The following is a 40810-nucleotide window of genomic DNA, read 5'->3' as shown; positions in this document are numbered from 1 at the left end:
GCGCGGCGAGCAGGTACGCCGGAGTGCCGTCGTGATTCCCGGAGTCGAAGGTGAACCAGCCTGTCTGGGTGGCTGTGTCAGCGATGATCGAAGCGAGGCGCCTGCCTTTCACCTCGTCGTACGACGCATGATGANNTCGCCGAGCTCGGCGAGGGTGCCGCTGCCTGTACTCGCATCCATGACCCGCAGGCTGTCCGTGGTCTGTTGCAGGCTGTCGAGCAGCTCGTTCGTGAGCTGGCTTCCGTCTGCCGCTCGCACGAGCGGCTCGACTTCGGCGGTGCCCCATTGGTGTACGAAGGCGGTGAGCGCCACACCACTCACGACGAGGAATCGACGACGGTCCATCGCACTGCCTCCAACCGCTGCGCCCAGTGCCGCCACCATACGGGCCGCTGTCCAAGGCAGCACCGGGTCCAAATCGTCGTGGACCGGCTCGGGTGGCTGAGACGGGGTGGTCGCTGGGTGTGGTAGCGGAAGCGGTACGAGTTCGGCGGGCACGCCGAGACCGGTCAGGAATTCGACGATCTTGTCGATGTTGGTGAGGCGCCGGTTCCCCGACTCGAGCATGGATAAGAACGCCTGGCTAAGCCCAGTCAGTTGAGCGAGATCCTCTTGCCGAAGGGATCCTCGCTGACGGACCAGTCGGCTGGCCCGGCCCAAGTCCCAGGCCGCGAGCGCCTGGCGCACATCAGGGTCGCGCCACACGCGTGCCGGTACGGTCGGGGTGTGGCGATCGAGGGCATGTGCGCGGGCACATGCGGAGCACAGTGCGTCAGAGTTGTACTGGCTCAAACGGCAGCCGCATCGATCACAGCGCCTCGGCGACTGCTGGAGCACCTCTTGCCTCCCCGTTGAGCGAGAGCGTGCGGGTTCAACTACCTCTGGTGAAGCCGGAATCACTCCAGTGATATCACCCGGGGAATGTGTGCACCGGGTATTCGGCCATCAGTCTGGGAGCGCACGGCAGGCCAACGGCTCAGACGAACGACCCGAGAGTGTGATCATTCGGGCGGACCTGAGTAGGCGGACCTGCGGTGGAACATCCGCTCTTCGCCGTCTCTTCAACGGAGTCCAGAGTGCCTTCGGCCTTGCACGCAGAGTTGGCGGGAATCCCGCCGCCGACAGCGACGGTTCCCACGCGGCTCGGTGCCGCACAGTCCGACGCGTGCAGCGGGAGCGCGTTTCCGGCGGAGGACGAACGATGACCGTCAGCATCTCCGCCGTCGTGCTTCTCTCGGTCCTCACCTTCCTGTTCGTCAAGAAGGCCGGGCTCAAGGTCGGCCACGCCATCGTCTGCACGCTGCTCGGCTTCTACCTCGCCAGTTCGTCGCTCGCTCCGACGATCGGTGAGGCCGCCACCAGCGTGGCCCGGATGATCGGCGGGATCCGCTTCTGAAGGGCACCTTGGCTGTGCCGAATCCGGCACAGCCGATCTCGTGGCGAGAGACCCTTCCGCCCTTCTCCGAGCCGCTCGCCCCATCTCAGCTACCGCCCCTTTCCGGAGGTACGAAGGTGACAGCCGACACCACCATCGCGTGTACGGGAGCGCTGCCCTATTCGTCCGAGGCCGGCCGAGCGAGGCAGCAGTGAGCCCCCGCCCCGCCTTTGACCGGCACCCGGCATTCGACGACCGCTCCCTGCAGAAGGTAGTCGAGGACGCGGCGATGGGGCGCTGGGAAGGCGCTCGGGAGCTCCTGGCCGCGACGGGCGCGGACTGGGACCGGCGTGTCTTCCGGCTCCAGGTCCTCGCCCGCGCCGGAGTGCGACTGACCTTCGCGGATACCTGGGCGCAGGCCGAGCCCCGCTCGCCGCACGCCTTGGCTCTGCTGGCCCATGTGCAGGCCCTGCGGTCGATGTCCGTGGGGCGGGGTCGTGGCCGCAGCGAGGCGATGGAACGGGCGTGGGAGGCGTGTGACGCCGCTGCCGACGCCCTGCCACCGGACCCGTCGCCGTACATCGTCATGCTCGCTCTGCTCCGCTTCCACTCTCCCGACCGCGATCCGGCGTGGCGGGCCACCGTGCGGCAGGTGTGGGAGCAGGTGGAACAACGGGACCGGTGGAACCGTGAGGCGCACCACGAGCTGCTCACCTACATGTTCCCCGTCTGGCACGGCACGGGCGGCGAGATGTTCCACTGGGCCCAGGAGCGGTGCGCGCACGCGCCCCGGGGGCTGCCGCTGCACGTCCTCCCGTTGGTCGCCCTCGCCGAGTCCCACCGGCAACGGATGGAGAAGGACGGCCATCGATACGGACTGACCGTCCATCCGTGGACGGACAACCCGTCCACCTGGCAGGCGTGGGAGAACTGGTGGGCCTACCGGGCCCCTACGCGCCTGCACGCCGGCTTCCACGAGGACGCCAACTACCTCGCCCACGCCCTGTCGTTCGCCAACCGGCACAGGGAGGCCGCCGAGGTGTTCGATGCCATCGGCCCGTACGCCACCGATGCGCCGTGGAGCTACTGCGGCGACGCCCGGCAGTTGTTCACGCGGCACCGCGGCTGGGCGGTGAAAGCGTCTGCACCGTACCCCCAGCGGCACTGATCAGCGCACCGCTCGCGCCGAATCTCCTGCATCACCGACCTGAGAGGGCATCCCTATGCCTTTGGACATACCCAGCGTGGCTCCTTCCGAGGAGGAGCGTCTCGCCGAGCTCGGCATAACACAGACCCTGGACCGCTCCATGTCCGGGAAGCAGAACTTCGCCGTCTCGTTCACGATCATCAGCATCCTGTCTGGCTGCCTGACGATGTACGGCTTCGGCATGAACGCCGGCGGGCCGGCCCTGATCATGTGGGGCTGGGCGTTCGTCGGCCTGATGACCCTCTTCGTCGGGCTGTCCATGGCGGAGGTCTGCTCCTCCTACCCGACGTCCGCCGGCCTCTACTTCTGGGCCCACAAGCTCGCCCCGCGCAGGTCCGCTCCCGCGTGGGCCTGGTTCACCGGCTGGTTCAACACCCTCGGGCAGGTCGCCGTCACTGCAGGCATCGACTTCGGCGCCGCCTCGTTCCTCAACGCGTACCTGAACCTCGAATTCGGCTACGCCGCCACGCCCGGCCACACGATCGTCCTCTTCGGCCTCATCCTGCTGCTCCACGCCGTCGTGAACACCTTCCGCGTGCGGATCGTGGGCTTCTTCAACACCGTGTCCGTCTGGTGGCACCTGATCGGCGTGGTGGTGATCGTCGGCGCGCTGATCGCCATCCCCGGCACGCACCAGTCCCCCGGCTTCGTGTTCACCGAGTTCGTCAACAACACGGGTTGGGGTTCCGCCGTCTACGTCGCTCTCATCGGCCTGCTGATGGCCCAGTACACGTTCACCGGCTACGACGCGTCCGCACACATGACGGAGGAGACGAAGAACGCCTCCGTCGAAGGACCGAAGGGGATCGTCCGGTCCATCCTCGTCTCCTGGGCCGCCGGCTTCGTCCTGCTCTTCGGCCTGACCTTCGCCATCCAGTCGTACACCGGCGCACTCGACTCCGGGACCGGAGTGCCTCCCGCGCAGATCTTCCTCGACGCGCTCGGCGCGAGCACGGGCAAGCTGATGCTGCTCATCGTCATCGGCGCCCAGCTGTTCTGCGGCATGGCCTCCGTCACCGCCAACTCCCGCATGATCTACGCCTTCTCCCGCGACGGCGCACTGCCCTTCTCCACGGTGTGGCACAAGCTGCACCCCGGGACGCGCACGCCGACCAACGCGGTCTGGCTGGCCGCCGGCGGCGCATTCGTACTCGGCCTGCCCTACCTCTTCAACAGCACGGCCTACGCGGCCGTGACGTCGATCGCGACGATCGGCCTGTACATCGCCTACGTCATCCCCACCTTCCTCCGCCTCCGCCAGGGCGAGCTCTTCCAGCGCGGTCCCTGGCACCTCGGCCGCTGGTCCAAGCCCGTCGGCGTGCTCGCCGTCGCGTGGGTCGCGGTGATCACCGTGTTGTTCATGCTGCCCCAGTCCGCCCCGGTGACCGTCGACACCTTCAACTACGCCCCGGTCGCGGTCGGCGTAGTGCTCGCCTTCGCCGGTACCTGGTGGCTCGTCTCCGCCCGCAAGTGGTTCCTCAACCCGGGGCATCCGAGGAACGTCCTGGCCGAGCCCGTCGGGAGGTCGGAGAGGGCATCTGCCTGACACTGACATGCAGGTCGCCTTCGCCCCGTGATCGACGTCAGGAAGGGAACTACTCGGCGACACCAAACGGAACGCGAAGCGGCTGACGACTGCCGCCCCATGGCCAGACCCGGCCGGGAGCATCCCTCTCGGCCGGGGATACATCGCCCCCACGAGTACCTGCTGCACGACGGCTCTACCGAAGACCAGCAGGCGTCCACCATCGCCTTCTGGCTCGGCCGCTGGCTGAGCGGGAACCTGCTGCCGCTCTCCTGAACCCTCCACGCCATCGCCGGCCACCTGCACCAGTCCAGATCGCCACCTCCTGGCGCCCGCGCACCGGCGGTTAGCTTCCGCTCCGACCACCAGGCAGCAGGAGCAGCCCGTGGTGCCAGCCGCTTCGGGCAACCACGATGAGGCACCCGTAGCTCTCCCTGACCGCGTACAGCTGGCAGCGCCCGAGCATCGGCGTTTCGGCCAACTCGCCGACGGCGGCGCGCCCTTGCGCCGCAAGGGTCGGTGCACGGCGCACCTTCGAACAACCGCTGAATTCCGGTGCGCGAAAGCCGTCCGAAAGAACACGTGCTCGAAATCGGGACTGCGTCGTTGAGCACGCTGACGCCACCGCCGCACCTCCTGGAGGGAACACATTGACGCAAGTCGAACCAGGCAGCGACGAGACCTCGACCCCGCCGAAGGCCGCCGCGACGGCCACGACCAGCATCTCGGACGCCGAGCGCGAGCTATACGGCGGCCGGCTGCGCTACGACCAGTCCTACGTCCAGCACGAAGGGCCGCTGACCCGACTGGGCTTCGGGCACATGGCGGCGGCGCTGCCCCGCATGGTGGGCATGGTGCTGCGCACCGGCTGGCAGACGGACCGGCGGGCGCTCGCGGGGGTCGTGGCGGCCCAGCTCGGGCAGGGCGTGACGGCGGGCTGGGGGCTGGTGGCGGTCAACAGCGTCCTCACCCAGCTGTTCGCCGACGGTCCGACCGCGGACAAGCTCCGCTACGCCCTGCCGTCGCTGGCCGTGCTCGCCGTCTCGGCGGTGGCGACCGCAGTGCTGTCGGCGTGGTCGACAGCCATGTCAGGTCGGCTGGAGCCGCAGGTGGAGCGGGCGATCTCGGCCCGGTACTACACGGCCGTCACCCATGTCGAGGTCGAGGCGACCGAGCGACCGGAGGTCCAGCGGGTCCTGGAGGCGGGGAAGTTCGGAACGGACTCGGCCCGCAGCATGCTCCGGCTGTCGGTCGGCGTGGGCAGCGTGGTGATCGGCATGGCGGCGGCCGCGGTCGTACTCGCGGCGCTGCACTGGGCGCTGCTGCCAATGCTGCTGGCCATCGCCCTCCCCAAGGGATGGGGAGCAGTCCGCTCCGCGCGCCGCGAGTACCTCTCCCGCCTGAACTGGGTCGACCACCGCCGCGCGATCGCCTCCCTGCTCGCCTACCTGACCCGCCCGCACGCCGCCGGGGAGATCCGCGTACACGCCGCCGGCACCAAGCTGCTGTCCAGCTACGAGGAAATGTCGAGGCAGACGGAGGCGGAACAGCGGCGCCTGGCCCGGGCACAGGCTTCCACGGACCTGATCGCCGGCGGCTTCGCGGGGCTCGCGTCGCTGGCCTGCTACGGGGTGCTGTGGTGGCTCCTGGCGACCGGTGGTCTGCCGCTCGCCGTCGGCGGCACGGCGGTGATCGCCATCCGCACCTCGACGGCACGGCTCACGTCACTGGTGCAGCAGGTCAACCGCTTGTACGAGGAGCTGCTGTTCCTCACCGACACCGAGGACGCCCTCAAGGTGGCAGGCGAGAACGCCATCCCGTCCTCCGGCACGCCGCTGCCCACACCTACTCGGGAGGTGTGGGCGGAGGGGGTGTCATTCACCTACCCGGGGGCCGACAGTCCTTCGCTGAAACGTGTGAGCGTGCGAGTTCCCCGGGGGAAGGTGACGGCCCTGGTGGGCGCGAACGGCTCAGGGAAGACCACGCTCACGAAGGTGCTGGCCGGAGTGCTGCTGCCTTCCGAAGGGAGCGTGTGGTGGGTGGGTGAGTCGGGCGAGCGGGTCGAGCTTCGTGAGGCGGACCGCTCCCAGGTCTTCGGCGCCGTGGGTCTGCTGGCGCAGGACTTCCCGCGCTGGGAGATGACGGCCGCCGCGAACGTGGCCATCGGGATCGGCGACCGTCCCCGGGACATGGACCGCGTCCGCCAGGCCGCCAAGGAGGCGGGCGTGCTCAACCTGATCGAGGGCCTGCCGCACGGCTGGGACTCGATCGTCTTCAAGGGCTACGAGCGCGGTGTCCAGCTCTCGGGCGGACAGTGGCAGAAACTGAGGACCGCTCGAACAAGATACCGGCAGGCGCCGTTCCTGCTGGTCGACGAACCGACGTCGGCGCTCGATCCCCATGCGGAAATCGCCGCGTTCCAGGGACTGTGGTCCCTGGCCGCGGAAGGACACGCGGTCGTCCTCGTCACCCACCGGCTCGCCGCGACCATGAACGCCGACCACATCTACGTCCTCGATCAGGGGCGCGTCGTCGAGGACGGCACCCACGACGAGCTCATGGCCCGCGAGGGCGGTCTGTACCAGGGGATGTTCTCCGCCCAGGCCGCTCAGTACGGGCTCTCGCCCGCGGCCGACACGCTTCCAGGCCCCCGCAGCGCCCAGCCGCCCGACCGCGAGACGGCGAGCTGACCACCCACGGGACCTTCACCAGCCCGGTCCCGCAGCACCCCGCCCCCTACGTCGAAGGCGAGACGACGCTCATGCCCCCCAGCTCCTCCTCGATCCGCAAGACCATCGAGGCGTACCTCGGCCGCCACCCTGACGAGCGTGATGCCTTGGCCGGGCTGCTCGCCGCCCTGGACCGGCCCGTCGACGTGACTGCCCGCACGACGCTGGCCGGCCACATCACGTGCAGCGCCGTCATCATCGACCGCCACTGCCGGGTGCTGCAGATACGGCACCGGGTCACCGGCCTGATGCTCGCCCCCGGCGGCCACATCGAGCCCGAGGACCGCACGCTGCTCGCCGCGGCTCTGCGCGAGGTTGCGGAGGAGGCCGGGATCGCGCCCGAAGCCCTGTGCCTGACCCGGCAGACGCTCGGCTCCCCGGTCGACATCGACGTCCACGACATCGACGCCAACCCCTCGAAGGGAGAACCGGCTCACCGGCACTACGACTTCCGCTACGTGTTCTACCTAGCCGGCAACGAGCCGCCGGCGATCACCCTGCAGGACGAGGAGGTGTCCGGCGCTCAGTGGATCGCCGTGCCGGAGGTCGCCTCGCCGACGCTGCACGCAAAGCTCCTCCAGACGGAGTTGGACGGGCAGCCGGAGCCGGTGAACGCGTCCGCCCTGATCCATGACGGCCGGGGCCGTTACCTGCTCCATCTACGCGACCACAAGCCCGGCGTCATCTGGCAGCCGGGGGCGTTCGCCCTGCTCGGCGGCGGCCGCACGCATGACGACCAAGACCTTGAGGGCACGCTGCTGCGGGAGCTGTCCGAGGAGGTCCCCGACCTCCTCCTGGAGGACGTAAAGCCGTACGCCGTGGAGACGGCCACCAGCGTCGACGGCCTCAGCGTCCCGATCCAGGTGTTCACCGGCATCTGGCGCGGCGACCCCGACCGGCTCCGGCTGCACGAGGGCGTGCTGCTGCGCTGGGTCACCCCCGACGTACTGGACCGGCTCCGTCTGAGCCCCGCGACGCGGGACCTCATCCGCCGGCACGCGGCCGAGAACCCTCCGGGCGGCGCGCCCAGCGCCGCCACTCCGTTACACGAAGGGGGCAGCCAGCCCGTGCTCAACGGCATCGGCGTCCACCTCCACCTGGAGGACGACGACGGACGGGTGCTCCTGGGCCTGCGCCACCCCGACTCGGCTTTCGCGGGGAACACCTGGCACTACCTGGCCGGCAAGTGCGAACAGGAGTCCGCGGTTGCGTGTCTGGTGCGGGAGGCGCGGGAGGAAGCCGGGCTGGTCATCGACCCCGCGGACGTGGATCTCGCGCACATCGTGCACGTCGTCGACGCCCCGGGCGGACCACCGTTGATGCAGCTCGTGTTCCGCGCCCGCCGCTGGAAGGGAGAGCCGAAGGTCCTGGAGACCGACAAGTGCCTGGCCTGGAAGTGGTGGCCGCCCCACGAGCTCCCGGACCGGCTCGTCTCCTACACCCGGACAGCCCTGGCCGGCATCGCCGAAGGCCGCGTCTACTCCCAGTTGGGCTGGTGAACGACGTGAGCACGCCTACCGGGAACGGGGCGCGCCCTGTCTGTCCGCGGGCCGGGACCGCTGGGGGTGCCGGGATGAGTGCCGAGTCCGATGTCACGGCCGTGACCGGGGCCCTGGCGCTGCTATCTCGAATCACGCCGGCCGCGGTTGTCGAGGGGCCGGCGGGAACGGCGACTCGTAACTACCTGGCCCGCGAAGGCGGGCGATGGTTCGTGAAGGCGTACCCCCGTGGGACGCGCGACCTGGCCGAGGAGCGGCAAGCGCTGGCCCTGGGCGAGTCGGCCAGGCGGAGCGGGGTTCCGGTGCCGGCCGTGCGGCGGTCGGTGTCCGGCGAAGTGATCGCGTCGGCCGGCGGACTGTCGCCCAGCCCAGCCGTGCCGGAGCCCGCACGTACTGACGACGCCCGGCAAGTCAGCTCACGGGGAGGCGATGTGGCGTGAGCGAGGAATCGAACGCGGCGGCAGCGGTCGTGTCCTCCGCTTCTCCCGAACCGCCAGATCCCCTGGAGGTCACCGTGCCGTCCCACCACACCGCGCCCGTAGCATCCCGCACGGATCCGGAGTCCGCCGTCGACGACTCCCAGGCAACGACCGCCCGGGCAGCGATGGTCGCCCAGCTGGAGGAATGCGGTGACGTGGGGCCCAGCCCCGTACGTGAGGCCCTGCTGGCGCTGCCGCGCGAGGTGTTGATGCCGCAGGCGTACGTGCGGCGCTCGGCGCCCGACGAGACGCCGCCGCGCTGGGATGCGCTGGACTGGGCACGGCCGGACGACAGGGACGAGCTGCTGCGTCTGCTCTACAGCGGGGACAGCGTGGCAATCCAGCACGACGGCGAGCCGGTCCTCGGCCGGACCCCCGGGCCGCGCTCCGGAGGCGCCATGACCGCGATGTCCAGCACCATGGGCATGACCGCCGACCTGCTCCAAAGGCTGGACCTGCGGCCAGGGCAACGGGTACTGGACGTCGGCACAGGAGCGGCGGTCACTGCCGCCGTGGCGTGCTTCGTGTGCGGCCACGACAGGATCGTCACCGTCGACGTCGACCCCCACGTCAGCGAGGCCGCCAGGGCCCGGCTGCTGGAGCTTGGCTACCGGCCCGCCGTAGTGACCGGGGACGGCACCGCAGGATGGTCCGAGACCGCGCCATACGACCGGATCTTCGTGTCCTTCGCCGTGCCCCGGGTCCCGCCGGCCCTGGTGAGCCAGCTCGCGCCGGGCGGGCGGGCGCTGATGACGCTGGGAACCTCTTCGCCGTCCTGGCCGGGCCTGGCCGTGGTCACCAGGACGTTAACCGGGGCGGTGGAGGGCACGCTGGTCGCGGTGGAGTTCGGGCACCGCGGAGGGTGGAACTTCGACCGGCTGTTCCTCTCACGCAAGTTCCGCGACCGCATCGCCACCTCTCACGGCGACTGGACCCAACGAACCCGACTGGAGCCCCCGCCGGACACCGCGCGGGGCCTGTGGCTGGCCCTGGATCACCACTTCCCCGGGCTGGTCCGGCACTTCGGCGCCGAGGACCTGACGATCGGGGCGCCTAAGTGCGGCTCGTGGATGCGGGTGCGTGGGGCCGGCTACCGCCGCTGGGACGTCACCGTGGCCGGGCCTCGCGACATCTGGGCGGAGATCCAGGACATCGCCAGCCGCTGGCGAGCTGCCGGATCACCACAGACGTACCGGCTTCAGATCGGCGCCGACGGCACACAGCGGGTGACCACCGACAGCGGCGCCCTGTCCTGGCTCCTGCCCACCCCACGCTGTGACAACGGAGAGACACGATGACCCACCCTCAAGTCCCCAGCAACCCCTCCTCGGAGAACAGCTTGTTCGGCACGGCGGCCGCTGGCTACGCCCGCTACCGTCCCGGCCTGCCGGACGCGGCGGTCCGCCTCCTGGCCGCCACCCAGCATGGTGTGCCCGACCCTGTCCTGCTCGATCTGGGGACCGGCACCGGCCAGGTGCCCCTCGCGCTGCGGCCCGTTCTGCACCGGCTGGTTCACATCGACCTGGTCGACGTGAACCAGCAGATGCTTCACCAGGCCCTCGCCGCGCTCGAGCCGGTCCGCGGCTCGTGCACAGTGGCCGCTTTCACCGGCGAGGCCCACACCTTCGTCCCCGCCCGGCCCAACCAGGCACCCAGTCTGATCACCTGCTGCCGGTCCTTCCATTGGATGAACCGCCCATCCGTATTGCGGATGGCGGACCGGGTGGCCGCGCCGCACGCCGTTGTGGCGATCACGGGAGACGGCAGCCTCTGGACCCACCAAGCGGACTGGACGGCCGCCTTGCGGGAGCTGATCCAGACCTTCCTGGGCCCGGACCGGCGCGCCGGCACCCACGGTACGTACACCGGGCCATCCCGTTCCTACGAGGACGACCTCGCCGACTCCACGTTCAGCGACGTGGCCGAACACAGCTTCCCCATCGCCCGCTCCTGGACGCCCGAGGACGTCCTCGGCTACCTGCGCACCACGAGCTTCGCCCGCGCCGCCCTGTTCGCCGACCGCCACCAGGACTTCGAGGCCGAGGCGCTCCAGCTGCTCCAGGCGCATGCCCGCGGCGGTGTCCTGAACGAGTACGCGGTCTTCACCGTGCTGCTCGGCCGCCGGCCTGGCGGTGACGCATGACCGGCGGCCAGCGGCACACCGAGCCGCTCGACGTCCACCTGATTGCGGTGCGCGACGGCACAGCGGGGCCCGAGGTGCTGCTCTCTCGACGGGCTGGCGACGTCTACGCCGCCGGTTGCTGGCACCTTCCGTCCGGACATCTGGACGGCCCGTGGGAGGACATGGTCACGGCACTGGTGCGCGAGACCCGCGAGGAGACCGGCGTCGTGGTCGACCCAACCGATGTACGCGCGGCCGTCACCGTTCACCACCGCTCACCCGGCGGCGGAGCACGCGTAGGAATGTTCTTCGAGGTGCGGCGCTGGCACGGCACCCCGCAGGTCACGGAACACAAGGTGTGCGATGCCATGGGCTGGTTCTCGTTCGACGAGCTGCCGGATCCAATGGTCGCGTACTGCCGGGCGGGACTGGACGCCTACCGGGCCGACGCACGCATGGGCGTGCACTTCCAGGAGCCCGGCGACCCGATCGCCTACGACCCGGCAGTCGACCGGCTCGTCTTGGTCCCCGACCACGGCAGCCACGGCTCCGTCCCGGAGGATGCCGTGCGCGACTTCGCCGAGCGGGCGGTGGGCCGCATCGCTGACTGGACAGATGTCTCCTGGACGCGTGAGGAAAGCCGCGGCTGGCGGGCGCGCGCTGCCGAGGGTGGCGAGTGGTACGTCAAGATCCACCAAAACCAGATCTTCCACCAGCGCGAAGTGACGGCCCTCCGTGACTGGGTTCCCGCTCTCGGCACGGCCGCACCCCGCCTGGTGGCCGCCGACGCGGGCCTTCGGGCGGTGGTCCTCACTGCCGTGGGAGGCCGCTCCCTGCACGGCGCCACGTACCCGCCCGAGCAGCAGCGTCGGATCTTCCACCAAATTGGGCAGCTCGCGGCCGCTATCCACACCAGCGCCCCGCCCCGGCCGGCCGACGACACCCTGCCCGTCGGGAAGCTGGAGCGGCACCTGGACGGAGCCAGGCTCTACCTCGCACCCGGGGATGAGGAGTTCATCCGCGCCATGGCCGAGAAGGCCGCCGACCTGCCCGCCTTGGACGTGGTGCCCACGCACGGCGACTTCCAGCTACGCAATCTGCGCTGGGACGAGGACGCTGGCGCCCTGTACGTGATCGATTTCGAGCGATCGGAAGAAGGCCCAGCCGTACGCGACTTCGTCCGCCTGTCCGACGCCTGGCACGGCCGCCCCGACCTCTTTCAGGCCGTGGTGCACGGCTACGGCCGTTCCTTCACCCCGGCGGAAGAAGCCCAGTTCACCGTCCGGTCCGTGCTCGATTCCGTCTCCGGCATCTCCTACGGCGCCGCACACGGCGATCCCGAGCTGGTGGAGCGCGGTCGCCGCACCCTGGCCCGGCTCCGCGCCGCACAACGCCCTTGACCACCACAGCACCTACGCACGAGGAGCAGCACGTTGACGTACACGGCCCGCGATCAGTGGGACAAGCACTACAGCGACGGCAAGAACTTCCGGGAGGTCGGTGAGCGCGAGCGGGAGCTGCTCGCCGAGCAGGCCCCCGCCCCCGGCGGCGGTGGCCGGGCGCTCGACGTGGGATGCGGGACTGGGGAAATGAGCGTCTTCCTCGCCTCCCTCGGCTACACCGTGGACGCCGTCGACTTCGCCGACAGCGCGATCGCCCGAGCCCGCGAGGAGCATGCCGACGTCGAGGGCGTGCGCTGGCTGCATCTGGACATCGAGCGCGACGACCCGGCCACGCTGGACGAGGAGGGTTACGACCTGGTCGCCATGCGACTGATGTATCCCTTCCTGCACGACCGCGGTCGCGTCCTGCATGGGCTGGGTGAGCGGCTGCGGGACGGCGGCGCCCTCGTCGTCATCACACCGGTGGTGGAGAACACGCCTGAGGAGCGGCGCGGAATCGCCCTGGACGATGACGAGATCGCCCTGCTCTCCGCCAACTGGAAGACGATGGAGCGGCTGGACGCGGACGGCCTGGCCTTCCTGGTCCTGCGCGGCCCCTGCCACACCGACACCCGGGCCGTCGAGAAGAGGCCGCCCACCGGCCACGCCCTGACCGGCGCTCTCGCCATCATCACCGACGATGCCGGCCGGGTCCTGCTCGGCCGGTCCCGGCGCGGCATGCTCGAACTGCCCGGCGGCAAGACCACCGGTTCCGAGGACTTCGCCGCCGCGGCGGTGCGCGAACTCGCAGAGGAGACAGGTCTGGTCGCCGAGCCGGGTGACGCGTACGTGGTGACAATGCTCGTCGACGACAGTCATGGAGTCCCCCGGCTCACGGCGGTCGTCCGCATCGCCGCCTGGACGGGAGTCCTGGCCAACGGTGAGCCAAGGCTCTTCGACCGGTGGGAGTGGCATGATCTGCACGCCCTCGCCTGCGTCGGCGACATCTTCACGCCTGCCGCGCAGGCGCTGGACGCCGTCTGGCCCGGGGTCATTCCCGACCTGCCGCCGGCGGCGTCCTATCCCATCGCCGTCGACCAGCCGGCCGTACCGGGTGAGCCGGCCGAAGCCGTCCGGCTGCGCCACGCGATGGCCGGGACGGTGATCGACGGCGGCTGGGCCCCGTCCGAGCCGGTCCAGGACGCGCTGCGGACCGTGCCTCGTCACCGCTTCGCGCCGGAGGCGAGCCTGGCGGCCGCGTACGACGGTGGCGACCGGGCCGTCATCACCCGTCGCGACAAGACCGGAGCGGCGATCAGCTCGGTGTCCGCCGCCTGGCTCCAGGCCGACATGATCGAAAACCTGCGCCTGAAGCCTGGCGCGATCGTGTTCGAGGCGGGATCCGGCGGCTACAACGCCGAACTCATCGCCCACGTCGCAGGCCCCAAGGGTCGCGTGGTGACCGTCGACATCGACCCGTGGGTCGTACGCCGCACCCGCCGGTTCACCACGGAGGCCGGCAGCGGACGCGTCACCGTCGTCGAGGCCGACGCGGCGCTCGGAGCACCCTCACAACTCGTGCCGCGCGGCGGCTTCGACGGCAGCGTCATTACGTACAACTGCTGGGACATCGCCCCGGCCTGGTGGGACCAGCTGGCCGAGTGTGGACGCCTGGTCCTGCCGCTGGAAATCGGCGGCTACACCAGGGCGATCGCCTTCGAGCGGCGCGGCCAGGTGCTGCACGCCCGCCACTTCACCTACTGCGGCTTCGTCCGCGACCAGGGACAGCAGGCCCGCACCATTCCCGTCACCGGCCTCCTCGACGGCGAGCTGACACTCCGCTTCGAGCACGGCGACGCCGCCGAGACGGCGGGCCTGGAAGAGGCGCTGCGCGGGCATCGGCACGAGATCGCCACCGGTGTGACCATGGGGGCGGGCGCCTACTTCGGCTCCCTGCAGCTGTACGCGGCCACCACCCTGCCTGCCTTCTGCCGACTGGCCGCCCACCAGGACACGGGTGTCACCGATATCGCGAAGGACCGGGACGCACCGGCCATCGTCGGCGACGCCTCGCTCGCCTACCTGACCCACGTCCAGACCCGGCACGGCGAGCTCCCCGAGGACAAGGAATGGGAGTGGGTCGTCCACGCCTTCGGCGAGCACGGACCCCATCTCGCTGAGCAGCTCGCGGCCACGGTGCGGGCTTGGGACCGCCACGTACGCGCCGACGACAACGACAAGCACGCTGATCCCGTCCTGACCGTCCACCCGGCCGGCACACCCGACGATCTGCTGCCCGCCGGACACGTCCTCGACAAGGAGCAATGCCGCCTGGTGTTCCAGTGGCCGGGCCGTGACGGGCGCCTGCCAGGTCCGGCGCGGCACCACCGAGCCGCCGCACCTGCACCGGTGCTGGAAGACAGGTGACCAAGCCGCGCGACACCACCTGATCGACAGCGTTTCCCGACCGCAGCTCACCGCCGCACCGCAACGCGCATGCCTCACAACACGGAGACCAGCACCGTCATGACCGCCAACCCCTCCACCCGCTCCCTCCGGCTCGGCACCCGCCCGAGCCCGATGGCCATGGAGCAGACCGACCGGTTCGCCCACGCCTTCCGCACCCGGTACCCGCACATCCCCCTCGACATCGTCACCATCACCTCCGAAGGGGACCAGCACCGCGGTCCGCTCGCCCAGATCGGCGGCAAGGGCGCCTTCACCCGGCGCGCCGACGAACACCTCCTCGACGGCAGCGTCGAAGCCACCATCGCCTGCGCGAAGGACCTGCCAGGCCCCCACGACCGCAAGCCGGGAATCTCGGCTGGCGCGGTCCTGCCCCGGGAGGACGTCCGCGACGTCCTGGTGCTGCCCGCGGGGCACCCCCCGGCCACGCTCGCCACACTGCCGCCCGGCACCCGGGTCGGCACCAGCGCTCCCCGCCGCGCCGCCCTCCTCAAAGCCCTCCACCCCAAGCTGGTTGCGGTGCCGATCCGGGGGAACGCCGACAGCCGCCTCCGCGACCTGGATTCCGGCGTACTGGGCGCCGACGTGATGATCGCCGCCCTCGCCGGTCTGCGCCGCCTCAACCTCGCCGACCGCGCCGGCGAGATCCTCGACCCCACCGTGTGGCTACCCGCCTCCGGCGCCGGAATCGTCGTCATCGAGCACCGCACCATCGACCACGCCACCGGCAACGTGCTCGCCCCGCTCACCCACTCCCCCACCCGGATCCTCCTCGACGCCGAACGCGCCACCCTCGGCGCCCTCCACGGCAACTGTCTGACCGCCGCCTCCGCGCACGCCACCCTCAACCCGGCAGCCGACCTCGTCACCGTGCACGCGGTCGTCCTCGACCCGGAAGGAGGCACCCCGATCCGCACGACCACCACCGGCCCCGCCGACCACCCCGCCGCCGTCGGCCAACGGGCCGCTCAGCACCTGCTCGACGCGGGAGCAGCCCACCTCCTGGGAGCACGGCCATGAACCGCAGCGCACTCCCGACCGACCGGGCGGTGTTCACGCCGCCCAGCGAGGAGGCCGACCGGGTACGGATGCGTATGGCGCACCGAGCCGCGGCCCGGGCGTTCGCGGTGAGGGCGGGCGGGCCGGAGGCATGGGGCTGGCAGGGCCGCACTCTCAGCCGCCGGGCCGGCCGCTGGTGGCTGCGCCTGGTCTGCGCGCCCGAGGACAAACGCGGGAGCCGGCTATGGGAGGGAAACGCTTCTGCCGACGCGTCCCTTCCCCGCACGGTACCGCGGCCCCGCCTCCATCAGGTCAGCGAGTGGACCCGTGGCGGCCACGCCTACCGCGCCGAGCTGTCCGAGTACATCGCTCAACCGGCCCTCCAGACCGGCGGCCCCGTCCTCACTTCCGAGGCCGATCTGCCGAACTCATGGTGGGGTGATCTCCGCACCGCCCTCGCCACCACCGCGACGGTGCCAACCAACCGCCAAGCCGTACGCCAGCAGTGGATCGACCGCAACTTCGCCCGCTTCCTTGGCATCCCCACACCCACAGCCATCTCCTGGACCACCGGCCACGGCGACCTGCACTGGGCCAATCTCACCGGCCCACCCCTGGTCATCCTCGACTGGGAGGGATGGGGCCTGGTGCCCGTCGGCTTCGACGTCGGGCTCCTGCACGCCTACAGCCTCACCCGGCCGACCATCGCCGCCCGGATCCGCGACGAGTTCGCCCACGTCCTGGACACGCACGCCGGACGGGCCGGTGAACTCGTCGCGCTCGCCCAGCTCCTCCAGGTCGCCGGTCGCGGCGGCCACCCGGACCTCGCGCCCCACCTCGCCCGCCACGCCGAGCACCTCACCGGCACCCACGTCCCCGTACCGTGACCGCCCCGGAGGTCCCCGTGCTGCCCAGCCTGCTTGCCGTCTTCGCCCACCCGGACGATGAATCCCTCCTTGCAGGGGGCGTCCTCGCCCAGCATGCCGCGGCCGGGGCCCGAACGGCGGTCGTCACCGCCACCTGGGCGCCCGACAGCCGCCGGGCTCCCGAACTCGCCGACGCTCTGGCTGTCCTGGGCGCCGGCGCCCCACGCATGCTCGGCTACAACGACGCCCGCAACCCCGAGGCTGCCCCTGGTCGGCCCCGGCTCGTCGACGCCTCCCTCGACGAAGCAGTCGGTCGCCTCGTCGCCCACATCCGTGACTTCCGGCCCGACATCGTCGTGGGGCACGACGCCCTCGGCCAGCTGACCGGCCACCCCGACCACGTACGCACGCACCAGATCACCCTTCTCGCCGTCGAAGCCGCCGGCCTCGCCCACCTGCATCCCGAAGCAGGCCCGCCCTGGCGGCCGGCCGCGTTGTACGCCGCCACGCACTCCGAGTCCGGTGTCGGCCTGCTCGGCCCGCTGCTGGAAGGGGTGGGCAAGGACGTCCTGGCCGTACCGGACTCGTACGTGACCACCAGCGTCGACGTCACCCCATGGGCCGACGTGAAGTGGCGCGCGATCCTCGCGCACCGCGGCGAGGTCGCACGCGAGCGGCCCCTGCCTGGCATCCTCGCCAGCCTTCCCGAAGCCGACCGCAACCAGATCATCCAGACCGAGCAATTCACCCGCCTCACCCCCGTACCCACGAAGGGCGACCCGGCCCAGTTGACCACCTGATATCCCCTCCCCGTGTCAGTCGCCCACGAGCAAGCCTCAACGATCGGAGAGAGATGACGACGACTTCTGCGCCCGACGAACGTCCCAGTGTGGCGATGAACGAGGCTGCGTACGGGGCGTTGCGCGCCTCGGCCGCCCTGTGGGCCGGAACCTCCGTCCTGATCACCAACCAGCGAGGGCAGGTCCTGCTCCAGCGCGTGACCTACCGCCCCACCCGCCTGCTGCCCGGCGGCGCCGTCGACAAGGGCGAATCCCCCGCCCAGGGCGCCGCCCGAGAGCTGGAGGAGGAACTCGGCGTCACGGCGACCGTCACCCGCGGGCTGGCTCTCGACTGGGTCTCCCCGCCGGCCGCACAACGCCCCCCGCCATGAAGTTCCCCGGCGAGCTCCTGCACGTCTTCGACGGCGGCGTCTGGGACGAGGACCAGATCGCGGCGATCCGGCCCGCACCGGGCGAGATCGAGGCCGTCGAATTCGTTGAACCCGCCGACCTGCCCGCTCTGATGGCGCCGGGCGACGCCCGCCGTGCCCTCTCCGCGCTCCGCGCCCGTATCAGCGGCGCCGGTCCCGCGTTCCTGGAGGACGGGCTCCCGATCGCCCCCAGCGTCCTTGACAGTCGGCGTCCTGCGCACGGCCCGAGTCCGTCACCACTTCCCTTTCCACCCCGGCCCCGTCCCCGAGGGCCTCACGGTCCGCCAGTCGTGGGCGTGGCCTTCGCCCCGGACGGGCGAGTCCTCGTCCTGCTCGACCCCGAGAGGGGCGCGGCCTGCCTGCCCGGCGGCACACCGGTACCCGCGGACCACGCAGACCCCGAGACCACGTTGATCCGTGAAGCCCGCGAGGAGACCGCCGCCGAACTCGCTGGCACCCGGTACCTCGGGTACCTGTCCGACCCTCACGAACCCTGCGCGCGCGTCCGCTATGCCGCCGCTCTCACGAACCTCGGCCCGGTCCCTGTCGATCCATCCACCGGTCGTACCTACGTCCGGATCCTGGCCACCCCGGAGCAGACCCTGCTGTTCTTCGACTGGGGCCCATCCGCGGCCGAGCAGCTCCAGGCAGTCCACCAGGCCCGCGTCCTCCTCGGCATCCCCAAGGCCGCTCACCAACCCGTCACCGAACTCGCTGACAGCACCTCCTGGTAGCAACGCTCCCCTTCAACGAATCGAGAAACTGATGACCGCCGCCTCCTCGACCGGCCAACCCTCCTGGCCGGCCGATAACGCACGAGTCCCGGGTCTCGTCTCGGAATCCACCCGATCCGAGACCGTCCGGACCGGACATTGCCTATGCCTTCGCATCGCCTACCGGGTTGTCGGTGACCCGATCGACCCGCACCTGTGCTCGTGCGAGCACGAGACGAGGATCAGCGGCGCACCGGCCGTCCTCTGGGTCGGCTTCCGCCGAGAATCCCTGACCTGGACCGGCCCTGGCCGAGAGCCGAAGTGGCACTCGACGTACCCCACACTTCACCGTGGCTTCTGCGCCGAGTGCTCAAGCACCATCGCCTCCGTCGACGACACCGCACCGCACCTGATCGCGGTGAACGGCTTCAGCCTCAACGACCGCAGCGGCACCGACCCCGTAGGACATTCCTATCGCCACGAGGCCGCCCCGTGGATGACCATCTCCCTCGCTCCCGATCTGCTCCTGCATCGCCCATCGCAGTGACGTCCTCACGTCGCTGCTGAGCGCGCAGCCACTGCACCCGAGGGTGCTCGTCGAGGAAGCGGTCGACGATCGGGCCTTGCCGACGGTGCCGAGTGTGGCGGACGTAAGCGCGCAGCTCGCGGGCGGGGGTGGAGGCGGGCACGGGCGGCCCCTTCGGGCGGTGGTGGCCGGAACCAGGTGTTCCGGTCCGGCCGACGGTGGCAGACTGCCGGGGAGGAACGCTGAAAGTGGTGAAGGAAGTTGGCGGTGGCCGAGCGCGACGCTCCGACGGTCTTCCTGCTGGTGGGGCTCACCGGCTCGGGGAAGACGACCTACGCCCAGCAGGTGCTGGAGCCCCAGGGTGCGGTGCGACTGTCAGTGGACGAGGCGGTATTCGAGCGGCACGGCCGGTACGGCGTCGACTACCCGGGGAACGCCTACTTCGAGAAGGAGGCCCCGGTCGTCGCAGAGCTGCACGAACGGCTGGTGGAGTTCGTCGCCGAGGGCCGGGACGTGGTGTGGGACCACGGGTTGTGGCCCCGCAAGGACCGCGACGCGATGAAGACGCTGGTGGAGTCGGCCGGCGGACGGTGGCGGCTGCTGTACTTCCCGGTGGCCCGTGACGAGCTGCTGCGCCGACTGACGGAGCGCAACGAACGTGGGGACGCGAACTCCTTGATGGTCACTCCGGGGCCCTGGGCGACTTCTTCGCCCGCTTCGAGGAGCCTCAGGGTGAGGGCGAGGAGATCGTGAAGCCGGACTGGCCCTGAGACGTCGGTGCGCGCCAGGCGGTGATGATCGTGGCCTCTTCGGCCGCCCAGCGAGGTGGTCGGGGGGTGGCGCGACGGAAGGCCAGGCGTGGGTCGGAGACGTCGATCCGGCCAGAGTGCCAGCCGGTGTGCTCCAGCAGCCGGACGCCTCGCTGGGACGGCCGGCGTGTCTCGCCCCACTCGCCTGGAGGAGCACCGCTCGCCCCGCCGCCGCAAGTCGTCCAGGACGGCAGCTCAGTACCAGAGGGGTACGGCGTTATCGCTGGCCAGGGCGGCGGCATCCTCAGCCGTCCCGCCTGGCGCCAAGCCGCCCCGCATGCCGTGTGGCAGAGGGGATGAGCGTGTCGAGGATGCGCTGGTAATCGGCACGCGCCAGGGGTTCATTAGCCCAGGCTGGATCAGCACGCTCGCTGATGAGGTCGAGAAACTGTCCTGGTGGCGTCGACTCCACAGCCCATGCCTCACGGTCGGGCGCAGCCCACCAGATCTCCTTGTGCTCTGGATCGAGGACGAGTCGGACGGGTCCGAGGTGACGGCCAAGCGCGTCGAGACGGCGCAGGCCCGTGCCTGCGAGATCTGCGATCAGGGCCTGGGCTTCGTCTGCGGTCTGGACGTGGGTGAAGAAGGGCACGGTGCGGCTGCGCTTTCTCGTGGTCAGGCGACTAGCTGGGGGTTCCGGCCACCCTGGGTGGCCGCCAGGCTGATGAGCTGGGCGGCCCCGAGGACCTGGTCGATGTAATCGGTGATGTCGTTCGGGATGTCACTCAGGGGTTTGAGGAGCAGGACGACGCCGAGTGCCGTGTCGCCCCAGAGGGCCGGGGCCGCTACGGAGTCCCAGCCGGGCAGGCATTCCTGGCGTCCGACGGCGTAGCCCCGCATACGGATTCCGTCGAGGGTCGCGAGAAGGTCGTCGTTGCTGAGTGCGCCCGGGCCGGCGGTTTCAGGGATGGGTTCGGCAAGCGCGATCTCGCGGAGGCTCTCGGGAACGTACGCGAGCAGGGTGCGTCCGGAGGCGCCGGTGCGCAGGGAGCATCCGGCAGTGAAGATGTCGTACGCGGTCATGCCGAAGTCGTCCGGACAGTAGTTGCCGATCGCGTAGTCGGTGCAGACGCGGCGCGCGCCGACAGAGGCGAGGCTGTAGAAGAGGACGAGGCCGCCGCAGTCCGCTTGCAGATCGACGAGGATCTCGTGCTGGTCCATGCCGTCATACATGCCGGCCATCGCCTGCATCCCGGCGCGGGCGGCGTGGCTGCCGAGCCGGTACTTGCCGCGGCCTACGCGCTCAACCCATTTGGCGGCGACCTGGGCCGCGAGAATGCGGTGCACCACCGCAGGATCCAATTCCGTGTGATCGGAAATGGCTTTCAGAGAATGCGTGTCTCCCGGGAGCTCGGCGAATGCCTGCATGACCCGGATCACTCGCTCTGCGTGGCTGCTCCCCTTGGGGCGCTCGGATGCCATGTTGAATCCAGAACTAATAGCGGGATGATTGGTGCCCGACGTGCAACGTTCAGGGGCGGAAAGCCGTCTCCGTCCCCGGCCTGCACACGTTCTCAGGGCCGAATCGGAACTGGAGTACCGGAACACGACTACCGGAACAGGACTACCGGAACAGGACTACCGGTCCGGGCTGCGCGTCAGAGGAATCGGCAGGAGAAGGGCCGCGGCCCTTGCCGACGTGACTCGAGTTGTCGCCTCCTTCGAGCTGCCTCAAGCTGGCGGCACGTGATGGGAGCTGGTGCCGCATGGGTCTCGGCGATAGCGATGAGGGAGAACTCGGCCCGGAAGAGCTGATGGGGCTGGCCGGTCTGCTCAGGGCCTGGCGCCGCGCAGCGGGGCTGAAGGAGGGACGCGGTCGCGCCATCCCTCAGGCAGAGGTGGCGCACGCCATCGGCATGTCCGAGAAGTGGTACGGACAGCTGGAACGGGGCGCGGTGCCCCGCCTCCCACATGACGCCGTCGAGAAGCTGGTCACGCGACTGCACCTGGGGCCCGACGAGCGTCAGACGCTCCTGTACTACACCCCGGGCGGTGCCCTGATCGGCCGCGCCAGGCCGAGGGAGGAGCCTCCGGAGCTGCGCACGCTCCAGTTCTTGCTGGACCAGCAGATGCCCCACCCCGCCTACGTGACCGACGCCCGCTGGTCCATGATCGCTTATAACCGGGCGATGGCGGACTGGTACCCCTGGGTCGTCGAGCCGGACGCCAACCTGATGCGCTGGGCCCTGCTGCACCCGGACGCCCGCAAGCAGTACGTGGGCTGGGAAGATCATGCCCGTGTGTACCTGGCCATGATCCGCATGTTCCTGGCGCGCCATAAGGCCGACCGCTTCATGACCTCCCTGCTGCGCGAGATCTACGAGGACCCAGACTGCCGTCGGCTGTGGGACGAAAGCCCCCATGTGGTCGCCCATCGCGACGGCAACCGATTCCGCATGCGCCTGCCACGGTTCGACTTCCAGGAGGTCGAGGTCGTCTCGCACCTCCTCTTCCCGGCCGGCCACCCGGACCTGCGGGCGGTGGTGATCACCTGGCTCGGCAGCGAGCACGAACTCCAGCCCGGATCCGTACAGCAGCCGGATGCGCTGTCAGCGGGTGGGGCCGGGGGCTCCGAGGCGATCGGGGACGCCTCTTGGGCGCAGGCTGGGTGGGCTGATTCAGCGGAGGACGCGGCAGCACTCGCGGGCAGCGGGGCGATCGGCCTGCCGGAGCTGAGCGCGCTGGCCGGACCCGGTTGCCGCCTCACCCTCAACCCACAGGACCGGACCGTGGTGTGGGCGTATCGGCAGGACGGAGGCGGGTGGCGCGTGAATACGGTCTCCGTAGAGGCGACGCTCAACCACCTCGCCCCGCAGTCGTCCCGCCCAGGCGTGGTGCGCGAGTACCAGCAGCTCCTGCGTACGACGCTGCCGGCCTCTGCGGGAGAGGCCGGCAGCGAGCTCGACACGATGATCGCCGAGCTGTCGGAGCGCCTGGCGGTCCTGCGCGACCTGCGGGAACGCCTGGGCGAGCCGGTCGATTGAGGGCAGCAGACTCGGGCTGGGGCCTCGCCCCTCCCCTTGTGGGGGCGGAGCACCGGGGTCCGAGCCGCGCCGATACCGAGCCGAGTCAGGAAGCGGGGTTGAGAACGACCTTGCCGGTGGTTCGGCGGGCCGCCATGTCCTCGTGCGCGCGAGCCGCTTCGGTGAGCGGGTACACGGTGGGCGCCGGGACGGCGAGTTCCCCGTCCCGTACGGCCTGGAAGAGGTCGGTCATGGAGTCGCGCAGCGCGGTCCGGTGCCCGAACAGCAGGGGGAGCCAGAATCCGCTGACCGTCTTGCCCGTGGCCATGAGGTCGCGGGTGGTGATGGTGGTCTCGATGCCGCTGACGCTTCCGTAGACCGCCATCCGGCCCATGGGAGCCAGCGCTTCCAGGGTCGCGTGGAGGGTGTCGCCGCCTGTCATCTCCAGCGCCGCGGCGGCTGTGCCATGGGTCGCCTCTTGCAGGTCTGCGGCCAGGCTTGTCGAGGTGCTGTCGACGACGGCATCTGCCCCGAGGCCGAGGGCCAGAGCTCGCTTGGAGTCCGTGCCGGCCAGGGCCACCACGCGGGCTCCGGCCCGCGTGGCGAGCTGCACTGCTAGGGACCCGACGCCGCCGGCGGCTGCGGGCACGATCACAGTCTCCCCCGGGCTGATGCGCAGCACGGTGTGCAGCAGATGCCAGGCCGAGTTGCCCTGGAGGGTCAACGAGATCGCCGTGGCGTCGTCGATGTCGTCCGGGACCGGGATCGTGGAGCGGTGGTGGGCCATGGCGACCTGCGCGTACCCTCCGCCGCGCGTCAGGGCCACCACCCGCCGCCCGTCGCTGTAGCCCATCACTTCGTTGCCGGGGACGTACGGGAGCGTGACACCGGCCAGGTAGTCCCCTTCTCGCACATGCAGGTCCGCGTAGTTCACCCCTGCCTGGAGGACCTCGACCCTGTGGTGTCCGGCCGTCGGCTCCGGTTCAGGGATCTCCGTGAGCCGGAGGACCTCCGGGCCGCCGTGGCTGGACATAGTGACAGCTCGCACTTTCTCGCCTCTCAACGCTTCAAGATCATTCGGCGAAATTGCGCCACGCGCAATTTGAATGAATTGCGCCACGCGCAAATTCCGGAGACATTAAACCACTCTTGACGCGCAGGGCCTGGCAGGCATAAATTCCACCTCAATTCTTAGAGCCCTACGGACAGGAAACAACTCCCACAGTGAGCCGCATCACTTCCGTCGAATTGCGCGTGGCGCAATTTGTGGCGGCCCGCACACCGGACAGCGCCCATCGCGCGGCCCGTCAGGGCGCTAATCCCAGGCAAAAGGTGACGGAGTCTAAGGGCTGTCCCGTAAGTGATCTTGCTCTGCGATGATCTCGACCGTGTCAGGCGTGATCACGGCGTCCGAGCCGTCATGGATAGCTCCGTTCACCGGTCTGAGCCCCCGCCTCTTCGGCAGGCTGGTGACCTCGCTGCGTCGCGAGGGTGCCGACTCCCCAGGCCGAGGCCGGCCATGGAAGCTGTCGTTGGAGGACCGGGCGCTGCTGGTCGCTGCTTACTGGCGGACGAACTTGACGATGCGGCAACTGGCCCTGCTGTTCGGGGTGTCGAAGTCGGCCGTGGACCGGGTGATCGACGACCTCGGCCCGAGGTTTGCGCTGCGTCCCCGTCGCCGGTTCGCCAAGGACGCGGTGCTGATCGTGGACGGCACCCTGGTGCCCACCCGGGACCACACCGTGGCCGAGCAGTCGAAGAACTATCGCTATTCCACCAACCATCAGGTGGTCATCGACGCCGACACCCGCCTGGTCGTGGTGGTCGGCCGGCCTTTGCCGGGCAATCGCAACGACTGCCGGGCCTGGGCGGAGTCCGGCGCGAAGGACGCCGTCGGCAACACGATGACCATCGCTGATGGCGGCTACCCGGGTACCGGGCTCGTCATGCCGCATCGCCGCCGCAAGGGAGAGGAACTGCCCGACTGGAAACAGGCACACAACAAGTCTCACAAGTCGGTTCGCGCCCGTGTCGAGCACGCCTTCGCCCGGATGAAGACCTGGAAGATCCTGCGTGACTGCCGCCTGAGGGGCGATGGAGTGCAGCACGCGATGCACGGCATCGCCCGCCTGCACAACCTCGCCCTCACCGGATAGCCCCACCCTGCAGGGGAGCGGTTCGCGGGCGGACCGTCTTGCTCGAATGGCGTCGCACGATAGCTGTCCCCGGACAGTGAACTTGGACCGATTGTCATCGAAGTCGGATCCCGGGCTCTTGTCAGTGGAGTGCGCTTTCCTGTCTTCCATGGAGTTCACTCATTCGATGCTCAACAACCTGCTGGACCGGATCCCCCGGCCGAGCGGGGTTCTGTACCTCTCGCAGGACATCGACCCGCACACGCTGGTCGAGAAGCTGGCTTTCCGTCACGGGGAACCACGAGCCCTGGTCCTGGACGGCATCATGACCCCGGGCGTGAGCGAGGTTCAGGGCGCGGGTCTCCTCGACCTCCTCGAAGGCCGTGCCGAGACGGTAGTGGCCTGGGCCCATGCAGGACAGTGGCTCGGCGTGGGGACCGCACTGGATGCGCAGGGCGACATCGTGCCGGTGCTGGCGGTCACCCCGCGGCAGGCACAAGTGCTGCCCGCGGGGATTGCCGGCCAGGACGAAGACTGGGTCGAGCGGCTCATCGGCATCACCGGCTGGATCCTGCCGCCCCAGCGACCGGACGTCGACTGGGCGCAGATTGAGGCGCGCATGGGTACGCGTCTTCCCGGCGACTACAAGCGCATGGTGGAGACGTTCGGGGAGGGCGCCTTCGATGCGTACCTCCATCTGAACCAGGAACCGTGGACCGACTTGAAGGAGGACGGCCTGCTCGTCTGGGCAGGCACCGAGCACGAGAATCTGTACTGCTGGCAGATCGACGACGGAGACCCTGCCCATTGGCCCGTCACCATACAGACATTCGACGGCGAGAATGTCCCCTTCGACTGCTCAACCGCAGAGTTCGTCTGCCGCATCCTCCTTGAGAAGGACCACCCCTTCACGATGGCCCACTACTTCGACACCCACTGGTTCATGACTTACCGCACGAACGCGTGAAGCCTCCCGGCCACGGCCACGCAGGAACCGGTCCAAGTTCGGTGGCAACCGATCCAGGGCGGATGGTTACGGGACAGCCTTTAGGGCAAGGCCGCTGATCGCCCCATCGGGCACTCCGACGACGGCGTGTCCGGCGGCTGGGGCTGCGGTGTCCCGGATCAGCGGCCCGCGCCGCGACGTTGAGCAGCGGGGTGGCGGCGGCGACTCCGTCGACGCCGGCGCGGAGGGTGCCCGAGATCTCCGTCAGGAGGACGAGGACGATCAGGGTGTGCATCACTGGCGGCGTGCCGGTTCTGAATCGTGTGGCCAAGGGGTACGCGGCCCCGGGGCGTGCCGCCGGGCCGCCCTCCGGCGGGCGTTGGAGGAGCCGCCGTACGGGGCGCAGCAGCGGCCAGGCCGGCACGGCTCCCGCGACCAGGGGGTGACCGTGTGGCGGGGGAGGACGCGCAGCAGTGCCGGCGCTGCGAAGGCGAGGGCGAGTGCCGGCATGAGGTGAGTGGCGTCGGGCCGGCTGCGGGCCACGGCCGGGACGGCCATGCATGCGCGCAGGGCGGCCAGGGTCTGGAGACGCGAGCAGACGGCGGGGCGGTCGCTGACCGGGTGTCGTCGACCTCGTGTCCGGAGTGCAAGGTCACGGAGGTACGGCTGCGGCCGACAGCTGATCGGTACCGGGCTCAGGCGTGGGGAACGAGTGCCACGGGCGCCGGGCTGTGGTGCAGCACCGCGTGGGCCACGCTGCCGATGCGCGCGCCCAGCGCCGAATGACGCATACGCCGACCCACCACCACGAGCGCGGCGTCCCCGGCGGCCTCGACCAGTTCGAGGCCGGCCGATCCGACCACCACGCGGGCGGTGGCCTCGACGTCGGGGTACTTCGCCCGCCAGGGCTCCAGCAGTTCTCGGAGCGAACGCTCTATCTCCGGAGCCACGGCGAGTCGGATGTCCGGGACCATGGCGGGTCCCAGTCCGGCGAACAGCGGAAGCTGCTCGGCATACACGACATGGACCGGGGAGTCCCGCCGGGCGGCTTCCTCGAAGGCGAAACCCAGAACCGCGTCCACGGGCTGCCGCACATCAACCCCCGCCACGACGGGACCTCTCGAACTGGTCTCGCTGCTGCCGGCCCGTACGAGGACGACGGGCCGTTCGACCGTGCCGGCGACCGTCAGGCCGACCGAGCCGAGCAGATAGCCGGTCACACTGCCCAGGGCCCGTGAGCCGAGGACCAGCAGCTCGCCCTCCTCGGCCGCGGCGACGAGGCCCGGCACGGGACCCGAGGGCAACAGGCGGGTGGTCACCGACAGGCCGGGATGGCGCTCGCGCAGTCCGGCGGCGGTGCGCGCCACCATCTCCTCGCCCCACGTGTCCTCGAACCCCTGTGGCATGAATGACAGCACGGCCTCCGATACCGGTTCCTTCGCGTACACCAGGTGCACGCGAGTGCCGCGCAGTACCGCCTCCTCGGTCGCCCACTCCGCGGCGGCGTTCGCCTGTTCCGTGCCGTCCAGGCCGACCACGATGCTCCGGGTCATGATCGTGCACCTCCTTGTCAGGTGTCGTCGACGTCGTAGGTGAGGCGGGTGGAGGAGACCGAGACCACGCCGTCCACCGTCGCGCACATGCGCTCGATCGCCGGGATCATGCGCCGGAAGGGCAGCCTGCCGGCGAGGTCCACCTTCCCGTCTCGCACCTCGACGGTGAGCACGGCCGGTCCGAGACGCAGCGTTTCGCCGAGTACCTCCTCGACGATCTCCCGGCGGATGTCGTCGTCCTCGCGGAGGAAGACGCCCAGCAGGTCGCGGCGGCTCACGATGCCCACCAGCCGGTCCTCGTCGTCGACGACGACGAGCCGCTTGATCCCCTGGACCTCCATCAGCCGTGCCGCCTCCGCCACGGTCCAATCCGGACGGGCGCACACGGCGGGTGCGGACATCAGCTCCTCGGCCCGCGTCCCCTCGGCCTTCGCCCGCTCCCACGCCTCCAGGGCCGGGACGGCCGGCGGGTCACCTGGTGTGGCGGGTTGGTCGGCGGTCTTCCGCAGCAGGTCCCCTTCCGACACCACCCCGACCACCCGGCCCTCGCCGTCCACCACGGGAACAGCGGTCACTTGGTGGCGCGAGAGCGTGCGGGCGATCTCCTTGAACGGGGCGTCGCCACGGACGCTCACCACCTCACGGGTCATCAGCCGGTCGATCCTGCGGTGACGCATCACCCTCTCCTTCCCTGCGCGGAGCCGTGTGCCTCGCCCACCAGGCGAGCGGCGCAGCCGTCCCAGGTGTCGAGGGCCGGATAGTCGTCCTCGGTGAGTTCCGTCCCGCTGAGTTCGGCGAGCGCCTCGACGAACTCGAGGAAGTCCAGCGAATCCATCTCGAACGTGGCGCGCAGGGACACGCCGGGATCGAGACCGGTGAACTCGGCGCCGGGGACGACACGTTGCACGGCTTGCCGAACGAACGCCTTTGCCTGGTCGTGGTTCACAGTTCCTCCGGTCGTTGCAGGAGCCGGTCCATGGCGGTCAGGAGACGAGCGCCGGTGGCGCCGTCGGCGGCTCGGTGATCGGCGGACAGTGTGGCCGTCAGCACGGGACGTACTCCCAGCAGGCCGTTCACGGCCACCGGTCGTTCGACGATCCTGCCGAGGCCGACGAGCGCGACCTGCGGCGGGTAGATGACGCCGAACACCGCCTCGACGCCCTGGTCGCCGAGGTTCGTGACGGTGAGACTGGGATCGGCGGTCTGCGACGCTCGGAGCCGACCGCCCCGTGCCCGTGCCACCAGGTCCTTGAGCGCGGCCATCACCTCGGCCACGGAGAGCGTGTCCGCGTGGGCGAGGGCCGGGGCGACAAGGCCACCGCCCCGCAAGGAAACGGCAATGCCCAGCCGTACCTCCTCCGCCGGGACGAAGCCGTCGTCGCCCCAGTGCCCGTTGAGCTCGGGCACTTCGCGCGCTGCCGTCGCGACGGCCTTGAAGGTGAGTGCGGCGGGCACGAGGCGGGCGGACAGCGGCAGTTCGCGGTTGCGGGCGTGCATCCACTCCAGGGCCGCTGCCATGTCCACGGTAGTGGACAGGTAGAAGTGAGGGATCTCCCGTTTGGAGCGACTCATGAGCCGGGCTGTGGCCGATCGTGCCGCTTCCGGGACGGCCTGCCGCGGTGCTCCCTTGTCGGCTGCGGCGGAACGGACGTCCTCTGCACGGACGCTGCCGCCCCGGCCCGTTCCGGTCACTTCGGCGAGGTCGACGCCGAGTTCCGCGGCCAGACTCCGCGCGAGCGGTGAGGACTTCACGCGCACCGGAGCAGGACGCTCCGCGGTCGAGTCGTCACTGTGCACTGGCTTCGCCGGCCGTGTCGTCGGCACGGACACGTCGCGCTCCGGTGCTGGTGCTGGTTCCGGCTCCAGTTCCGAGTGCTCCACGTCGGCGCGTGTGATCCTGCCTCCCGGGCCCGAACCATGGACGGCGGCGAGGTCGACGTGCCGGTCCTTGGCGAATCGGCGGACGAGGGGCGTCGACGTCGGCGGGCTTTCGACGAGCGGTCTTTCCGTGGACGGGCTTTCGGCCGGCCGGATTTCGGCGGTCGTGCCGATACGTGCCAGTGGGGTGCCCACCGGCACGGTGGTGCCTTCGTCGACGAGGAGGGCCTCGACCGTACCGCTGTCGAAACACTCCACCTCGATCGCGGACTTGGCGGTCTCGACCACGGCGACGACGTCGCCCCGCGTCACCTGGTCACCCGGGTGCACCAGCCACTGGGAGAGCATGCCCTCGTCCATGTCGGCGCCGAGCGACGGCATGGTGAACTCGGCCATCTCAGCTCACCACCCGGCGCGCCGCCGCCACGATTCCGGCCGGCTGGGGGAGCGCCGCCTCCTCCAGCCGGCGGGCGTACGGGATGGGGACCTCCGCACTGCAGACCCGTTCGACGGGCGCGTCGAGGTCGAAGAACGCCTGTTCGTAGATACGCGACTCGACCTCGGCCGACAGACTGCCGCTGCGCCAGCCCTCGTCGACCACGACGGCCCGGTGGGTCCGCCGGACCGAGCCGACGATCGTGGCGTCGTCCAGGGGCCGCAGTGTTCGCAGGTCGACGACCTCCGCGCTGATCCCTTCCCCAGCCATCGCCTCTGCGGCTTCGAGAGCCTTGGACACACAACCGCCGTACGCGACGACGGTGACGTCGGTGCCCTCGCGCCGGATGGCCGCCCGGTCCAGGTCGACATCATGGGCCGCCGGATCGAGCATGCCGGCCGTGTTGTAGAGGCTGCCGTGTTCGAAGATCAGGACCGGATCGGGGTCGGCAAGCGCTGCCGCCGGCATGTGGCGGGCGTCGTCGACCGTGGCCGGCGCCAGGACACGAAGACCGGGAATGTGCGCGTACCAGCCTTCGAGGCTGTGGGAGTGCTGGGCGGCCAGTTGCCGTCCCGCGCCCGTCGTCATGCGGATCACCAGCGGCACGCCGAGCTGTCCGCCCGACATGTGTCGCAGGGTGGCGGCGTTGTTGAGGATCTGGTCGAGGGCCAGCAGGCTGAAGTTGACCGTCATGATCTCGACGACCGGCCTCATCCCGGCCAGGGCGGCGCCGATACCGGCTCCGACGAACGCGGACTCCGACAGGGGCGTGTCCCGGACACGCTCGGGCCCGAACTCCTCCAGGAGACCGAGGCTCACCCCGAAGCATCCGCCGTAGCGGCCCACGTCCTCGCCCATGAGGAAGACCCGGTCGTCCGCTGCCAGGGCCTCGCGCAGCCCCTCCCGCAGGGCCTCCCTGTATGTGATGGTGCCGTCGTCGGGATGCGCCCGTGGTCGCGTACGCGTGCTCATGACGGAGCCTCCTCGTGGCGGCCGGTGACATGGAGCAGCAGGTCTTCGGCCGGCTCCTCGGGGGCCTGTTCGGCCATTCGGACGGCTCGGTCGATCTCCTCCATGACCTCGTGGTCCAGAGCCTCCAACGCGGCGGTGTCGAGGAGACCGGCCGCGGTCATGCCATCGGCGAGGCCCGTGACGGGGTCGTGCCGTTTCCATTCCTCGATCTCGTCCTTCGGCCGGTACCGGTCCGGGTCGTACATCGAGTGTGCTCGGAAGCGATACGTCCGCATCTCCAGGAAGTGTGGTCCGTTGCCGGCGCGGATGGACTCGACCGCCCCGCGCGCCGCCTTCTCCACGGCGCGTACGTCCATGCCGTCGACGGCCCAGGCCGCCATGCCGTACGACGCTGCCCGCATGGCGAGGTCCGTCTGGGCGTGTTCGCGGGCGAGGGCCGTCCCCATCGCGTACAGGTTGTTCTCACAGACGAAGAGCACGGGCAGTCCCCAGAGCGCCGCCAGGTTGGCGGTCTCGTGGAACTCGCCCTCGGCGAAGGCCCCGTCACCGAAGAAGCAGCAGGTCACCGGGGACTCGTGGCGCATCCGGTGAGCGAGGGCCAGACCGGCCGCGAGCGGCAGCCCGCCGCCCACGATCGCGTTGCCGCCGTAGAAGCGGCGCGCCGCGTCGAAGAGGTGCATGGAGCCGCCTCGGCCGTGGCTGCACCCGGTGGTCTTCCCGTACATCTCCGCCATCACCGCGTCGGGCGGCACGCCGCGGGCCAGTGCGTGACCGTGCTCGCGATACGTCGAGACCACCGCGTCCTGCTCGGAGAGCGCCTGGTGGACACCGACGGCGACCGCCTCCTCGCCGATGTAGAGATGGACGAAGCCTCGGATGGCCGCCGAGCTGTAGAGCTCCACGCACCGTTCCTCGAACCGCCGGATGAGCAGCATCTGCCGCAGGAGGTCCAGGTCATGGGCCGCCGCTGGAGTGCGAGAGGGCGACGCGGGTGCACGGGTGCGACGGGGACGCTTCGTCGGCGATGCTTCGGCGGACGTGCCGCCGTGTGCGGTGGCCATCACGGCTCCTTCCTGGACGTGCCGACCGTCCCGGACGGTTCGGGGGACTCCAGCGTCGACACGTCACCCTCGGGCAGGCCCAGTTCGCGGGCCCGCAGCAGGCGGCGCATCACTTTTCCGCTGCGGGTGTGGGGCAGATCCGTGACGAACTCGATCTCCCGGGGGGCGACGGCCGGGCCGAGACGCCGACGGGCGAACGCCATGACGTCGCGCCGCAGTTCGCTGTCGGGACGGTACTCGGGGCGCGGCAGCACGAACGCCTTGACGATCGCGCCGGCCAGCGGGTCGGGGCGTCCGATGACTCCGGCCTCGGCGACCGCCGGATGCTCCATGAGCGCGCTCTCCACCTCGAACGGCCCGATGAGGTGACCCGCGGACTTGATGACGTCGTCGGCCCGGCCCACGAACCAGTACCAGCCGTCGGAGTCGCGGCTGACGAGGTCGCCCGTCAGGTACCAGCCGTCGGCGAAGCACGCCTCGTAACGGCTCGGCTCGTGGAGGTAGCCTCGGAACATCGACGGCCAGCCCGCTCGAAGGGCGAGTTCGCCCTGGGCGCCCGGCTCCTTCAGGATCTGGACGCGCCCGTCGTCGATCGCGGCCCGGCCGTCATCGCCGCACGCCAGGACGGCGGCCTCGACTCCGGGAAGCGGTCGGCCCATCGAACCGGGCCGCACCGGATCGGCCGCGAAGTTGGCGATCATGATGGCGCCGGTCTCGGTCTGCCACCAGGTGTCGTGGACCGGCAGCCCGAGTGCCTCCCGGCCCCAGTGCACGGCCTCGGGGTTGAGCGGCTCGCCGACACTCGCGACGAACCGGAGCGCGGAGAGGTCGTGGCGTGCGCCAGGCGTCGGGCCGCCGCCGCGTGGTGCGGCCCGCATGAGCATGCGCAGCGCGGTGGGGGCCGTGTACCAGACGGTGACGCGCTGGTCGGCGAGGATTCCGTACCAGCGGGCGGGGGCGAAGTCCCCTTCGTCGACGACGGTCGTCACGCCGTGGGTGAGCGGGGCGATGACGCCGTACGACATTCCGGTGACCCAGCCGGGGTCGGCGGTGCACCAGAAGACGTCGCCCTCGTGCAGGTCCAGGGCGTAGGCGGCGGTGACGTGATGGGCGAGGACCGCCTCGTGCACGTGAATCGCGCCCTTGGGGGTGCCCGTCGTACCGCTGGTGAAGTGCAGTAGCGCCGGCTCGGCCGGATCGGTCGGCGCCACGGTGTACTCGTCCGGCGCGGCGGACGTGAGAGCGGGGAAGGAGAGGATGTCGGGGGGCGGGTCGGTCCCGGGGTCGAGAAGCAGCACGTGGCGCAGGTGCGGAAGACGGGACCGCACCGGGGCCACCTTGCGCTCGTACAGCTCCCGGGTCGTGACCAGAGCCCTGGCGTTGCCCAGCTCCATGCGCAGCGCGACGGGTTCGGGTCCGAAGGCGGTGAACAGGGGGCAGAGGACTCGCCCGGCACGCAGGGTGCCGAGGACGGCGCCGTACAGCTCTAGCCGTCGGCCGAGCAGGGTGAACACCCGCTCGCCGCGTTCCACGCCCAGCGTTTCCAGTACGTGCGCGAAGCGGGAGCTCTCGGCCGCGAGCCGGGCGAAAGTCACCGTCTGCACCGATCCGTCGCGTGCGACGCAGCGCAGCGCGACGCGCTCGCCGTGGCCCTCGCGCAGGTGCCGGTCGACCGTCTCGTATCCGATGTTGACGCCGCCGTCCGGCAGCCCGGCGAGCCGGGACCGCTCGCGTCGCCAGGAGAACGTCGCCCGGGCACTTTCGTAGTCGGGCATGACCGGTGTCACCCAAAGGGCGTTCATCGCGGTGGCTCCACGTCGAGCGTGAGGTTGTCATAGGCGTACTCGATCGATTCGTGCAGGGCGACGACTCCGTCGACCGAGCGGCAGAGCCGAACGATCACGGGGATGTCGGCGCGCTCGTCGACCCGGCCCGTCAGCCTGACGACTCCGTCGTCGACGGTCACACGGATCGTGTCGGGGGCGAGGCGCAGAGTGCCGGCCAGGACGTCGTGCTCGATCTCGTCACGGATCGCCGTGTCACCGCGCAGGAAGGGTCGCAGCAGGTCGCTGCGGCTGATGATCCCGACGAGCCGACCGGTCTCGTCGGTGACGGGAAGCCGCTTCACCTCTGCGCGGTGCATCGCCCGGGCCGTCTCGACGAGATTCCAGTTCGACTGGGCCGTGACCGCGGGCGAGGTCATCAGCTGGGCGGCCGTCTCCGCATCGGGCGGCCTTTTCTCCTCGGACACCCATCGGATGCCCGCTGGGCGGCCCTCCAGATCGGGGAGCTCGGCGGTGGTCCGCAGCAGGTCGGCCTCCGAGACCACACCGAGAAGGCGTCGGTCCGGGTCGACGACCGGGACCGCCGAGACGTCGTGATCGGCGAAGAGACGGGCGATCCCTTTGAACGAGGTCTCCGGGGCGGCAGTGACCACGTCGTGGGTCATCACCTCGAAAACCGTGCGATGCTGCATGACGGTCCTCCTTCCCGGAAGCGGCGGCCCCGGTAGGTCTCACCCTGCTGCGCGAAACCCGCCCCCGGGCAGTGCCGAATGGTCCCCTTCCGGGACTGTTCGCCCCTATGACGGTCGGCCGGCCGGACGCACGGTGGAGGCGAGAGCGCCGGTCTCGGGAGGGCCGCGGCCGGGCGCGCGGGCCGGGAGGCGAGAACGATGACTGCGACCGGAACACGGCGAGGTCAGGAGAAGCCACGCGCCGGATTGTGGGCTCACCTCGGCGATCGGCTGATCGTGGGCGGTGCCACGGTCGGGGACGAGGGGCGTGACGGTGAGATCGTCGGGCTGCACCATGTGGACGGCACTCCCCCCTTCGACGTCCGATGGTCGGACACGGGCCGGGTCACTCTGGTGTTCCCGGGCCCGGACGCGCGGGTCCAGCACTTTCCGCCGCATGATGCGAAGGGCGCTACTCGGCCGTGAACTCCGCCGCCGCGTCCACCACGCCGGGCACCGCCCGGGTCAGCCGCAGGGCCAGATCCGTGGGTACGGACCGGGGCAGGCGTCCGGTGAGCGTCACCGCGCCGTCCGCGACCCGTACGGTGAGTGCGGCGTCGCCTTCGGGGATCAGGTGCGCGAGGAGTTCGTGCCTCACGTCCCCGGCGAGTTCGGCATCGGAGCGAAGGTAGACCTTGAGCAGGTCGCCCCGGCTGACGACGCCGACCGGGCGGCCGTCCTCGTCCACCACGGGAAGTCGCTTGAGACGCCCCCGCCCCATCAGCCGAGCGGCCCCCGCGATCGTGGTGCCGCGCGAAACGGTGACGGCCGGCGCCGACATCAAACTGCCCGCCGTCACCGATCCCACGCTGTCCCGGTCCCCTCCAGGAACCTTGCCGAGAATGTCCGCCTCGGACACCACGCCGACCACCCGCCCCTCGGCCGACAGCACGGGAACCGCGCTCACCCCCCAGCGCCGCATGGACCGGACGATCTCCTTGACCGGTGCATCGAGCCTGGCGGAGACCACGGCATGGGTCATCACGTCGTCGACGGTACGCGGGTGCTTCATGACCTGCCTCCGGTACTCCTGCCCCCCGAGTCCTGTTGCTGAGAGCGTGTCGCCGCCGGCCGGCAGCGGCAAGGGCCGAAAGGGGCACGTCAGGACCCGGACAGCCCTGGCACAGACCCTCGACCGGTGCTTTCCTGAAGGTGAGGAGGGGCCCGCCCCAGGGACGCGGGGAAGCGGCTTCGAGCCGCGCACCGCGCGATCAGGATCCGCGAGAAGCGGATGGGCCCCTCCTTTCGTCGTGTCTCGGCGCCGCCTTCACGCGTGGTCCGGGCGGACCACGCCTGGGACCGACCGGCCCTATCCAGCGCCTGCCGCCCGGTGCGAGCGTGACAGCAGGTCACCACTCGACCCGGAAGGTAGTGGGCACGATGGAATCGCCCCTGGTGGTAGGAGTCGACGGGTCCGACGCCAGTCTCACGGCATTGGACTGGGGCGTCGACGAAGCGGTACGGCACGGGCTTGCCCTGCGGATCGTCCACGCCTCGATGTGGGAACGGTACGAGGGAGTCGTCCCGACCTGGGCCATGGAACGGCCCTCGGGCCAGGTCCTCGCCGGGAACATCGTCGGCACCGCGGCCGAACGCGCCCGACGCCGTGCGCCCGACCTCCCCATCATCACGGATGTCCTCGCCGAGGACGCCTCCACCGGGCTGCTCAGGGAGGGGCGGGAGGGTTCGATCCTCGTCGTCGGGTCCCGTGGACGCGGTGAGTTCGCGGACCTTCTGCTCGGCTCCGTCAGCCTCGTCGTGGCCGCCCGTGCCCACTGCCCGGTCGTCGTCGTCCGTGGGGACCGGCAGGCCCTGGAGGCACGTCACGAGCGAGTCCTGCTCGGCGTCGGCGAGCACGACGTGGACTCGCCGGCCGTACGGTTCGCCTTCCGTGAGGCGGCGGCCCGGGACGCGGAACTCGACGTCGTCCGCGCCTGGCGACGACCGGCGCATGGACCGGCCGACCACCTGCTGATGAAGCGCGCCGGGGCGGTCTACTTCGCGGAAGAGTCCACCGAACTGCTCGACAAGGCCCTTGAGACCGCGGCGTCCGAACATCCCCGGGTTCGCCTGCGCAGGAGCTCGGTCGAGGGTCCCGCCCACACGATACTGACCGAGCGCTCGGCCGCCGCCGACCTGCTGGTCGTCGGGGCACGGCGCAGGGACGGGCTCATCGGCCTGGAACTCGGCAGGGTCGCCCACCGTGCTTTGCACCACGCCTCGTGTCCGGTCGCCGTCGTACCCCAGTGGCGTTCCGAGACCACGGAAGGAGAGCCGTGATGAGCACAGCCGGCGACCGACACGCCCCGCGTGCCACGAGTGACCTGGGCCGCCGCGTCGGCGCCAGGCGCGCGCAACTCGGCCTTTCCCGGGAGGACGTGGCCGAACGGGCCGGCTCCACGCCCGGCTACATCGCCTACGTGGAGGAGCGGGTGCCTGCTCCGGGGATCGAATTCCTGGTCCGGCTCGCGAACGCCCTGGAAACCACCGTCCAGGATCTCACCGGATCCACGGCCGACCTCGCGCCGGGAGGGTCCCGTGCCGGGTATCGGGCACGACTGGAGGAGATCGGCGAGGCGGAATGCTGGGAGCTGCTCGACGGCCACGGCGTCGGCCGGGTCGCCGTCGAAGGAGGGGACGGGCTCATGGTGATCCCCGTGAACTACCGGGTCGTCGACCGGGAAGTCGTCTTCGTGACCGCCGCGGGCTCGCCCCTCGCGCGCAGCGCGGCGTCCGGCGCGGAAGTCGCCTTCGAGGAGGATCGCCTGGACGAAGCGTTCAGCCAGGGCTGGAGCGTGCTCCTCGTCGGTCCGGTACGCACGGTGTCGGACGAGACCTCGGTACAGAGGATCAATGCCGCCGGCAGGCCGGAGCCGTGGGCCGGGGGTGGGCGCGAAACCATGGTGACGCTCTCGCCGCGCCGGGTGACCGGCCGCCGCGTCCGGGGGCCGGGCGCGCCCGGCACGCCGTCCGGGTCTGCCGACCGAGGGCCGTCGCGTACATGAGCTCCGAGTGCCGGGCGGGCTCGAATCTCCTGTGGCGGGCGCGCCCGGACGCGCTGACGCGAGGCACTTGGTGCACACTGCCGACATGGCCGAGGACAAACCGCAGCTCGGGCCCCCTGAGTCGCTGTTGCAGCTGATCGACAATCTCGCGCGGTTCCATCGCGAGCATGAGGAGTACTACTCGCAGGCGCCGCTGCGGCAGGCCGGCGAGCTGCAGGCGCGGTCTCGGGCGCTGAAGGCGCTGGCCGACCGCTGGAGCGTGATCGGCGTGGGCGAGCAGGTGTCGGCGATCGCGTTCGCCGGCACGGAGGACCTGAACGCCCCCGGCCTGGTCGCGGAGTCGGGCATTCTCTTCATGGAAGGGGAGGGTGAGCCGCCCGAACTGCAGAGGCTGAAGCGTGAGGTCGGGCTACTGGCGGACGACCTTGAGCACACGAGTGTCTGGCTGTCCGGGGCGATGGAGCAGGCGTGGGAGATGGCCGGAAGCCTGGCTACGTATCCGGCACTGGCCGACCTGCTCGGGGAGCGGCACCGGATCATCGCCGACGACTGGCAGTCGGCGGGCCTGCAGGCCCTGATCGCGCGGCTGCTGCGACGCGCCCTCGACCTGCTGACCCGCGTCGACTTCGCCCCGGCAGCGCTGCGGGCCGACCTCGGCGGCGAGCGAACCGCCCCTTCCTACCTCTATTCGGCCTCCGAGCTGCTGGACCGGGCGGCGGATCTGATGGCGGAGTCGGCGACGCTGGTGCACGCCAACGAGCGACGCTGGCGCGTCTTCCGCACCCGGGTTCGCGAGTTGCGGTCCGGGTCTTGACGATCTGGTGGGCCAGGCCCTTCACATCGCGACTGGCGGCGTGACTTGGACGTGGGTGGCGCCGTGCCCGGGAGGCGCGGGGCGGAGCACGGGGCTGTGGGAAGGCGCCTCCTCACATCAGGGGGACGACGGCGACCGGCGCGGGACTGTGGTGGATGACCGCATGGGCGACATGGCCGAGATGCGCGCCGAGGGGGACTTTCCGGCTGCGTCGTCCCACGATGACGAGCTGCGCGGTCTGTGACGCCTCGACCAGCTCGTACGCAGGCGGGCCCATGGTCGTCTCGGCCGCCACGTCCACGCCCGCGTACCGCTTCCGCCACGGTTCCAACAGGTCGTCCAGACCCCCGAGGAGGTGGCCGCCCAGCTCCTCGCCGACCCCCGGGGCCATGATGGACGCGTAGCCGTACGAGGCGGGAAGCGTCCAGCTGTGCAGGAACCGCAGCGGCGTGTTCCTGCGGGCGGCTTCGTTGAACGAGAACGCGAGCAGGGCTTCGCAGGGATGGCGGATGTCGACACCCACCACGATCCCGCCCTCGGGAGCTGGTGGTGCGCCCTTCGAGCGCACGAGGACGACCGGTCGGCGCGCCGAGCTGACGACGGCGAGGGAGACCGAGCCGACGATGAAGCCACGGATTCCACCGAGCCCACGAGATCCGAGCACCGTCAGATCTGCCTCGTTCGCGGCGGCCGTCAGTTCTTCGGCCGCCCGGCCACGTGCACGTTCCGTGAGCACCTCGAGGCCGGGATGGTCCTTCTGCACGCGGACTGTTTCGTCCCGCAGGAGACTGCCGGCCCGTTCGGCCGAGGTGCGGGCGTAGGGCAGGGGTACGTCCGGGGTGTTCGGCCACTCCTCCACGTGCACCAGACGGAGGGGCTCTTCGCGCAACACCGCTGCCGTCGCCGCCCAACCCACGGCGGCGAGGCTTTCCTTCGAGCCGTCCAGACCGACAGTGACCTGAGCCGTCATGGCGTGCCTCCTCAGTCGTGTCCGCTCCGTTCCGCGCGTGGTCCGGATCGGAGAGGACGTCCCGAACTTCAGGCTGGTGGTCCCGTGCCTTCCGGCAGCAGGGCCGGGCAGGTCTCGATCGGGTCCGAACGGCCCATCCCCGGGAGGCTCGCCACGGTGTCAGCGTGGGAGGTGTCCCCCCTCGGGGCGTGCTCCCGAGCGCCGGGCGTACTCCCGAGGAGGAAGCCATGACCAGCGAGATCCCCGCTCGGCCGGAGCTCGGCAACGTCGTCGCGGGAGTCGACGGGTCCCCTTTCGGGCGCACGGCCGTGCTCTGGGCCGCCGCCGAGGCGGCCCTACGGGGGCGGCCCCTGCATCTCGTCCACGCCGCCGACACCGACCGCCGGGCCCTCTTCGCCGATGCCGAGACGATCCAGGCGGTACGCGAGGCGGGTCGCGACCTGCTGATCGAGACCGCGAGCACGGTCCAGGAGCGCTTTCCGGACCTTTCCGTCACGAGGGAACTGAGCCGTCAGGAGCCCGTCGCCGGTCTCCGGGCGGCCGGCGGCCACCGGGGAACGATCGTGGTGGGCAACCGGGGCCTCGGCGGATTCTCCTCGCTCATGCTCGGTTCCGTGGGTCTGGGCGTGGCAGCCCGTGCGGAGGTGCCCGTGATCGTCGTCCGTGGTGACAGCGACCGTCCCGAGTCGGGCTCGGTGACGGCGGCTGTGCACGGTGCCTCGGATCTCGGCTGGCTGCTCGTCGCGGCCGCCGAGGCGGATGCCCGCAAGGCGGTGTTGCGACTGGTGAGCGTGTGGAACGTGCTCACCCACGTCGGCAGCGTCGCGACCATGCTGGACGACCTCGACGAGCTCGCGCGGCAGCGCGTGCACGAGGTCAAGGCGCTCGCCGACCGCGTGCGTGACTTCTATCCGGGGCTGAACGTCAGCCATCTCGTGGAGACGGGCACGAGCACGCCCGGCATCCTGGTGGAGGCGACCGCCCACACCGATCTGCTCGTGATGGGCAGAGAACACCGAGTCCTGGGCGCGGGCCCGTCCCTGGGGCGTGTCGCCCACGTCCTGCTCCACCACGCCCGTTCCCCGGTGGAGATCGTCCCACCCGCCTTTGCCACCCGGGTCGAGGAGACGTGAACGAGATGCTGCTCGGAGTCGACCCTCGGGAGCAGTCGATCCCCGCTCTCGTCTGGGCCGCCGCCGGGGCCGTACGAAGAAGAGGACTGGCGCTCCGGCTGGTCACCGTCGTGCCGGCTGCACACGACGGGCTCCGGTACGACGCGGTCGCCCACCAGAGCGCCCTGCGACTCCGTGCCGAGTCGGCGATCGCCGATGCGGAGGACCTCGTACGGGAACTCCACGACGGTCTGCGGATCGCGACGGAACTCGTGAACGGCATGCCGGCGACCGTGCTCCGTGACATGGCGGCGCACGCCGCACTCGTCGTCGGCTCACGCCGTCTCGGCAGGGCGGCCGAGGTGTTCAGCGAGAGTTCCGTGGTCGTCCCGCTCACCGCGCGCGCCTCCTGTCCTGCCGTCGTGGTCCGCGAACCCGAACACAGTGCCGTGCACCCACCGACCCTCGTCGTCGGCGTGGACGGAAGCGAGTCCTCACGGGCCGCGGTCGTCTTCGCCGTCGAGGAGGCGAGCCTGCGCGAGG

40 protein-coding genes and 1 pseudogene are annotated in these 40810 nt (G+C 70.5%); 27 read left to right on the top strand and 14 right to left on the bottom strand.

Annotated features, from left to right (window positions below):
* Positions 1–108: 108 nt before the first annotated feature.
* Positions 109–687, bottom strand: a complete 579-nt coding sequence (locus tag CCN56_RS08485) for a helix-turn-helix domain-containing protein (RefSeq protein WP_256961864.1) — start codon at positions 685–687, stop codon at positions 109–111.
* Between the two features lie 514 nt (positions 688–1201).
* Between CCN56_RS08485 and CCN56_RS08480 the strand changes: the two genes are divergently transcribed.
* From CCN56_RS08480 to CCN56_RS08410, 18 genes are all read left to right on the top strand, one after another.
* Entirely contained in the window at positions 1202–1396 is a 195-nt protein-coding gene (locus CCN56_RS08480) for a hypothetical protein (RefSeq protein WP_086825123.1), read from the top strand.
* Between the two features lie 268 nt (positions 1397–1664).
* The gene (locus CCN56_RS08475; protein WP_086825137.1) at positions 1665–2543 is read left to right on the top strand and encodes a hypothetical protein; all 879 of its coding nucleotides are present in this window, start codon (positions 1665–1667) and stop codon (positions 2541–2543) included.
* Between the two features lie 55 nt (positions 2544–2598).
* Positions 2599–4128 (top strand): amino acid permease, encoded by a 1530-nt coding sequence (locus CCN56_RS08470; protein WP_086825121.1) that lies wholly within the window; start codon positions 2599–2601, stop codon positions 4126–4128.
* 99 nt (positions 4129–4227) lie between these two features.
* Positions 4228–4383 (top strand): hypothetical protein, encoded by a 156-nt coding sequence (locus tag CCN56_RS43015; RefSeq protein WP_179199751.1) that lies wholly within the window; start codon positions 4228–4230, stop codon positions 4381–4383.
* 446 nt (positions 4384–4829) lie between these two features.
* Positions 4830–6797 carry an ABC transporter ATP-binding protein gene (locus tag CCN56_RS08465; RefSeq protein ID WP_373412840.1) on the top strand — a complete coding sequence of 656 codons (1968 nt, stop codon included), beginning with the start codon at positions 4830–4832 and terminating at the stop codon, positions 6795–6797.
* Between the two features lie 71 nt (positions 6798–6868).
* Positions 6869–8335 carry an NUDIX domain-containing protein gene (locus CCN56_RS08460; protein WP_086825116.1) on the top strand — a complete coding sequence of 489 codons (1467 nt, stop codon included), beginning with the start codon at positions 6869–6871 and terminating at the stop codon, positions 8333–8335.
* A 74-nt stretch (positions 8336–8409) separates the two neighbouring features.
* Positions 8410–8775 (top strand): hypothetical protein, encoded by a 366-nt coding sequence (locus CCN56_RS42525; RefSeq protein WP_143664464.1) that lies wholly within the window; start codon positions 8410–8412, stop codon positions 8773–8775.
* Complete coding sequence (locus tag CCN56_RS08455) at positions 8772–10112, top strand: protein-L-isoaspartate O-methyltransferase (protein ID WP_256961862.1); 1341 nt, start codon at positions 8772–8774, stop codon at positions 10110–10112. Before CCN56_RS42525 ends, CCN56_RS08455 begins: the two co-directional genes overlap by 4 nt.
* On the top strand, positions 10109–10957 hold the full coding sequence (locus CCN56_RS08450; protein WP_086825114.1) for a class I SAM-dependent methyltransferase: 849 nt from the start codon (positions 10109–10111) through the stop codon (positions 10955–10957). The genes CCN56_RS08455 and CCN56_RS08450 overlap by 4 nt, the downstream gene beginning before the upstream one ends.
* Positions 10954–12336, top strand: coding sequence for a phosphotransferase (locus tag CCN56_RS08445; RefSeq protein ID WP_086825112.1), 1383 nt, complete (start codon positions 10954–10956; stop codon positions 12334–12336). The genes CCN56_RS08450 and CCN56_RS08445 overlap by 4 nt, the downstream gene beginning before the upstream one ends.
* Before the next feature lie 33 nt (positions 12337–12369).
* Positions 12370–14745: a methyltransferase, FxLD system gene (gene fxlM, locus CCN56_RS08440; protein ID WP_086825111.1), complete on the top strand. Its 2376-nt coding sequence runs from the start codon at positions 12370–12372 to the stop codon at positions 14743–14745.
* A gap of 69 nt (positions 14746–14814) precedes the next feature.
* Positions 14815–15804, top strand: coding sequence for a hydroxymethylbilane synthase (gene hemC / locus CCN56_RS08435; RefSeq protein WP_086825109.1), 990 nt, complete (start codon positions 14815–14817; stop codon positions 15802–15804).
* Positions 15801–16670 (top strand): hypothetical protein, encoded by an 870-nt coding sequence (locus tag CCN56_RS08430; protein WP_086825107.1) that lies wholly within the window; start codon positions 15801–15803, stop codon positions 16668–16670. Before hemC ends, CCN56_RS08430 begins: the two co-directional genes overlap by 4 nt.
* Before the next feature lie 17 nt (positions 16671–16687).
* Positions 16688–17449, top strand: coding sequence for a PIG-L deacetylase family protein (locus CCN56_RS08425; protein WP_086825133.1), 762 nt, complete (start codon positions 16688–16690; stop codon positions 17447–17449).
* Between the two features lie 95 nt (positions 17450–17544).
* Positions 17545–17820, top strand: a complete 276-nt coding sequence (locus CCN56_RS44335; RefSeq protein WP_256961861.1) for an NUDIX domain-containing protein — start codon at positions 17545–17547, stop codon at positions 17818–17820.
* A complete protein-coding gene (locus CCN56_RS08420; protein WP_256961860.1) occupies positions 17817–18593 on the top strand; it encodes an NUDIX hydrolase in 777 nt (258 codons plus the stop codon). The genes CCN56_RS44335 and CCN56_RS08420 overlap by 4 nt, the downstream gene beginning before the upstream one ends.
* Before the next feature lie 31 nt (positions 18594–18624).
* The gene (locus CCN56_RS08415; protein WP_086825105.1) at positions 18625–19119 is read left to right on the top strand and encodes a GFA family protein; all 495 of its coding nucleotides are present in this window, start codon (positions 18625–18627) and stop codon (positions 19117–19119) included.
* Between the two features lie 246 nt (positions 19120–19365).
* Positions 19366–19851 carry an ATP-binding protein gene (locus CCN56_RS08410; RefSeq protein WP_256961859.1) on the top strand — a complete coding sequence of 162 codons (486 nt, stop codon included), beginning with the start codon at positions 19366–19368 and terminating at the stop codon, positions 19849–19851.
* Positions 19852–20151: 300 nt separating this feature from the next.
* Here CCN56_RS08410 and CCN56_RS42520 read toward each other — a convergent pair whose 3' ends face one another.
* Positions 20152–20499 (bottom strand): hypothetical protein, encoded by a 348-nt coding sequence (locus CCN56_RS42520; protein ID WP_143664463.1) that lies wholly within the window; start codon positions 20497–20499, stop codon positions 20152–20154.
* Between the two features lie 23 nt (positions 20500–20522).
* Positions 20523–21329 carry a helix-turn-helix domain-containing protein gene (locus tag CCN56_RS08405; RefSeq protein WP_086825103.1) on the bottom strand — a complete coding sequence of 269 codons (807 nt, stop codon included), beginning with the start codon at positions 21327–21329 and terminating at the stop codon, positions 20523–20525.
* Between the two features lie 284 nt (positions 21330–21613).
* Here CCN56_RS08405 and CCN56_RS08400 point away from each other — a divergent pair, with 284 nt between their 5' ends.
* On the top strand, positions 21614–22891 hold the full coding sequence (locus CCN56_RS08400) for a helix-turn-helix transcriptional regulator (RefSeq protein ID WP_086825102.1): 1278 nt from the start codon (positions 21614–21616) through the stop codon (positions 22889–22891).
* 85 nt (positions 22892–22976) lie between these two features.
* On the opposite strand, the gene CCN56_RS08395 is transcribed toward CCN56_RS08400, so the two are convergent.
* Positions 22977–23918 carry a zinc-binding dehydrogenase gene (locus tag CCN56_RS08395; RefSeq protein WP_256961858.1) on the bottom strand — a complete coding sequence of 314 codons (942 nt, stop codon included), beginning with the start codon at positions 23916–23918 and terminating at the stop codon, positions 22977–22979.
* A 340-nt stretch (positions 23919–24258) separates the two neighbouring features.
* On the opposite strand from CCN56_RS08395, the gene CCN56_RS08390 reads away from it, so the two are divergent.
* Positions 24259–25026 carry a transposase gene (locus CCN56_RS08390; RefSeq protein WP_086825131.1) on the top strand — a complete coding sequence of 256 codons (768 nt, stop codon included), beginning with the start codon at positions 24259–24261 and terminating at the stop codon, positions 25024–25026.
* 148 nt (positions 25027–25174) lie between these two features.
* Positions 25175–25972 carry a hypothetical protein gene (locus tag CCN56_RS08385; protein WP_256961857.1) on the top strand — a complete coding sequence of 266 codons (798 nt, stop codon included), beginning with the start codon at positions 25175–25177 and terminating at the stop codon, positions 25970–25972.
* Between the two features lie 674 nt (positions 25973–26646).
* Here the strand turns inward: CCN56_RS08385 and CCN56_RS08380 are convergent.
* From CCN56_RS08380 to CCN56_RS08345, 8 genes are read right to left on the bottom strand one after another with little or no spacing between them, the layout of a single operon-like run.
* Entirely contained in the window at positions 26647–27504 is an 858-nt protein-coding gene (locus CCN56_RS08380; protein ID WP_086825098.1) for a universal stress protein, read from the bottom strand.
* A 17-nt stretch (positions 27505–27521) separates the two neighbouring features.
* On the bottom strand, positions 27522–28181 hold the full coding sequence (locus CCN56_RS08375) for a CBS domain-containing protein (protein ID WP_086825096.1): 660 nt from the start codon (positions 28179–28181) through the stop codon (positions 27522–27524).
* Complete coding sequence (locus CCN56_RS08370; protein ID WP_086825095.1) at positions 28181–28450, bottom strand: phosphopantetheine-binding protein; 270 nt, start codon at positions 28448–28450, stop codon at positions 28181–28183. The genes CCN56_RS08375 and CCN56_RS08370 overlap by 1 nt, the downstream gene beginning before the upstream one ends.
* Positions 28447–29778: a 2-oxo acid dehydrogenase subunit E2 gene (locus CCN56_RS08365; RefSeq protein WP_086825093.1), complete on the bottom strand. Its 1332-nt coding sequence runs from the start codon at positions 29776–29778 to the stop codon at positions 28447–28449. The genes CCN56_RS08370 and CCN56_RS08365 overlap by 4 nt, the downstream gene beginning before the upstream one ends.
* Position 29779: 1 nt before the next feature.
* On the bottom strand, positions 29780–30790 hold the full coding sequence (locus tag CCN56_RS08360; protein WP_086825090.1) for an alpha-ketoacid dehydrogenase subunit beta: 1011 nt from the start codon (positions 30788–30790) through the stop codon (positions 29780–29782).
* Entirely contained in the window at positions 30787–31851 is a 1065-nt protein-coding gene (gene pdhA / locus CCN56_RS08355; protein ID WP_256961856.1) for a pyruvate dehydrogenase (acetyl-transferring) E1 component subunit alpha, read from the bottom strand. Before pdhA ends, CCN56_RS08360 begins: the two co-directional genes overlap by 4 nt.
* Complete coding sequence (gene acsA / locus CCN56_RS08350) at positions 31851–33653, bottom strand: acetate--CoA ligase (protein WP_086825088.1); 1803 nt, start codon at positions 33651–33653, stop codon at positions 31851–31853. Before acsA ends, pdhA begins: the two co-directional genes overlap by 1 nt.
* Positions 33650–34327, bottom strand: coding sequence for a CBS domain-containing protein (locus CCN56_RS08345; RefSeq protein ID WP_086825086.1), 678 nt, complete (start codon positions 34325–34327; stop codon positions 33650–33652). Before CCN56_RS08345 ends, acsA begins: the two co-directional genes overlap by 4 nt.
* A 246-nt stretch (positions 34328–34573) precedes the next feature.
* On the opposite strand from CCN56_RS08345, the pseudogene CCN56_RS08340 reads away from it, so the two are divergent.
* Positions 34574–34753: pseudogene (locus tag CCN56_RS08340) on the top strand (DUF1918 domain-containing protein); the annotation flags it as partial.
* Positions 34754–34778: 25 nt separating this feature from the next.
* Here the strand turns inward: CCN56_RS08340 and CCN56_RS08335 are convergent.
* Positions 34779–35378 (bottom strand): CBS domain-containing protein, encoded by a 600-nt coding sequence (locus CCN56_RS08335; RefSeq protein WP_086825084.1) that lies wholly within the window; start codon positions 35376–35378, stop codon positions 34779–34781.
* 368 nt (positions 35379–35746) lie between these two features.
* Here CCN56_RS08335 and CCN56_RS08330 point away from each other — a divergent pair, with 368 nt between their 5' ends.
* From CCN56_RS08330 to CCN56_RS08320, 3 genes are all read left to right on the top strand, one after another.
* Positions 35747–36646, top strand: a complete 900-nt coding sequence (locus CCN56_RS08330) for a universal stress protein (RefSeq protein ID WP_086825082.1) — start codon at positions 35747–35749, stop codon at positions 36644–36646.
* A complete protein-coding gene (locus CCN56_RS08325; RefSeq protein WP_086825080.1) occupies positions 36646–37371 on the top strand; it encodes a pyridoxamine 5'-phosphate oxidase family protein in 726 nt (241 codons plus the stop codon). Before CCN56_RS08330 ends, CCN56_RS08325 begins: the two co-directional genes overlap by 1 nt.
* An 85-nt stretch (positions 37372–37456) precedes the next feature.
* Positions 37457–38185 (top strand): hypothetical protein, encoded by a 729-nt coding sequence (locus tag CCN56_RS08320; protein WP_086825125.1) that lies wholly within the window; start codon positions 37457–37459, stop codon positions 38183–38185.
* A 112-nt stretch (positions 38186–38297) separates the two neighbouring features.
* Here CCN56_RS08320 and CCN56_RS08315 read toward each other — a convergent pair whose 3' ends face one another.
* Complete coding sequence (locus CCN56_RS08315; RefSeq protein ID WP_086825077.1) at positions 38298–39155, bottom strand: universal stress protein; 858 nt, start codon at positions 39153–39155, stop codon at positions 38298–38300.
* Between the two features lie 227 nt (positions 39156–39382).
* On the opposite strand from CCN56_RS08315, the gene CCN56_RS08310 reads away from it, so the two are divergent.
* Together CCN56_RS08310 and CCN56_RS08305 are read left to right on the top strand one after the other, a co-directional pair.
* Positions 39383–40288: a universal stress protein gene (locus CCN56_RS08310; protein ID WP_086825075.1), complete on the top strand. Its 906-nt coding sequence runs from the start codon at positions 39383–39385 to the stop codon at positions 40286–40288.
* 5 nt (positions 40289–40293) lie between these two features.
* The coding region (locus tag CCN56_RS08305) for a universal stress protein (RefSeq protein WP_256961863.1) at positions 40294–40810 on the top strand (517 nt) is incomplete at its 3' end.

This window comes from Streptomyces sp. NRRL B-24572 (assembly GCF_002156145.1).
Lineage (GTDB): Bacteria > Actinomycetota > Actinomycetes > Streptomycetales > Streptomycetaceae > Streptomyces > Streptomyces vietnamensis.
This window is presented reverse-complemented; position numbering and strand designations above follow the sequence as displayed.

Coding starts and splice junctions, on each gene's coding strand:
- CCN56_RS08480 (WP_086825123.1), top strand. CDS start 1,202: ATGACCGTCAGCATCTCCGCCGTCGTGCTTCTCTCGGTCCTCACCTTC.
- CCN56_RS08475 (WP_086825137.1), top strand. CDS start 1,665: ATGGGGCGCTGGGAAGGCGCTCGGGAGCTCCTGGCCGCGACGGGCGCG.
- CCN56_RS08470 (WP_086825121.1), top strand. CDS start 2,599: ATGCCTTTGGACATACCCAGCGTGGCTCCTTCCGAGGAGGAGCGTCTC.
- CCN56_RS43015 (WP_179199751.1), top strand. CDS start 4,228: ATGGCCAGACCCGGCCGGGAGCATCCCTCTCGGCCGGGGATACATCGC.
- CCN56_RS08460 (WP_086825116.1), top strand. CDS start 6,869: ATGCCCCCCAGCTCCTCCTCGATCCGCAAGACCATCGAGGCGTACCTC.
- CCN56_RS42525 (WP_143664464.1), top strand. CDS start 8,410: ATGAGTGCCGAGTCCGATGTCACGGCCGTGACCGGGGCCCTGGCGCTG.
- CCN56_RS08450 (WP_086825114.1), top strand. CDS start 10,109: ATGACCCACCCTCAAGTCCCCAGCAACCCCTCCTCGGAGAACAGCTTG.
- CCN56_RS08445 (WP_086825112.1), top strand. CDS start 10,954: ATGACCGGCGGCCAGCGGCACACCGAGCCGCTCGACGTCCACCTGATT.
- hemC (WP_086825109.1), top strand. CDS start 14,815: ATGCCTCACAACACGGAGACCAGCACCGTCATGACCGCCAACCCCTCC.
- CCN56_RS08430 (WP_086825107.1), top strand. CDS start 15,801: ATGAACCGCAGCGCACTCCCGACCGACCGGGCGGTGTTCACGCCGCCC.
- CCN56_RS44335 (WP_256961861.1), top strand. CDS start 17,545: ATGAACGAGGCTGCGTACGGGGCGTTGCGCGCCTCGGCCGCCCTGTGG.
- CCN56_RS08420 (WP_256961860.1), top strand. CDS start 17,817: ATGAAGTTCCCCGGCGAGCTCCTGCACGTCTTCGACGGCGGCGTCTGG.
- CCN56_RS08415 (WP_086825105.1), top strand. CDS start 18,625: ATGACCGCCGCCTCCTCGACCGGCCAACCCTCCTGGCCGGCCGATAAC.
- CCN56_RS08405 (WP_086825103.1), bottom strand. CDS start 21,329: ATGGCATCCGAGCGCCCCAAGGGGAGCAGCCACGCAGAGCGAGTGATC.
- CCN56_RS08400 (WP_086825102.1), top strand. CDS start 21,614: ATGGGTCTCGGCGATAGCGATGAGGGAGAACTCGGCCCGGAAGAGCTG.
- CCN56_RS08385 (WP_256961857.1), top strand. CDS start 25,175: ATGGAGTTCACTCATTCGATGCTCAACAACCTGCTGGACCGGATCCCC.
- CCN56_RS08380 (WP_086825098.1), bottom strand. CDS start 27,504: ATGACCCGGAGCATCGTGGTCGGCCTGGACGGCACGGAACAGGCGAAC.
- CCN56_RS08375 (WP_086825096.1), bottom strand. CDS start 28,181: ATGCGTCACCGCAGGATCGACCGGCTGATGACCCGTGAGGTGGTGAGC.
- CCN56_RS08365 (WP_086825093.1), bottom strand. CDS start 29,778: ATGGCCGAGTTCACCATGCCGTCGCTCGGCGCCGACATGGACGAGGGC.
- CCN56_RS08360 (WP_086825090.1), bottom strand. CDS start 30,790: ATGAGCACGCGTACGCGACCACGGGCGCATCCCGACGACGGCACCATC.
- pdhA (WP_256961856.1), bottom strand. CDS start 31,851: ATGGCCACCGCACACGGCGGCACGTCCGCCGAAGCATCGCCGACGAAG.
- acsA (WP_086825088.1), bottom strand. CDS start 33,653: ATGAACGCCCTTTGGGTGACACCGGTCATGCCCGACTACGAAAGTGCC.
- CCN56_RS08345 (WP_086825086.1), bottom strand. CDS start 34,327: ATGCAGCATCGCACGGTTTTCGAGGTGATGACCCACGACGTGGTCACT.
- CCN56_RS08335 (WP_086825084.1), bottom strand. CDS start 35,378: ATGAAGCACCCGCGTACCGTCGACGACGTGATGACCCATGCCGTGGTC.
- CCN56_RS08330 (WP_086825082.1), top strand. CDS start 35,747: ATGGAATCGCCCCTGGTGGTAGGAGTCGACGGGTCCGACGCCAGTCTC.
- CCN56_RS08325 (WP_086825080.1), top strand. CDS start 36,646: ATGAGCACAGCCGGCGACCGACACGCCCCGCGTGCCACGAGTGACCTG.
- CCN56_RS08320 (WP_086825125.1), top strand. CDS start 37,457: ATGGCCGAGGACAAACCGCAGCTCGGGCCCCCTGAGTCGCTGTTGCAG.
- CCN56_RS08315 (WP_086825077.1), bottom strand. CDS start 39,155: ATGACGGCTCAGGTCACTGTCGGTCTGGACGGCTCGAAGGAAAGCCTC.
- CCN56_RS08310 (WP_086825075.1), top strand. CDS start 39,383: ATGACCAGCGAGATCCCCGCTCGGCCGGAGCTCGGCAACGTCGTCGCG.